A 54474-nucleotide genomic window follows, 5' to 3' on the forward strand; every position below is an offset into this window, starting at 1 on the left:
TGTTCTACATGTTTCACCGGCCGCCGATCTTTCCGTTAATCGCGTCGAGCGTGACGGTGGCGTTCGGGATGCTGACGCTCGTGACGGGCGATCCGATGTGGGTTCAGATCAAAGTTACGATCTTCAACGCGTTGTTCGCCGTATTTCTGATCGGCGGCTTGTTCGTTAAGCACAATTTCTTTCAGTACGTCTTCGAGAAGACGTTCCGCTACACGGACGAAGGTTGGAACAAGTTCACGTGGAGCTTCGCTCTCTTCTTCTTTTTGACGGCAATTGCGAACGAATATGTCCGCCGGGTCTACGTGGAGGATCACTTTTACAAGATCCTGGGTCACGAGATGAGCGGCGTGAACGTCTGGATTTTGTTCAAAGTCGCGATTGTGTTGCCGGTCTCTGGCGTTTACGCATGGATCCTGACGCGGCTGATGCAGAAGTACCGCTTGCCCGATCCTGCGCACGAGTGAGGCCTGAGACAATGTCGGAACAGAACAAAGTTTCAGAGACGAGCGACGGTCCGCAGTTCGACCGCAAGCAGCTCATCAAGTTCATCGTCGAACTTGGTCCGCTGCTTGTGTTCTTCTTCGTCAACAGCCACTACGGCATTTTCGAGGGCACGGCGGCTTTTATGGTCGCCACCGTCGTTGCGCTCGTGGCGTCGCGAGTGTTTCTCGGCCGGATCGCAACGATGCCGCTCGTGACGGGCGTCTTCGTGCTCGTGTTCGGTGGCCTGACGCTTTATCTGCAAGATGATCATTTTATCAAAATGAAGCCGACGATCGTGAATGGTTTGTTCGCCGCTATTCTGGCCGGCGGGTTGCTGTTCGACCGGCTGTTCCTGAAAATCGTATTCGGCGACGTCATGCGTCTCACGCGTGAAGGCTGGCGCATTTTAACGATCCGCTGGGCGCTTTTCTTCGTTGTACTGGCGGTTCTAAATGAAGTGATGTGGCGGCTCTTCTCGACCGACACGTGGGTGACGTTCAAAGTGTTCGGTATCATGCCGCTAACGTTCGTGTTCGCGTTAGCGCAAATCGGTGTCCTAAAAAGATACGAAGATACGACGCCAAATACCGGCGCACTTTCGTCCGACGACATTTAATTGCCCGCGCATCCTGCGCGCTGTTTCGCCATCCAGAAAACTTTTCGATTTCTCGAACGACGATTGTATTTTTGCTAGACGGAGTGCCCCGGCTTGTGTTTCTTGTCAGGAACTATGAACTAAGTTGAGTTAGTTTTGCTTGCCGGTCGGGGGCTGATGCGTGGACCGGTGGGGTGAAACGTGTGGGGCATGGAATGGGACGAGACTCCGCAAGCAGTCGCCTCGAGCGATCGCCTTTGCATCTGCTACACCGAGCCGGACAATGTGCGTCCGAAATCTTTCAAACCGAATTGGGCAATGACGAGCTCACCCCTCGGCAGTATGCGATTCTGCTGACCGTTGCGCAGAACGAGGGCCTGAGCCAGACGCATCTCGTGGAGTTGACGGGCATTGATCGCTCGACGCTCGCGGATGTCGTTCGACGCATGCTCAAGAAGGGCCTGCTGCAGCGGCGCCGGACGCGGGATGACGCCAGGGCCTACGCCGTCAAGCTGACGGAAGAAGGCGCGCGGATCTTGAAGACGCATGATCCGATGGCGCGCCGGGTCGATGAGCGCATTCTGTCGAGCCTTCCGGCACAGCAGCGCGACCGCTTTCTGCAGGATCTCAACGCCATCGTGCAGACGCTCAACAAGCTCAAAGAAAAGGAAAACGCCGGCAAGTGATTTGCCGGCGTTGCCATTTCATCAGCTGAAAGCTGCGTTCTACGCTGCCTTTTTCGGCAGCAGGCGCTGGTTGACGATCGCCTCGGCGATCTGCACGGCATTGAGAGCCGCACCCTTCAGCAGGTTGTCTGAGACGATCCACATCGTCAGGCCGTTCTCGACGGTCGCGTCCTCGCGGATGCGGGAGACGAAGGTCGCGTATTCACCGGCGGCTTCGACAGGCGTGATATAGCCGCCCGGCTCGCGCTTATCGATGACCATGATGCCGGGAGACGCGCGCAGGATATCGCGGGCTTCTTCGGGGCTGATCGGCTTTTCGAACTCGATGTTGACGGCTTCGGAGTGGCCGACGAACACCGGCACGCGCACGCACGTCGCCGTCAGCTTGATCTTGGGATCCAAGATCTTCTTGGTTTCGGCCAGCATCTTCCATTCCTCTTTCGTGTAGCCGTCTTCCATGAAGACGTCGATGTGAGGAATGCAGTTGAACGCGATCTGCTTCGGGAACTTCTTCGGGTCGACTTCTTGACCCGGAACGTACTTGCCCTTGGTCTGCTGCCAAAGCTCGTCCATGGCGTCCTTGCCCGCGCCCGAGACCGATTGATAGGTCGAGACGATGACGCGCTTGATCGTTGCCGCGTCATGCAGCGGCTTCAGAGCGACGACGAGCTGAGCCGTCGAGCAGTTCGGATTGGCGATGATGTTCTTCTTCGTGAATCCACGGATGGCGTCAGCGTTCACTTCCGGGACGATCAGCGGCACGTCCTGGTCATAGCGCCAGCACGATGAGTTATCGATGACGATCGCGCCCTGAGCGCCGATACGCGGCGACCATTCCTTCGAGACGGTCGAGCCCGCGGACATCAGGCAGAAGTCGACGCCGGAGAAGTCGAACGTTTCAAGGTCGCGGCATTTGATGACGGAATCGCCGAAGGAAACCTCCGTGCCGATCGAACGGCGGGAGGCCAAGGCGTAAAGCTCACTGATCGGAAACTTCCGGTCGGCGAGCACATTCAGCATCTCGCGGCCTACGTTGCCGGTTGCGCCGACAATGGCGACCTTATAGCCCATGACGGTTATGTCCTTGAAATCTATGTGTTTTGCGTTGAACGTCAGCGACGACGCAACGCCCGTTTGCTGGCCGTTCACATACGCGGCCCGCGCCGGAGTTTCAAGGACTGTCAAGACCGTTGTCGTCGCGGCCTCAAATCAGCGTTGCGCCTCGTGCGTGACGGGCACCGCGTCGGTCGTCTCGAAGAGCTGCTCGGCGGTGATCGGGACATCGGAAACCAATTCGACCCCGCCGTGCTCATCCGTAAGGATGGTTCGAAATTCATCGGCGCCAACTTGGTAGTGGGCCCGCAGTCTCACGGCAGGTGCCACGACGTAAGACCCAAGCTGGGCCGACGCTGTTTTGCCCACAACATAAACAAGAGAGATCTCGCGAACTTCGAGGTCGTCTTGTTTGTTGTCGAAAGCAGCGAGCTGTTTGGCAAGAGCCTTGCTGAGCATGTCCGGAGCGAAGATCAGCAATGAGTGGCGAAGTCTGCTCGACTCACTCGCGCTGGCGGGCGGAGCGATTGCCGCGTCGAAGATGTTCACCAGAGCCGGATTAAGAACTGCGTAACCAAACAAAGACAAAAGAATAAATGGAAATTTCTTGAATATTCGCATGCGCCGTCCCCAGAGAATCAGCCCACGTCGTATTCATCTGAGGGAATTTGCCGGAGCATGTGAATGTCATAATTCCATGACCAACTTGTTTTCTGTTGAATTCTCGGGGCGGAGAAGAGCGCGGTGAAGACGTTAAAGCCGTTGGCGGCCTTGGTTTTTGGACTATTTGGCGTCTGCGCGCCGATGACCATGACGTCGGCGTTCGCTATCAGCGCGTGGCTTTCTGATGCCGAGCTGCAACGGTTTTCAAATGCGACCATCGATGGCCGCTATGCCAACGGCAAGCCGTTCACCGAGCATTACGGCAGCGACGGGCGGCTGCATTACGTCGAGCACGGGATGACGCTCGGCGGCCATTGGTCGATCACGCAGGGCTCACTCTGCACGATCTACGATTATGACGAGACGGGCGGGTGCTATCGCGTGATGCGCGTCGATACGAACTGCTACGAGTTCTATTTTGTCTCACGGACGGAAGCGACGGTTCCGCGGTCGGAAGACGGCAAGCCGCGCTGGACGGCACGTGGGGCGATCCAAGGGCAAGCCAGCGCTTGCCGCGACGAGCCAGCTGTTTGATTGCGACTTCGCTCCGCGAAGCCGGCCGTAATTTTCCTGGCGCTTGGCGACTCTCCTTCGTCGAGCCAGCCGCCAAGCGCGGACGTAAGTTTGTTTATGCCGCCAAAGCTTTGAGTTCGGTTTCGATGGCCTGGCCCATCTCCGTCGTGCCGACTTTGGTCATGCCGGGCTGCATGATGTCGCCGGTGCGCAGGCCCTTATCGAGAACCTTCGAGATCGCTTTCTCGACGAGGTCGGCTTCGGCGCCGAGATCGAAGGAATAGCGCAGCGCCATGGCGAACGATGCGATCGTCGCGATCGGATTGGCGAGGCCTTTGCCGGCGATGTCAGGAGCCGAACCGTGCACCGGCTCGTAAAGCGCTTTGCGGCGTCCCGTCGTTGCGTCGGGAGCGCCGAGCGATGCTGACGGCAGCATGCCGAGCGAACCTGCCGCCATCGAAGCTTCGTCCGACAAGACGTCGCCGAACAGGTTGTCGGTGACGATGACGTCGAACTGCTTCGGATTGCGGATCAGCTGCATCGCGCAGTTGTCGGCGAGGATGTGCTCAAGCTTCACGTCCGGCGCATAGGACTTGTGAACCTCGGTCGTGACCTCTTTCCACAGCACACCCGTGCGCATGACGTTGTGCTTCTCGGCCGAGTGGACGAGGTTGCGGCGCTTCTTGGCGAGGTCGAAGGCGACCTTGGTGATGCGTTCGATTTCGTGCGTCGTGTAAACCTGCGTGTCGACAGCGCGCTTCTCGCCGTTCTCAAGCGTGACGATTTCCTTCGGCTCGCCGAAGTAGACGCCGCCCGTCAGCTCACGCACGATCATGATGTCGAGGCCTTCGACCAGCTCGCGCTTCAAGCTCGAGGCATCGGCCAGTGCGGGGTAGCAGATCGCAGGACGCAAGTTGGCGAAGAGGTCGAGATCCTTGCGCAGGCGGAGCAGGCCGGCTTCCGGGCGATGCTGGTAGGGAACGTTCGCCCACTTCGGGCCGCCGACAGCGCCGAAGATCACGGCGTCGGCCTTCTTGGCCTTCGCCATCGCTTCCTCGGTGATGGCGACGCCGTGCGCGTCATAGGCTGCGCCGCCGACGAGATCGCGCTCGATATCGAAATGGACGGCGTTGCTCTTGGCATTGAAAAACGCGATGAGCCGCTCGACCTCTGCAATGGTTTCGACGCCAATGCCGTCGCCGGGAAGGAGCAGGAGGGTGTGCGTCGTCATCGGTTAACGGTCCTTAGCCAAGGGAGGAGGGAATTCGGTTGGGGAGTGCTAGCGTTTGCACCGTCGCCGGGCAAGCACCCGGCGGCGAAAAACGGCACTTTGGCGCAGAGAGTGCTGTGCAACCGATAGGGCGCCCCAGCTAGGCGGGGGCCGCGGCCGCTTAGGACATGAATGCGGGCAGCGGGAAGGCGAGCGTGAAGCCACCGAAGGTCAGCACGGCACCGACAATGCCCATCGCGAAGCTGACGAAGAGCAGCATGTTGCCGCCCGAGATCAGAGCGACGGACGCCAGCACGATCGCGATCTGCAGAAGCGCCTGGGCAAAATCGAAATAGGGGTCTTTCTTCAGCGCTTCGTCGCGGATCGCTTCGAGGCCCTTACCCGTTGTGAAGAGTTCGTCGAGGCCTTCGCCGCTCTTGGGGTCGGTGGTCAGCAGCTTGTCCTGCGCCTTGTAGTCGGCGATTTTCATTTCGATGAATTTCTTCGCATCGTCCGGCATGGTCGGCGACATTTTCAGCATCGCCTCATATTCTTCGGCGTGAAGGCGGAGCGCCTGCCGTCGCGCGTTCTTCGCCTGGAAAAAGGCCCAGGTGTTGGAGGCTGCGATATTTTCCTGAAGCGCGTCCTGCTCGGCGTTGCTGCCTCCGAGGCTGCAAATCGCAAGGACGACGGCGAGAATGCCGACGTAGACGCCAATGAGCTTGTCGCGCGACTTCATGTTCTCGCGATCAACCGCAAGTTCTTCCAACGCCATGTGAAGTCCCCCAACTGAAACAGTACGTCGTCAGACGATACGGTCTTCGGGCGGCGCGGCAAGGGATCGTGCGGGCAACAGGTCTTTGCGATCGATGGCGCGGCCGTCCGCGCCAAGCCGATACAGAATGGGCGCGCCGGTCGCAAGCTCCCGCTCAAGGATTTCATCCTTGTCGAGGTTTTCGAGGATCATCACCAGAGAGCGTAGGGAATTACCGTGCGCTGCAATAATGACGTTCTTGCTGGCGGTGATCTGGGGCCAAATGGCTTTGTCATAATAAGGACGTACGCGGGCCAGCGTGTCCTTCAGGCTTTCGCCACCAGGAGGAGCGATATCGTAGGAACGCCGCCAGAGCTGCACCTGCGCTTCGCCCCATTTCTTGCGGGCCTCGTCCTTGTTGAGACCTGAGAGCTCGCCATAGTCGCGCTCGTTGAGGGCGGCGTCCTTGATGATCGGGACGTCGGGCTGGCCGAGTTCGGAGAGGATGATGTCGAGCGTGCGCTGGGCGCGCTTCAAGGCGCTCGTGAAGGCGATGTCGAACTTGACGCGATGATCGCGGATCATGCGTCCCGCGACGCGGGCTTCGATGACGCCCTTTTCGGTCAAGTCGGGATTGCGCCAGCCGGTGAAGAGATTGAGTTTGTTCCACTCGCTCTCGCCGTGCCGTACGAGTACCAGAATGTTGTCCGTCAGAGCGTCTGTCATGTCTTCGGTCTAGGGGCCTCCAGCCGCGCTTACGGCAATAGCTTAAAGCGCAATTCCTAATACGTCGGTCATACCATAAAGACCTGGTGCACGGCCTTTTGTCCAAAGCGCGGCTTTGACCGCGCCGCGGGCAAAAATTCCTCGGTCGGTTGCGCTGTGGGTTAGCTCGATGCGTTCACCCTCGCCTGCGAATATCACCGTATGCTCACCAACGACGGTGCCGCCGCGTAACGTGGCGAAACCGATATCGTCTTTCCGGCGCGGCCCCGTCACGCCATCACGGACGCGAACAGAATGCGCGCCGAGGTTGAGGCCCCGGCCGGCAGCTGCGGCTTCTCCCAGCATCAAGGCCGTTCCCGAAGGGGCATCAACCTTCATGCGATGATGCATTTCAACAATTTCGATGTCGAAGTCGTTCCCGAGCGCGGCTGCGGCCTGACGCGTCAAGGCCATAAGCAGATTGACGCCCAGGCTCATATTGCCAGCCTTGACGATGGCCGTTTCCTTGGCTGCGGCCGCAATCGCGGCTTCCGCAGCGGCATCGAAACCTGTGGTGCCGATAATGGCGGCCGTTTTTGATTTGGCAGCGAGACGCGCAAACTCAACGCTTGCCTTGGGAACCGTAAAATCAACGATGGCGTCGGAAGCGGCGATGACAGCGGCAGCATCGTCGCTGACAGTCAGGCCGATGGGCTCAAGGCCGGCGAGCGTGCCGATATCCTTGCCCAGAACTGCAGAGCCTGCCGTTTCGGTCGCGCCGCTGATCGTACAGCTGGGTTCAGCTGCAATCGCGCGTATCAGTTCGCGGCCCATACGGCCGGCCGCGCCCATGACGGCGATCTTCATATCATCTCCGGTTCGCTCGGCGATTGCCATTCGGCGGGCCGATATAGCAATGCCGTTACGCGAGCGTAAAGAGGATGGCTCAGAAAATCGCCGCCACGCCGTTTAAAACGCCGTGTTTGGTTGACTTCGGTCAAAAGTCAGGCCGGGGTCTTGGCTCGCTCAAGCGCTTTGAGGATAAGGTTATGTGCCTCATCAACATGGCCCCAATGGTCGATCTTGACCCATTTGCCGGGTTCCAGATCTTTGTAGTGAGCGAAAAAGTGCTCGATCTGCTCGATCGAGATTTTCGGCAGATCGGTGTAGGTCTTGACCGAGTCGTAGCGCTTCGTGAGCTTGGTGGACGGTACGGCAATGATCTTTTCATCAGCGCCGCCGTCGTCTTCCATCACCAGAACGCCGACTGGGCGGCAATTGATCACCGCGCCGGGAACGATCGCGCGCGTGTTGCAGACGAGAACGTCGATCGGATCGCCGTCAGAGGACAGCGTATGGGGAACGAAGCCATAGTTCCCGGGATAGCGCATCGCCGTGTAGAGGAAGCGATCGACGACGAGAGCGCCGGACGCCTTGTCCATTTCGTATTTGATCGGCTCGCCGCCGACGGGAACTTCAATCACGACGTTGATATCGTCGGGCGGGTTTTTACCGGGCTTGATAGCGTCGAGACGCATGGGAGATGACCTCAAATCAAATCAAATCAAATCATTCGGTTCGGGGGCCACACTTGCCGGGAAAGCATGGGCCGCACAACCGCTCATAGGTCGCACATCGGCGCAGAAAAAGTAAAAAAATGCGGCGCTGTCGGAGCGAAATCGGAAATTTAGCCGGCTACCACTCGAAGGCGATCCGGGTGCTCAATCCTTTACCAAACCGGACGCAGGAACGGCGGGTCGCGCGGCCGCCGCAGCGGCGGTAAAAAGTGCAGGCTTTTTCGTTGCCTTCGAGTGCCCAGACGATCAATCGCTCGAGATCGAGGGAGTCGAGGGTGGCGCGACAGGCCTCGAACAGATGCTCGCCGAGGCCGAGGCCCTGGTAGACCGGCGTTAGATAAAGCTCATAGATTTCGCCGACGTCGCGGCCGCCGCCGCGGGCCCGTCCGCATGTGGCATAGCCAGCAACCGTTTCGCCGTGCAGGATGACGAGCAGATTGCGTTCAGAGGAAATGGCGCGCCGCCACCATATGGCGTCGCGGCGCAAGATCTCACGTTCGAGATAAAGGGCAGGGAGAATGCCGGTGTAGGCGAGGCGCCAGGAGTCACGAAATATCGTGGCGAGCGCGGCGGCATCGGCGGGCCGGGCGTTGCGGACAGAAACCTCAAGCCTCTGGTTCAGCATACGGACACTCTAACTCCAAGTTGGAGAAAAGGCATCACGTCTCGACGCATATCGTGAAAATAAAAAAGACGCGGAGATTGCTCTCCGCGTCTGATGTTTGAATTACGTGCCCCACTCGACGCTTGCTTTAAGCAATGCATCGTATTCGTATCGGCGTGACCGTTAGCCGACGGTCTTGAACTGCTCGAACGACTTCGTCGTTGCAGCGCCGACTGTTTCGAGAGCCTGCTTCGTGACTTTGCTCGAGAGCTCGAAGAGTTCTTTCGACTGCGAGCCGGCGACAGCGAACTGCTGCTGCCAGTAGTTGGCCTGCAGGCGAGCGATCTCCGGGAAGGTGCGCGCGCGTGCCATCGCCTGAGCCGCTTCGAAAGCTGCTTCGGTGTTGGCGAGCGTGTTGGCGACGATCTTTTCGCCGATCGACTTGGCGCCGGCCTGAGTCGTCAGCATCACTTCTTCAGCGACCTTGGCGTTGTCTTTCGCCATGGCGGTGAACTTGTGATAGGCGTCACGCGATTTCGCGATGGCGTCTTCAGCGAAAGCAGAGATGTTCTCTGGGACCTTGGCGTCCTTGCCGGCGGTAAACATCTCTTGGGCTTGTTTGGTGAAGTCCTGGACTTGACGAGTAAATGCGTCGGTCATGGGGTCACTCCTAAAAAGAGCAATATCGGCTGAGCGTGAATTTGAAATCTGCTGTCTGGCGCCCGACGGCAAAACCAGTGGTGAATATATATGCAAATGCATTGTGCGTTGCAACAAGTTTTTGCCGCGCACCTGTGAAATGGGGTTTTGAGACTCGCAAATCGCGTCCTTATGCCTCAAATATGTCCGTACACTGACCCGGCCGGGCAGGGGGTTCCCTATCCTTTTGTTCGCACTTGCGAAATGATGTTTTTTCGCCGCACCCCTGGCTGATCAAAGTTTTGAAAAAACATCGCGGTAACCGACCGCGCTCGGATCGAACATTATGTCGCGGCGGGTGAGCGGGCGGGCGAGGACGAGGCCCTCGAGCGTCCGGCAGCGGGACAGCGCGACGTAGGTTTGGCCGTGGGCAAACGTCCCCGAACCCAGATCGATATACACCTTATCGAGGGTCAGGCCCTGGGCCTTATGGATCGTCAGCGCCCAGGCGAGGCGGAGCGGGAACTGCTTGAACGTTCCGGCGATGGTTTCGACGATCTTTTCCTGAGACTGATCGAAAGCGTAGCGGCGGTGTTCCCAGGCGACCTGCTCGACCTCGTATTCCTTGCCGGATACTTCGATGAAGATCTGCTTTTCCGTCAGGCGCGAGACGCGGGCGATGGTGCCATTGACCCAGCGGCGGTCCGGATCGTTGCGCAACATCATGACCTTTGCGCCTGCCTTTAGCTCAAGGGCGGTTTCGGCCGGCTGGACGTTGGCTGCAAACTCGCCGGTGATGTTGGCGTCGAAACGGTTGGCGCGGCCGGGAAGAGCCTCGAGATAGGCGGTGTTGATGCGTTTTGCGGCGGCGTTCGTCGTCGTCAGGATGACGAAAGGTTCGCCTTCCGACAGGGTGCGAATAGGGCTCACGCGCTTATTGATGAAAGCCAGATCATCGTCGCTGACGTTGCCCTCGCGGACGGCATTTAGAACGTGGATCAGGGCGTCATCGGTCTGGCGGAAGATCTGCTCCAGTTCGAGAAGCGCAGTGCCCGCGCCTTCACGAAGAGCCGGTATTGAGAAGAAGAACGGACTGCCGTGCTCTTCGGTCAAGTGAGCCAGGACTTCGCGCTCCTGGACGACGGGCGGCAACTGATGCAGGTCAGCAAATAACAACAGGCGCGCGCCACCGAACGGTTCGCGTGGGCGCCCGCGGTTGACGCGCAGCGCTTTGTCGATCGCCCACATCATATCCGAGCGCACCATCGAGGCTTCATCGATGACGACGAAATCGAGCTTGCGCATGACGCGGCCGTTACGGCTGCGCTTGATGTCGTTGTCCTGGATGAGCCTTGGCGGAAAACCGAAAAAAGAATGGATCGTCTGGCCGCCGATGTTGATGGCGGCGAGGCCGGTCGGCGCTAAGACGACCATGCGATCCTCGTAGGCATCGCGCAGGGCTTTCAGCAGCGTCGACTTGCCGGTTCCGGCGCGGCCGGTGACGAAGAGGTTGCCGCTGTTTTCTTCCGCGATGAAGGCCGCGGCGCGTTCGAACGCGGGCGTCGGCGTGATACCGTCAGGCCAAGCAATCACGACCGCCCTCGCAGCGACGGGGTCTTGTTATCGGTTATTGAAGATTGGAGCATTCTGAGCGTGTTCCGCCACGGGTCTAGCGCACGAAGATTTGAGACCCAAAGGAAGAGAAATCAAAGGCGGTCACTCAAGTCAAATTGTGGGTGCTGTTGGAAATCGGTTGGCCATAGAACGCAGACGGCCCCACCGGCCGTCCGCGCCGAAATCTCGACCCCTGAAAATTAGTCGGCGGTCATATTGAGGAGCTTGAAGTCCTTGTCGAACTTCAGGTCGTAAGCACCGTTCTTGCACTTGGCGTCATCAAGCTCGAAGACGCCGGTGCCTTCCGTTTCCTTTTCCCACTTGCCGCCTTCGCAGCCCATGGCAGAAGCCGCGGCCGTCGCGCTCTTCATTTCCTCCTCGGTGAGGGGCGTGTCTGCGAAGGCCGGCATGGACATCGCGAACACCGCACCAGCAACGATGGCGAAACGTTTCATCAGGTCTCTCTCCTATGACATGGTCTCAACCATGATCATTTGTGGGCGGAAATTGACCCCTTCAACCCGGGAATTTTTCCCCGAGCCTCAAATTATGCAAATGAACGCGCGTTATCGTCAGCCCGCGCGTTCCGCTTCGCTCTTGCGGCTCTGACGCTTGCGCTCGTTGGGATCGAGCCAGCGCTTGCGCAAGCGGATGTTCTTCGGCGTCACCTCAACCAACTCTTCGTCGGTGATGTAGCTCATCGCCTTTTCGAGGGTCAGGCGCATCGGCGGCGTCAGCAGTACGGCGTCGTCCTTGCCGGAGGCGCGGACGTTGGTCAGCTTCTTACCCTTGATGACGTTCACTTCGAGATCGTTGTCGCGCGAATGCTCGCCGACGATCATGCCTTCGTAAACGCGGTCCTGCGGATTGATCATGAAGGGGCCGCGATCCTGAAGATTGAAGATCGCGTAAGCCACCGCTTCGCCCGGACTGTTCGAGATCAGAACGCCTGTGCGGCGTCCCGCAATCTCACCCTTGAACGGTTTATAGGAGTGGAACAGCTTGTTCATAATGCCGGTGCCGCGCGTGTCGGAGAGCAGCTCCGCCTGATAGCCAAGGAGGCCACGCGTCGGGACGTGGAACACCATGCGCGTGCGTCCGCCGCCCGAGGGGCGCATTTCCAAAAGGTCGCCTTTGCGTTCGGACAGCTTCTGCACGACGACGCCGGTGTAGTCGTCATCGACGTCGATGATGACTTCTTCGATCGGCTCCAAGCGCTGGCCGGTCTCGGCATCAGTCTCGAACACGACCTTCGGACGTGACACGGTCAACTCGAAGCCTTCGCGGCGCATATTCTCGATCAGGATCGCGAGCTGAAGTTCGCCGCGGCCCGAGACCGAGAAGCTATCGCGATCCTCGTTTTCGACAACGCGGATGGCGATGTTGCGCTCAGCTTCCTTCAGCAGACGATCGCGAATAACGCGGCTTTGGACCTTGTCGCCTTCCTGACCTGCGAACGGGCCATCGTTGATGCGGAAGTTCATCGACAGCGTCGGCGGATCGACCGGCTGAGCCGGCAACGGATTTTCAACCGAAGGATCGGCAAGCGTATCGGCAACGTTGGCTTCGCTCATACCGGCGAGGGCGATGATGTCACCGGCGCTCGCCTGCTCAACCGGAACGCGCTCGAGGCCGTGGAAGGCGAGAACCTTTTGCACGCGGAAGTTCTCGAGGACTTTGCCGTCGCGGTCCATCGCTTTGAGCTGCTGGTTCGGCTTGACGGTTCCTGACGTGATACGGCCGGTCAAAATACGGCCGAGGAACGGATCGGCGTCCAGCGTCGTCGCGAGCATGGAGAACGGGCCGTCATTGACCTCCGGCGGCGGCACGTGTTCGAGGATCAGGTCGAACATCGGCGCCAGATTTTCTGCCGGGCCCGACGGATCACGGGCCATCCAGCCGTTGCGGCCGGACCCGTAGAGAACCGGAAAATCGAGCTGCTCGTCGGTCGCGTCAAGATTGGCAAAGAGATCGAAGACGTCATTCAAGACCTCGACGTGGCGTTCGTCGGGGCGGTCGATCTTGTTGATCGCGACGATCGGGCGGATGCCACGCTTCAGGGCTTTGGAAACGACGAACTTGGTCTGCGGCAACGGGCCTTCGGACGCGTCGACTAGAACGACGACGCCGTCGACCATGTTCAAGATACGCTCGACTTCGCCGCCGAAGTCGGCGTGGCCTGGCGTATCGACGATATTGATGCGCGTGCCTTTCCATTCGACGCTTGTGCACTTGGCGAGAATGGTGATGCCGCGTTCGCGCTCGATGTCGTTGGAATCCATCGCGCGTTCGGCGACTTTCTGGTTGTCGCGGAAGGAGCCGGACTGCTTCAGAAGCTCGTCGACGAGGGTCGTTTTGCCATGGTCGACGTGCGCGATGATCGCGATATTGCGAAGGGCCATTTGAAACCTGAGGTTATGGGAAGCGCCGCGGGCTGTGCCACTGCGGCGCAATATTGGCCTCGCACCTAGCATGACGGGGCAGGGCAGGGCTAGGGCGGCACACAATAAGTTGGGTGCGGCTTAACAGTCAAACAAGGGATCCGTCGCGGGATTTGGCATGGAATTTGTTTTGGTGAGACGGGAAAGGGTGCGGGCCGGTCAGCGGCTCGGCGTGGCGCGGCCTTCGCCGCCCGTTTCTTCCTGGTCGCGGAGCTTCGCCAAAAAGGTGTCAATGTCGGGCCGGGGCGAGGGCTCGCGGCCGAGCTTTTTGCGCTGATGCTCTTCCATGACGCGGGCCGAGACGGCGGCGCCGGGCGTCTTAAGGCGGCGGCTTCCGGCGACCAGCAGCGGATGCTGCGGCTCTTCCAGATCGAGTTCTTCGAGGAAGGTTTCGCGCAGGGCATAGAACGCCTGCAGGATGGCATCGCGAACCAGGGCTTTTTTCTCTTTCGTGATGTCGTTTGCGACGCGCGGGTCCAAGGTCTGCAGCGCGCGGCGCATATCATGCAGCGGCGCAAACGGATAGAGGCCAACGAGGCCCTCCGTTTCACCGGCATTACGATAGACGATGCGCATGGTGTCGATGGTCTCGCTGACCTTGTAATAGGCGGCGAGGTAATCGTCGGTCGCAAGATAGGGCTTTTCGCAGGTCGATAGCAGGACGGATTTGGTGCGCACGATGTTGCGCCATTCCTCTTCCAGGCTTTCGACGAAGTTCGAGCGCTTTTGATAGATGTTCGAAATATAAGCGACGCCGCCCGTCGCGATCAGCAACGACATATCGCGCATGAAGTCATAGAAGTTGTTGGCGGCGGATATGACGAACGGGGGAATGCCGGGAATGTCGTTGGCGAATTTCGAGGCGAGCAAAAGAAGCAATACGAGCCCCAGCAGCCAATAGAGCCGCGCGAGTGTGCGGTTGACGGAGACGCGGGTCATCACTGGCTCCCGGTGAAGGGGTTAAAGTGGCCGCCAGATATGCACGGAGATAAGACGCTTTTGCAATCGTGGTGCTAGCGGTCTTCGGCGTCGGCTGGGCGTTTCAGAATGGCCCAGTTCATGATGGCGATCTGTGCGCCGATCAAAAGCAGGACCAGATTGTGATTGAAGCTGGCGTAAGCGGTGTAGGCGCTCCATAGCCCGATAGCGACACCAAGGAGCGCAATCGCGCGGATCGCAAATGTGCGGGACAAGACAGCGCCCAGGATGTCGCGATAAATCCGTCCGCCGTCGAGCGGGAATGCAGGCAGCAGGTTGAACACCAGCATTGCGAGATTGATGCGCGCCAGCATGAAAGCGGCATAAATGGCCCATGGATTGTTCGCGAGCCAGGGCGTCGGATCAATCGGACCAAATTGACCGGTGATGCCGATTTGAGGCTGACCGAGCACGTGCCAGCACAGCAGGAAAAGCAGTCCGTTGGTGAGCGGCCCGGCGAACAGGATCAGAATGTTGGCGAGCGTGGACGGTGCGGCTTGCAGCATCCGCGCGTAGCCGTAGAAGCCGCCGACCAGAATTTCGCCGACGGGTACGCGGAAGAGGCGCGCGAGCGTCGCGTGGCCAAGCTCGTGCAGCAGTACGGATAGAAAGACGCCGATCGTCAGGATTGCAAAGGTGTTGGGCGAACTAAGAAGGACATTCCATAAAAAGATCGGCACCAGAATGAAGGTGATGTCGATCTTGATCGGGATGCCGCCGAGCCGGAACAGTTCCAGTCTCGGGGTGTCGCTAAGAAAATTCATAATGGTCCGCCGGAATGCAGAATTGGATGTTGAAGCCCGCAAGCGGTTTCAAGCTATTCGGCCTGACGGATCGTGAATTTGATCGCATCTTTCTTGACGTTGCTGATCTCGACGGTGAACGGACCGGGATCGAGATCGAAGCGCACGCTTTTGCGAACGCCGTCGCAGTCGGTCTTGCCGCTATGCGCCGTCGACTTCAGGGCCTTGCCGTTCTGAATGACGTCGATCCAGGCGGGGGCTTCCAAAGAAAACTGATAGGCGCCGGGCGCGCTGCTCGGACTGTCGAACGTGACGACGCCGCCATAAGCCTCTCCCTGTGGTTTGAGGCGGCCGGTCGGCGCGACGGGAAACGAGACGGCGCTCATCGGTTCGAGCGCCAGCGACATGGCTTTGGCAGGTGGCTGTGGAAGCTTGGCGCCGGATTTTACGGCTTCGCTGTCGGAAGCCTTCATCCATTTCAATTCGGTCGCGAGCGACCAGGCAAAGCTGTTGCAGCCGCCGGTCTCCGCGGCGGGTGCCGGGGAGACGATGGCCAGCATCGCAACGCCGGCCATTGCTGAAAGAAGCGTGGTTCGCATTATGCTATTCGACCGCAATCATCACGTCGGATGATTTGATGACGGCCGATGCTGACATGCCCTTGGCCAGACCGAGATCGTCGACGGACTCGTTCGTAATCGACGCCGTCACGATTGTGCCACCGATGTCGATGCGGACGTGCGCCGTCGTTACTCCCTTGGTAACCTCGACGATCTTTCCCTTAAGCACATTTCTGGCACTGATCTTCATGCGGCTCTCCTGATATCGCTGGGCAATCAGATGATACTCTTAGCATAGAGATCGGTGCGCCGGTCGCGAAAGAATCCCCAATCGGCGCGATAGCTCTCGATCAGATCCAGATCAAAGGTGTGGACGAGCACGCCTTCATCGTCGGCATCGAACTTTTGAACCAGCTCGCCGCGGTGGTCGCTGATGAACGAGTGGCCGTAGAATTTCTGCTTCACCCCGTCATTGTCTTCGAGACCGGTGCGATTGGCGGCAACGATCGGGACGGCGTTCGACACGGCATGGCCCTGCATGGCGCGCTGCCACTGGAGATGGGTGTCGAGGCTCGAATCATAGGGTTCCGAGCCGATGGCGGTCGGGTAGAACAGAATTTCCGCGCCTTGAAGCACCATGGCGCGGGCGGTTTCAGGATACCACTGGTCCCAGCAGATGCCGACGCCGATTTTGCCAGCCTTCGTGTTCCAGGCTTTGAAGCCGGTATCGCCAGGGCGGAAATAATATTTTTCCTGATAGCCCGGGCCGTCGGGGATGTGGCTCTTGCGATAGACGCCGAGGATCTCGCCGTCAGCATCGGCAATGGCGATGCTATTGTAATAGCGCGGGCCGTCCTTCTCGAAGAACGAGATCGGAATGACGACGTTCAGCGACTTGGCAAGCTCGCGGAGCCGCAACACCGCCGGATGCTCCATCAGCGGCCGGGCCGTCTCGAACCACTTCGGGTCCTGGCGCGTGCAGAAGTAGATGCCTTCGAACAGCTCCGACGGCAAAATCACTTCGGCACCGCGGCCAGCAGCCTCGCGGACGAACGCTTCCGTCTTGGCGATGTTGGTTTCGAGGTCCGGACCGTAGGACGTTTGAATGCTCCCGACGGTGATCGAGCGTCGCGCCATCTACAGAGGCTCCTGTTGAGTGATGCAGTGAAAAGATCCGCCGCCGGCTTCGCCGCAGCCGAGCAGACCTCGGGACGATACGCCGACGACTGCGCGCGTTGGGAAGACGGCTTGGAGCGCTGAAAGCGCGTCGGCTTCCGTAGCAGTCCCATAAATCGGAACGACGACAACGTCGTTGGCGATGAGGAAATTCATATGGGACGCAGGCGAGATTTCGCCAAGAGCATTGCGATAGAGCCCGACGCCGGGGATGCGGACGACGTCGAGCTTGCGGCCCATCGCGTCCGTCGCCTTTTCAAGCGATGCGGCGATGGCGTTCAGGATTTCAGCGTTCGGATCGTCAGGTCCGGCGGGCGCCTGGCAGACGACGCGGCCGGGCGCAACGAAGCGGGCGATGTTGTCGACGTGGCCGTCGGTGTGGTCGTTCTTTAGGCCTTCGTCGATCCAGATGACTTTCTTCGTGCCGAACGCGCGGGCGAGTTCGGCTTCGGCGGCCTCCTTGGTCCAGCCGTTGCGATTGGGATTGAGCAAGGTCTGCTGCGTGGCGAGGATCGTGCCTTCGCCGTCGTGATCGACAGCGCCGCCTTCGAGCACGAAATCGAAGCGTCGCACGGGAACGTTTGATAAGCGGGCCACGTCATCGCCGACGATTGCGTCGTCCGGCAGATCGTACTTCCCACCCCAGCTGTTCGTCTTGAAGCGCAGAGCCACGCGGTCGTTGCCGACGTGCGCGAAGATCGGGCCGGTGTCGCGCAGCCAGATATCGCCGTACTTCGCCGGGATCAGTTCGGCGGTATCACGAAGCGCGGCTTCCGCCGATGCCTTGGCTTCCTCGCCGTTGACGAGCAGCCGGACCTTGTTGCCGGCGAGGCTCAGGGCGCGAACGAGGGCAGCCACGTCGCGGCGCGGGGTTTCAAGATCGCCGTTCCACTCATCGGGATCGGCGGGCCACGCGGTCCAGATCGCTTTCTGGGGCGCCCATTCGGCAGGTGTCACCACCGGCAGTCCGTCGGCCGCGACTGTCATATTTCGGTCCTCGTCAATCATATGGAGAGCGACATGCTCTTAGAAGCAGGCCATGTCGGGGATGGGGTCCGCCGCGTCAAGAGTAGAGATGCGACGGAGCCGAAAATTGCGGCCGGAGCAGCGAATTGTTTACCAATGGCCGGGTTCGGGCGCGTCAGACGCCCCGGCTGAAGATCGTCCCGAGCAGCCCGACGATGATGGCTGCCGGAATGACGACCATCGCGATTGCGCCGATGGTCACTGCCAGTCCAAACATCACGAAGGCGATGACGCCGAACAGCAGGATGGCGGCTAGGAAAACAACGAGCTTGAAAAGCCATTCCCGCCAGCCGGTGAGTACGGTCGTTTCGCCGTTTCTCGTGATGACGATCATGTTGGTCTCCACATCTCGTTCGGTTGCAAGATCATCATTTAATAGCATCTTGCGTTATTAAAGGATATGGCGTTATCCTTTAATAGTTGGATTCGTTATTAAAGGATGCGCGGCGGATCGGATGCGGCATAACTCCCGAGTGGGCACATTTTCGTCGACGGCAGCGCTAGGCGAAAGAGTCCGGTGTTACGTGCCGCGTCCTCTGCCTCCCGATCCTCAGCTTGATCTCACTCGTCTGATGGGGCGGATCACTAGAGCGGATCAAGCTCTAGGGCGTCTCGATGGAGTAGCATCTATCCTCCCGTCGACCGGTCTCTTCGTCTTTATGTACGTGCGGAAAGAAGCGCTTTTATCGTCACAGATCGAGGGCACCCAGTCGTCGTTTTCAGATCTACTTCTGTTTGAAAATGAGGAAACGCCTTCAGTGCCATTCGACGACGTCGAAGAGGTATCCAACTACGTTGTTGCTATGAAGCATGGATTGAAGCGTCTCGCAGAGGGTTTTCCGCTTTCCCTACGCCTAATCCGAGAAATGCACGAGAAGCTTCTCACCAGCGGTCGGGGTAGCGGCAAACAGCCAGGTGAGTTCCGTAGCAGTCAGAACTGGATCGGCGGGACGCGACCAGGTAATGCGATCTTCGTTCCTCCGCCCCCTGAGAAAGTGATCGCATGCTTGGGTGACCTCGAGAAATTTCTACATGATCGCGAGTCTTATCCGGTGCTCATTCGGGCGGCATTGGCCCACGTCCAATTTGAGACGATCCACCCGTTCCTCGATGGTAATGGGCGCCTCGGACGACTGCTCATCACGCTCATGCTTTGCGAAGAACAGACCCTGAGCGAACCGATCCTTTATCTCAGCCTCTACCTTAAGAAAAACCGAGCGCGGTACTACGAGCTTCTTCAACTCGTTCGAGAGAAAGGCGACTGGGAGACGTGGTTGGAGTTTTTTCTCGACGGTGTCGTGGAGACCGCTGAACAAGGGGCTGACACAGCACGCAGGATGCTCGCTCTGTTCAATAAGGATAAGGAGAAAATCTCTACGCTAGGCCGTGCGACGGCGTCCGCTCTCCGTGTGCATGGCGAGCTGCAGAAGGCACCACTTCTTTCGGTGCCCATCATGGCCAAGAGGCTCAAGCTTTCGCAGCCCACCGTGCAGAAGTCGCTCGATCATTTGACCGATCTCGGCATCGTTCAGGAGATCACCGGAAAAAGACGTAGCCGATTATATCAATACACAAAATATTTGAGGATTTTGGACGAAGGGACCGAGCCCCTTCGCCGCTCGGGATGAAAGATCCGATGATCAACCCTGGTTGCGCTTTCCGAGGGTGCGCAGACGCAACGCGTTGAGCTTGATGAAGCCTGCGGCGTCTTTCTGGTCGTAGGCGCCCTTATCGTCTTCGAAGGTGACGAGGGTGGGCGAATAGAGCGATTTCGTGCTTTCGCGGCCGACGGTGATGACGTTGCCCTTGTAGAGTTCGAGCGTCACTTCGCCTTCGACATTCTCCTGGCTCTTGTCGATCAAGGCCTGGAGCATCTCGCGCTCGGGCGAGAACCAGAAGCCGTTATAGATCAGCTCGGCGTAGCGCGGCATGATCTCGTCTTTCAGATGCGCGGCGCCGCGGTCGAGCGTCAGGCTTTCGATGGCGCGGTGGGCAGCGAGCAATATTGTGCCGCCGGGCGTTTCGTAGACACCGCGCGATTTCATGCCGACGAAACGGTTTTCGACGAGATCGATGCGGCCGATGCCGTTATCGCGGCCGAGATCGTTCAGCGCTTTCAGCAGCGTCGCGGGCGAGAGTGCCTGACCATTCAGAGAAACGGCGTCGCCGTTCTCGAAGCCGATCTTGATGGTCGTGACTTTGTCGGGCGCATCCATCGGCGAGATCGTGCGCTGATAGACGACTTCCGGCGGCTTCTTCGCCGGGTCTTCCAGCACTTTGCCTTCGGACGAAGAATGCAGAAGGTTGGCGTCGACCGAGAACGGCGATTCCCCTTCCTTGTCCTTGGCGACTGGAATCTGATGTTCGCGCGCGAACTTCAGAAGCTCTTCGCGGCCCTTGAACGTCCATTCCCGCCACGGGGCGATGATCTTGATGCCGGGTTCAAGCGCATAATAGCCAAGCTCGAAGCGGACCTGATCGTTGCCCTTGCCGGTCGCGCCGTGGCAAACGGTGTCGGCGCCGACCTTGCGCGCGATCTCGATCTGCTTCTTGGCGATCAGCGGCCGGGCGATCGAGGTGCCGAGCAGATAGATGCCTTCGTAAAGCGTGTTGGCGCGGAACATCGGAAAGACGTAGTCGCGGACGAATTCCTCGCGCAGGTCTTCGACGAAAATGTTCTCCGGCTTGATGCCGAGCATCAGCGCCTTCTGGCGGGCGGGCTCGAGCTCTTCACCCTGGCCGAGATCGGCCGTGAACGTCACGACTTCGGCGCCATACGTCTCTTGCAGCCATTTCAGGATGATGGAGGTGTCGAGGCCGCCCGAATAGGCGAGGACAACTTTCTTCACGGATTTGGGCGCGGCGCTCATGGACGATATGGCTCTTCTGGCTCTTGAGATGAGATTGGGCGGGAAACGCGCGGCACTATAGGGTCGGCGGCGCTACCCGCAAGTGGAGTAGACGGGGGAAACCGACTTGTCGCAACGAAAGTCGGCGTTTGGCGAAGATGGGGGAGCAGAATGGGACCGACGATTATCTTTTGGTACGAATTCGCGTCGACCTACTCCTATCTCAGCGCGATGCGCATCGCGGATGCAGCCGAGCGGGCGGAGGTCGAGGTCGAATGGCGGCCGTTTCTGCTCGGCCCGGTCTTCAAATCGCAAGGCTGGGACACGTCTCCGTTCAATCTTTATCCGGCCAAAGGCCGCTACATGGTACGCGATATCGCGCGCACGGCAGCGGCGCGCGGACTCCCCTTCCAGATGCCGGCGACGTTCCCCGGCAACGGGCTGAAGGCCGCCCGCCTCGCCATCGCTGCCAAGGCGCAGGGAAAGATCGGCGGTTTCACGCGTGCCGTCTATGCGGCGGCGTTCGGGAAGGGTTTGGACATCTTCGATGACGCTGTCTTGACGGACTGCCTGCTGTCCGCCGGTCTTAATCCGGAAGCGACGCGCACGCTGGCGTCGGATCCAGCTGTCAAAGCTGCCTTGCGCGCCAACACGGACGAGGCGCAGGCGCTGGGAATTTTCGGAGCGCCGAGTTTCACGACCGGCGATGGCGAACTGTTCTGGGGTGACGATCGGCTGGATCAGGCGCTGGCGTGGGCATGCGCGAAAACGACGGCAAAATCGTGAGGCTTTTTACGCGGTGTTACAGCTGCGCGATGAAGACCTTACGAGATTGTATTGCTGCGCATTCGCGCTTTTGCATTGCACTCGATTCGTGAACATAAAAAAGGCTTTCGGCGGGTGTTTGCGGGTATTTATGACCCGCGGAAGCTGTTAGAAGCGCGGGAACTAATCTCAGTGGGGGAGATGGGGCGTGGCCAGATCGATTCGCATCGTCGGAAGGCTCGTTTGGATCGGGCTGTTGAGCGGCGCAATGGCGTTGCCGCTGGGCGCCGAAGAAATCACCGTAACGATCCCGCCGGACGATACGCCCGCCCAGACGCAGTCCGCCACTGATCCGACCGCGCATCCGACCGACGAGGGAGCGCCGCAAAATTCAGCCCAAGCAGAGCCTGCGGCTTCTGAACCTGCTCCGTCCGAGCCTGCCGCGGCAGCACCCGAGGCTCAACCCGAGCCAACGCCGGCTCCAGCCGCGGAAGCGCCCGCCGAGACTTCTCCTCCGGCCGCTGCTGAAGCGGCTCCGGCTGCGGCCCCTGCCGCCCCTGTCGTGAAGAAAACGCATAAGAAAACAAAGAAAGCGGCTAAAACCGCGGCTCCCGCGAGCGAAGGCACAGCGGAAGCCACGCCTGAGAAGACGGTGAAGAAGACGAAGTCCGCCAAGGCGTCGTGTCTCAACCTGACCGAAGATCAGTGCGGGGCCAACACGGCCTGCATCTGGGTCGCGGCCGGCACCAACGATGCCGGTAAGGCCACCAAGGCGCGGTGCCGGTCAATGGCGATCCTGAAACGGGAAATCGACAAGGCCGCGAAAGCTGCCAAGACGAAAGAGCCGGAAGTCCTGCCGTGGGCCAAGAATGCGACGACGGGCTCGACCGCTACGACGGCGACGGCCGAGACAAAGCCGGAAAAGAAGAAGACCGTTCATCACAAGAAGGCCAAGGCGAAACCCGCTGCGGCGACGCCTCCAGCTGATGCGGCTCCTGCCGAGGCCCCGGCTGCCAGTGGCGGCGATTCTGCTGCGCCCCCGTCGGATGCGGGCGGCGCTGACTAAGCCGTGATTTCCAAGGTGCGGGCTGGCTTACTTCGAGACCGGCTCGACGCCCGTCAGTGAAGGTAGCCGGACCAGCGTGGCGTGACGGGGACGTTGCGCTCCAGGCTTTTCCGGCCTTCGTCGCTGCCAAAAACCAAACGCCATTGGGCGCAAGCGGCGTCGGCGGCATCCATGGCGGACGTGCTGGCGCGCGCGGTCGGGGCTGCAACGGCGTAGGGAACGCCGTAGGAGAGCATCATCGCCATCATCGGCGCCTGATAGAGCGTCCAGGGGGTCGCGCCCCAGAAGGCTTGGACGGCGGGAGGAAAGACCGGAGTCGCCATCATCGGGCGCGAAGCTGGGGCCGATTGCCCGGCGGACCAATAGGCCGAACAAGCGTTGGCCATTGCGAGCCAGGACTGCATGAGATCGGGCTGGGCGGGCGGTTGCGGTTTTGCGACCGGAGCCCAGGCTTCGAACCAAGCCGCCCATGGCGCGACGGGCTCCGCAGGCCGGAGATTTTCCGGCGTCATTTCGTCGTAGAGGCGCTTTTGGCACGCGAGGGAGGCCGCAACGGAGGCCTGACCCATCTCGAACATGGCTTCCGTCGCTTTCTGAAGAAAGCGGAAGTGCAGGGCGCAATCGAACACGGCGTCATCCCTCTAGCTCTGCGACAATATATCATGGTTGCTGCGATGCAGCAACAGCGAAGCAGCGGGGCAACGGTTTTGGTTAATCACGTCTGCGCGAGGGGAGCGGGTCGAGGGGCGAGCGCGGTCAACTGCGCGAGGATGGCGGAGCCTCGTCGTCCTGCGCGGGCGTAGCCGTGACGCCGGGGACGGCCGACGCGTCACGTTCGGCAAACTTCAGCCGTTCGAGGGTCGGCATACGCCAAAGCCGCCGGTCTTCGCTCGTTTCGGGAACGGGGGGATGGGTGATGACGACACTGACGTCGTCTTCTTTATCGGGACGCGGCGGGGCGGTTTCCGGCGTGGGCGCGGTTACCAGTGCGGGTGTCGGTGCGGGAGCACGGCCCGCAAATTGTCCGGCGGCGAGCCAGTAGACGAAGCCGCCGAAGAAGCCGACCGTCAGGAATGTCTTGATCGCGTAATCATTGAAGATCGTCGGCTGGCCAGCCACTTCGCTGGCGTACTGGGCACTGAAACCGAGCAGCGCGATGATGATGCCGGCGAGAAGATAAAACGACAGCGTGCGGATCGAAAACCATTCTCCGATCGCGGCCACGATCAAAACGAAGAAGGCTGAGAAAATTCCGATGTGGGTTGCGGCGAGCAGCGACAAGTCGATGATTTCGCCAAGCGTCTTGGGCCAGCGGCTGGATGAGCCGGGCAGAACGCCGACATCGACAAAGAGGACGGTCACGAGGCCTGCGGCCAAGCTCGCCAGCGTCAAGCCGAATACGATCCGCGCCAATGTGCCGATTAGTCTGAGCACAAGAACTCCGCCCCAAGTCACCCTGGCGCGGAGTGTATATAGCCAGTGGCTCGGGGCTCAATAGGGATTCGGGCTGAGCCGCCGATTAGGGATTTGCGGTAGGAGCCGCGCGATCCTTGGCGGCCAGGCGCTGACTTTCGGACCTAAGTTGCCCGCAGGCGGCGAGAATATCGCGTCCACGCGGCGTGCGGACGGGGCTTGCGTAGCCTGCACGGTTCACGACGTCGGCGAAGCGTTCGATGGTTTCCCAATCCGAGCATTCATAGCGCGAGCCCGGCCACGGATTGAACGGGATCAGGTTGATTTTCGCCGGAATTCCCGACAGCAGCCGTACCAGCGCGCGGGCTTCGGCAAGGCTGTCGTTCACGCCCTTCAGCATCACGTATTCGAAGGTGATGCGGCGCGCATTCGATAGGCCCGGATAATTGCGGCAGGCCTCCATCAGCTCGGCGATGGGGTATTTCTTGTTGATCGGCACGAGTTCATCGCGCAGCGCGTCGTTCGTCGCGTGCAGTGAGATCGCGAGCATCGTGTCGGCTTCTTCGCCCCACCGCGGAATTTCGGGAACGACGCCTGACGTCGAGAGCGTGATGCGCCGCTTCGATAGCGACAGGCCTTCGCCGTCGGAGGCGACGTCCATCGCGGCTTTGACGTTGTCGAAATTATAAAGCGGTTCGCCCATGCCCATCAGCACGACGTTGGTGATCTTGCGTTCCGCGTTGGGCAACAGACGGCCGTCGTCGGGGCCTTTCGCGCCGGGCCAATCGCCGATGCGGTCGCGCGCCAGCATGATCTGGCCGACAATTTCTTCGGCTTCGAGATTGCGCACGAGGCGCTGGGTGCCGGTATGGCAGAACGAGCAATTCAGCGTGCAGCCGACCTGGCTCGAAATGCAGAGTGTGCCCCGGTCGCTTTCCGGAATGTAGACGGTTTCGATTTCCGGCGGCCGCGCCTCGTGGCTGCGTTTTGCCAGGCGAAGAAGCCACTTGCGCGTGCCGTCGACCGAAATTTGCTCGGAGACGATCTCGGGCCGGTCCAGTGTGTAAAGGTCGGCGAGTTGACGGCGGAGGTCTTTGGAGACGTCCGTCATGTCCTCGAAGCTCGTGACGCCACGGACGTAGATCCAGCTCCAGAGCTGGCCGACGCGCATGCGGAGCTGCTTCTCGGGTACGCCTGCAGCGGCGAGCGCGAGCTTCAGGCGGTCGCGCGTCAGACCTGCGAGCGAAGGCTTCGCGGCGGACGTATCCGTATCGATCTTAACCAAGGGCGCGGCGGTCATAACTTAAAAAATCAGCTTCGAGTTGCGGAAGTGGCCCTTTTACAGGCGTTTGCGGCGGATTGGTAGTCGCAGGACGTCGCGCTCTTTATTTGATGGCGCTTAGCGACACGCATATCGCGCGCCGGCCGCCGAGCGCCAACGGTTAAAGGATAAACCGGCTGAGGTCGGCGTTTTTCGAGAGTTGGCCGACGCGCTCTGTCACGTAGGGGCCGTCGATGACGACGGTGGCGCCGCTCTTGTCGGAGGCTTCGAACGAAACCTCATCGAGCACGCGTTCCAGAACCGTCTGCAGACGGCGCGCGCCGATGTTCTCGACGGTCGAATTCACTTCCACCGCGGCGTCGGCCAGCGCGTCGATCGCGTCGGGTTTGAATTCGAGCGTCAGGCCTTCGGTCTGCATCAAGGCGACGTACTGCTTGATGAGGCTCGCCTGCGGTTCCGTCAAAATGCGTTTCATGTCATCGCGCGAGAGCGCGTTGAGCTCGACGCGGATCGGCAGGCGGCCTTGCAACTCAGGCAGCAGGTCCGACGGCTTCGAGACGTGAAAGGCGCCGGAGGCGATGAAGAGAATGTGGTCAGTTTTTACAGGGCCGTACTTCGTCGCGACCGTCGTGCCTTCGATCAACGGCAAAAGATCACGCTGGACGCCTTCGCGCGAGACATCGGCGCCACCACGCGTGCCATCGCCGCGCGAGGAGATTTTGTCGATTTCGTCGAGGAAGACGATGCCGTTGTTTTCTACGGCGGCGACGGCTTCGCCGGAGATCTGATCGCTGTCGATCAGCTTGTCGCTTTCTTCCGCGATCAAGATTTCGAAGCTGTCGAGAACGGTGACGCGCCGTGATTTGGTGCGCTGGCCGAGTGCCTTGCCCAGCATCTCGCTGATGTTGATCGTTGCCATCGAGCCGCCCGGCATGTCGAACGTGGGGATGGGAGACGCCGTATCGGCGACAAGGATGTCGATTTCCTTGTCGTTCAATTCATTGTTGCGCAGCTTCTTGCGGAAGCTATCGCGCGTGGATGGTGAGGCGTTCGAGCCGACAAGCGCATCAAGCACGCGCTCTTCGGCTGCTTTTTCGGCTTTGGCGCGCACGCCTTGGCGTTTCGATTCTTTGACGAGGCCCAAGCCGACTTCGACGAGATCGCGGATAATGCTTTCGACGTCGCGGCCGACGTAGCCGACCTCGGTGAATTTTGTGGCTTCGACTTTGAGGAACGGCGCGCCCGCGAGTTTCGCCAAGCGGCGGGAGATTTCGGTTTTGCCGACGCCGGTCGGGCCGATCATCAAGATGTTCTTCGGCAGAACTTCGTCGCGCAACTCACCGGTCAATTGCTGGCGGCGCCAACGGTTGCGCAACGCGATGGCGACGGCGCGCTTGGCGTCGCCTTGGCCGACGATGTAGCGGTCGAGTTCGGATACGATTTCACGCGGGGAAAAGTTGGTCATTGTCTCGCTTGCGGAAGGTAGGGACCGATGGGTGTGGCGTTCAGCACCGGCAGCAGGCGGTTGCGCAGCGGGTGCCAGAAGACGCCGAGGATCAAGACGAAGCCGCCGACGAGGGCAAGCGTCAGGGTGAAGGACGAGGGAGCGTTGCCGCTATGAGGCAGCTCCACGCCACCGCTCAAGAGATCGTAGACCGCGCCGCAGAAGTAGGCGAGCGACGAGACGAGGAGGGCGCGCCGATCGATGGCCAGCGCGAAGAGGCCGAGCGCGAGAACGGTCAGCAGCACGACGCCAGAAGTCATCAAGCCGTTGGTTGAACTTTTGATCAGCATGATCATCGGCGAGACGATCAGCGCGGCGGCGACGAGATGCAGCCAGAATGCGCAATCGGAAAAGCGCATGACGCGCTTCGGATCCTTCGCATCGTAGAACAGCGCAACGAGCAGAACGAACAGGCCGTAACCGAATGCTGCAAACGACAAGCCGACGCCAATCGAGTAGAGGCTTTTGCTAACGACAGCGTAGCCGAAGAACGCCATCAGGCCGAGCGCGAACGGCAGGCGGAAGCGCAAGTAATAGACGAACGAGGCGATGAGGGCTGGCAAGCCGAACACAAGTGTCGGATTGCGCCAGAACACGAGTTCGGAATCCACATCCCAGGTGGAGGATTTGAAGTTGTCCCAGTGAAGCTGGACGACGACGGCGGATGCGGCAAACGCAACGAACAGCAGAGAGAGCACCATTCCGGGCAGCACGGCGCGCAGCCGTCCGACGAGAATTTCGCTCAAGATCCAGAACGTGGCGGCGGCGACAGCCAGTGTCGCGACCCAACTGATGCCGAAAAGTCCGGTGGACGTAACGGTGAGAAACGCAGCCGCGATCAGCAGCACGCCGATGGTCAGGAAAACGTCGTTGAAGCCGTTGAGGAAGCGGAAGCGTTCCTCATCGGCCAGCACGGACGGTTCGCCGTCGGGTCCGAGCGGCGCGGCGGCGGGACCATGGCGCATGGCACGCAGCTTCTCGGCTTGCGCCGCGTCGATCACGCCCGCGTCGACGGCTGCCTGAAGATCGTCAGAGGAGGGTCCGTTGGCCATGAGCGGGCTCGCGCCGTTACGATGTCTTCGCGTCGAGGCTTTCGACGACGATGTTCGAATTCGTATAGACGCAAATCTCGGCGGCAATGGACATGGCCTTGCGGGCGATGGCTTCGGCGTCGAGCGGCTGGTCGATCAAGGCGCGCGCGGCGGCAAGCGCATAGTTGCCGCCGGAGCCGATCCCGGCGATGGCGTTTTCGGGTTCCAGCACGTCGCCGGTGCCTGTCAGGACGAGGGTCGTTGTGGCATCGGCGACGATCATCATGGCTTCCAGGCGGCGCAGGAAGCGGTCAGTGCGCCAGTCTTTCGCCAATTCGACGGCGGCACGGGTCAATTGGCCGGGGTATTGCTCAAGCTTGGCCTCGAGCCGCTCGAACAAGGTGAAGGCGTCGGCCGTCGCGCCCGCGAAGCCGCCAATCACGTCGCCTTTGCCCAGGCGGCGGACCTTTTTGGCATTCGACTTGATGACCGTTTGGCCGAGGCTGACCTGGCCGTCACCGGCAACTACAACTTTACCGCCCTTCCGGACCGTCAGGATCGTCGTGGCGTGCCAGCTCGAAAGGCCGGCATTTTGGCTCTGGTGCGTCATATGTATGGCGTCAGTTAAGCTTTTGGCGGGAAGATGCAAGGTGGGTGGGCCTTGGCCTGTCGGGTGACAAGCTGATAAAGGCTCGTGGCCTCGGGGGCAAACATTGATGGTTTTCTGGCCCCGGCGGCCGGCTCCCGGTACGGGAGTCGCCGGGGCCAAGCGAAAAGGAACGATTCACGTGAAGCGGCAGGCGACGATAACGCGCAAGACCAAGGAGACCGAGATCTCCGCGACCGTCGACCTCGATGGGACGGGCGCCTACGACGTTTCGACGGGGATCGGCTTTCTCGATCACATGCTGGAGCAACTCGCCCGGCATTCTCTCATCAACATTACGCTCAGGGCCAAGGGCGACCTGCACATCGATTTCCACCACACGGCCGAGGATACGGGCATCGTGCTGGGGCAGGCGATCGCCAAGGCGCTCGAGGATAAAGCCGGGATCATGCGGTATGCCGATGTGCATCTGCCGATGGACGAGACGCTGACGCGCGTGGCGGTCGACGTTTCGGGGCGGCCGTTTCTGGTCTGGAAGGTGGATTTCACACGGCCGAAGCTTGGCGAGATGGACACCGAGCTGTTCCGCGAGTGGTTCCAGGCGTTTGCCCAGAATGCCGGCATTACGTTGCACGTCGAAAACCTTTACGGCGAGAACAATCACCATATCGCGGAGACCTGCTATAAGGGCCTCGCGCGGGCGCTGAAGGCGGCGGTTGCGATCGATCCGCGGCAGGCGGGTCGCATTCCGTCGACGAAAGGCGCGCTTTAACGTTCGAGCCGGTCGTCCTGACGGATTTGGGCGGCGCGCCGTTCGAATGGAGCAAGGAGCTTTGAGTTCTGTGTCGACCTACACCGTGCATGAGCCGCCGGATGCCGATGCCGATCGCATCGATCGCGGCGTCGAGCTTGAGTTCGTCAAAGACGGGTTTTCGTGGTTGACCGCAATCTGTCCGCCGCTCGGGTTTCTGGCGAACGGCGTCTGGCTGATGGCGATTGCCTATCTCGCGGGTTCGGCGCTGCTCGGCTACGTGCTGAATGCGCTGAAAGTCAGCCCGGACAGCATCGGCATCATCTTTCTGATGATCAACATCTACCTTGGCTTCGAGGTGTCGAGCCTGAAGCGGTGGATGTTGGACCAACGCGGCTGGCAGATGATTGGCGTCGTCAACGGCAAGTCGATTGCGGAGAGCGAGCGGCGGTTCTTCGAAGGCTGGCTGCCGGAGCAGCCGGTGATCGCGCGCGATGACGCCGCTGGTGCGTCGTCGAGGGCGCGCGGATCACGCTTCTGGCCGTTCGGCATTGGGGCTTGAGCGTCACGCGCGCGGATTGTTCTTCCGGGTTGCGCGTCGTGGGACGATCGCACTCCAGGCCGCATAGTCCGCGTCGTTGAGACTGGGTCCCGGATCTCGCAAGAGGCCCCACCCGGGATGACAATTGGCGCGGCTTGCGGCATTGGAAGCTGGCACAATTTATCTCACTGAAAATTCCTCCGAGGCCCGGTCTTCTCATGCAAAGCGTTGTTATCATCGATTACGGGTCGGGCAATCTGCACTCGGCGGCGAAGGCGTTTGAAAGCGCGGCGCGCGCGAGCGAGGCCGATGTCCGGATCATCGTCAGTCCACGGCCTGAAGATGTGCTGGCGGCGGATCGGATCGTGCTGCCGGGTGTCGGAGCATACGGCGACTGCAAGCACGGGCTCGAACGCGTGCCGGGGCTCATCCCGGCGCTGGAAGAGACGGTGCGGCAGAAGGGTCGGCCGTTTCTCGGCATTTGCGTCGGCATGCAGCTTTTGTCCGAGCGGGGGCTCGAATTCGTCGAGACGCCGGGGCTTGGGTGGATCAAAGGTGAAGTGCGCGCGATTTCACCCAGCGATCCGGAATTGAAAATTCCGCACATGGGCTGGAACACGCTCAACGTCGTCCATCCGCATGCGTTGCTCGACGGCATTCCGACCGGCCCGGACGGCTGGCACGCGTATTTCGTGCATTCGTTCGCGATGGTGCCGACAGAGCGGCGCGTCGTCGTTGCCGAGACGGATTACGGCGGACCGATCACGGCGTTCGTCGCCGACGGCAATATTGCCGGCACGCAGTTTCACCCCGAGAAGAGCCAGAAGCTCGGGCTGAAGCTGATTGCGAATTTCTTGAAGTGGAAGCCGTAGATATTGACGTCATGCCGACGGAGGTCGGCATCCAGTCAGCGAGCAAATGTCTCGCAAGCTGAGGCTTGGCTGGATCCCGGCCTGCGCCGGGATGACGTTCAGCGGGCGTGTCTATCACCCGATCTCTAACCCCTTCCCGATAGGGAGAAGGAACTCAGAAGCCGAAGTCACCGCGCAAGCGTGCCGACGGCCGATTGAATGACCGTCCAGACGCCGCGCGGGACGTGCCATGTGCCATCGGTATCGTCGTCTTCGAGGCGGCCTTCGAGCCAGGTGAGACGCGCCGTGCCAGCCGCGTCGGCGCGACCAAGTTCGTGGACGGCGAGTTCATCAGGAGAATCGAAGAGGATCGCGAGGCGCCGCTTGATCTGTTCGGCGCCGAGCCAGGTTCTGACGTACCAGACGCCGTTGCCGGCGGGGGCGTATTCGGTCGCGATGTAGGGGAGCGAGAACGTCACCGTCCAGGTGTCCTGGTTGGCGGATTTGGGGGTGTGATGGAGAAGGAAGGTCTTCATGGCGCTAATCCGGTACTTGAGCGTGGGGGAGCTTTGGGGAGCAGGCATGAGGTACGCAGTACGCGACGTGAAAAACGCAAATTAAAAAAGGAGCCGGGGATCATGAGGCAGTTGGGGGGCATGATCCCCGGGTCTCCAGCATCGGCCTTTGGACGAGACGAGCCCGTCGGGAAGGCTAGGGGGAGAGAAAGACCCGCCCCGCCCAAAGACCGGAATTCGTGGGTGTTAGCCGGCTTTCGCGAACGGCAGCTCGGGCTCCATCGGCTCGGCAGCAGCTGTTGCGGGAAGCGGGAAGGCGATGACGTTACCATCGGGTGCGAGATCGACGCTGGGGCGGCGCTGGCGGAACCAGCGGAGCGACGTGTTCGTCATTGCGGCGTCGCGCTTCGTCGCCTGGATCAGGAGGCCGTCGTCTTCGGCGAGAAGCGCGCGGAGATCCGTCTCGAGTTCCACTTCTTCGCGTTCGGACATGACGTACCAGGTGTTCGACAGCGGCCGGGCCCACTTGTCGCCGATGCCCATGATGGCCTGGGCGACGACGTGCTGATTGCGGGTCGGGTGGGCGAGATCGTACGAGATGAGGTAGGTGCGCATGGGGGCTCTCCTAGTGTTTCGGGAGGGTCGAACACGCTACTCTGACCCAAGGTGGCGCCTGACTTGCGGCGTCGTGAACATAGGAAGAACATGTCACGACTCAGAACAGTTGTCCAGCATTTGTTCTAAAATTGTTCTTGTCGAAGTCTTAACGTCGTGGTAGGGACAACAGGTTAAAATAATTAAGAATTTCGGCCTACAGCGGGGGTATTGCGCCCCGCGCCTAAGCGGAACATGTGCCGGCGGTCCGCTACGCTTCGGGGAACAGGCTCAGCTGATCGGGATCAGGGTGCGCGGACGTTGGAATGCGCCGGTGGGGGCCAGGATCGAAGCGCGGCTCAAGCCTTGGAAAACGGCGCTGGAACGCGGCGAGCGCCTTGGCGCGACTGCCCGGAAAGCGCACTTCCTCCCAAATTTCATAGAGACGGCGGGGGTCGCAGGCGTAGCGGCGCTGCAGGTCCGTCGGGCGGGTGCGCATCCAGCGAGCGATCCAGATGTCGATGGCGTCGTCCTCGGTCAGGGGACGGCGGGCAACGACAGGCGGCGGCTCGACAAGAAACGCAGTAGCCATGGAACACTCTTACTTTTGCGCATCGCGCCTCCCTTCTGGGGAGTCGGCCATTCTTCGATTGCGCGCTGCGACTCGCGTTCCGCGAGCCGGCCGCAGCGCGTAGGTCTTGACGTAGCCTGCGATCCGCGATTGATCGCACGAACCGTTTAGGAACCCAAGATAGCAATCTGATGGCCGGATTGTCGCGCCAGATATGGCGCGAATTCGTTCTCTCCCTGACGGGAGCAGGAATTTACCCGCGAGACAAAAGCATTGATCCTATTCCCTGCCATAGACCTTAAGGACGGCCAGTGCGTGCGGCTGAAGCTCGGCGAGATGGATGCCGCCACCGTGTTCAACGACGATCCGGCGGCGCAGGCGGCGAGCTTCGAGCGACAGGGCTTCAAGTACCTGCATATCGTCGATCTCAACGGCGCGTTCGCGGGCAAGCCGGTCAACGGTGCGGCGGTCGAGGCCATTCTGAAAGCGATCAAGATGCCGGCGCAGCTTGGCGGCGGCATTCGCGATCTGGCGACGATCGAAGCTTGGCTGGATAAGGGTATTCGCCGCGTAATCCTCGGCACGGTCGCGGTGCGCGATCCGGCGCTTGTGAAGGACGCGGCGAAACGCTTTCCAGGCCAGGTCGCGGTCGGCATTGACGCCAAGGGCGGCAAGGTGGCCGTCGAGGGTTGGGCGGAGACGTCGGAGCTGACGGCTGTCGATCTGGCGAAGCGGTTCGAAGACGCGGGCGTTGCGGCCATCATCTATACCGACATTGAACGCGACGGCGTGTTGAAGGGGCTTAATTTGCCTGCCACAGCCGCGCTCGCGCAGGCGACGCGTATTCCGGTCATCGCGTCGGGAGGTCTTGCGTCCATTGCCGATGTGCGCGACCTGATGAAACCAGAATACCGAATGCTCGAAGGCGCTATCACGGGCCGCGCGCTCTACGATGGCCGCCTCGATGCCAAAGAAGCGCTCGAACTTCTGGAGAAGGCATGAAGATCGGTGACAAAGTCCGTGTGCTGGGCGTTCCGGATGGCGTGCCCAAAGACAACAAGCAGCTCATGACGCTGTTTCGCGGCTGCGTCGGCAAGACCTTTCCGATCGTCAAGTTCGACGACGGACTGGTCGAGCTGCATGTCGGCGAAGTTTTCGGCAAGTCCGCCGAGCATCACCAAATCTGGCTCGATCAGAGCCAAGTGCAATTGATTGAGGCCTGAACTTTGAACGTCATGACGCAAGGCGCGTCGGCCGAGCCGGTGCTGCCGCCTGAAATTGCGCGGCGGCGCACGTTCGCGATCATCTCGCACCCTGACGCCGGTAAAACGACGCTGACGGAAAAGCTGTTGCTGTTCGGCGGAGCGATCCAGATGGCGGGCGCAGTGAAAGCGCGCGGCGAGCGGCGGCGCACGCGTTCCGACTGGATGCAGATCGAGCAGCAGCGCGGCATTTCGGTGACGTCGTCGGTGATGACGTTCGAGCGTAACGGCATCGTCTACAACCTGCTCGATACGCCGGGCCACTCCGACTTCAGCGAAGACACCTATCGTACGCTGTCGGCGGTCGACGCCGCCGTGATGGTGATGGACGCGGCGAAGGGCATCGAAAGCCAGACGCGCAAACTGTTCGAGGTTTGCCGCCTGCGCGATATTCCGATCATCACGTTCATCAACAAAATCGACCGCGAAGCGGAAGATCCGCTGACGCTGCTTGATCAGATTGCGGCGGACCTGGCGCTCGATCTCGTGCCGATGGCATGGCCTGTTGGCATGGGGACCGACTTCCGCGGCGTGCTCGATCTCGTCGGCAACAAGATTTTGCTTCCCGAGAGCGAGGAGCGCGGCGCTTCGTACGGGCATTCGCAACCGCTCGAAACGTTCGAGGGACTGCGCCGCATCGAGGGAATCGACGAGCGTATCGCTGAGAAGACGATCGAGGCCGTGGAGCTGGCGCAGGGTGCCCTGCCGCAGTTCGATCTGCAGGCCTTCCGCGAGGGGCATCTGTCGCCGGTGTTCTTTGGCAGCGCCTTGAAGAACTTTGGTGTCGAGCAACTTCTCGATGCGCTTGGCGCCTGGGCGCCTGGGCCATTGGCGCGCGATGCCACGCAGCGGACCGTGCAGCCGGGCGAGGATCAGGTTACGGGCTTCATCTTCAAGGTGCAGGCCAACATGGACCCGAACCATCGCGACCGTATTGCGTTCATGCGGATCTGCTCGGGCAAGTTCAAGCGCGGCATGAAGATGCTGCACGTCCGCGACAACAAGCCGATGACGATCTCGTCGCCGACGTTCTTCTTCGGCCAAGGCCGCGAGACGGCGGACGAGGCGTGGGCGGGCGACATCATCGGCGTGCCGAACCATGGGACCCTGCGCGTCGGCGATACGCTGACAGAGAAGGAAGCGCTAAAGTTCACCGGCATTCCGAATTTCGCGCCGGAGCTTCTGCGCCGCGTCGTCATTCAGGATGCGATGAAGGCGAAGCAGCTCAACCGCGCTTTGGACGATCTGGCGGAAGAGGGCATCGTGCAGGTGTTCACGCCGATCGCGGGCGGGCGGCAAATTCTCGGCGTCGTAGGCCAGCTGCAGTTCGAAGTTTTGCAGTCACGCGTTGCCAACGAATACAGCGTACCGGTGTCGTTGGAACAGTCGCCGTTCGAAGTGGCGCGATGGATCTCGGCGGATGATCCGGCGGCGTTGCAGAAGTTCGTCAATGCGCATCGGGGCGAGATAGCGACCGACCGTGACGGAGCACTCGTGTTCCTGGCGGAGAGCGCCTGGATGCTGAAATACAAGACCGAGCGCTTTCCTGAAATTAAATTCGCCGCACTCAGGGAGCGCGGCGAATCTTAAATCGATCGGTGATCGAGTGCCGTTGGTATGTGGCTGCAGGAGCGGCCGCTGCGGCGCCCGAAATGGGGTATCTGCGATAATATTGCCGCTCGCGGCGACCGCCCCCAAGAGGCTCTTAACCCCATCGTCGCTGGCTGAAGTTTGATACGCATCAAACTTCACGGGCTTCGCGGTGATCCTCGGGCTTATTGCTGGGCCTTATTCTTCGATTTGTGCTGCTGCAGAATGGATCCTCGGCCATAAAGCCGAGGATGACATTCGGCGTGGGACGGCCTCTGACCTTCGTCAGGCCCTGGCCGAGGCGCCGGCAGCGATCCCGTCTCAGACCGAAATGTTCGGTTCGCGGCGCTGGGGGTTCGAGAATTTGCCTTCTACGCCTTCCAGCCACTTATGCAGCGCAGTTTCGAGGGCATCCGTCTGGGCGGACGCCTTGCTGTGCTGCAGCTCCGTTATGGTGCCTTCGGCGTCCAGCGAGCCGCGAATGGTGTCGTGCTGATCGATGAAGCTCGTCAGCGCATCGGCTTGATCGCCGATGCCATGCGTTTCGAGCTGGGTGCGGGCCTGGGCAATACGGTCCTGTATGGCGGCCAACCGGGCGCGAAGGTTCTTAGGGGCGAAGTCGTCGACCATAGGTATCAGGTTCCCTTGCAAATTTTTGCGCGGAGTTCCGCGAGACGGCATAACTCTGGAGGCGCGTGAGAGTTCCCTCGGAGGAACGTTAATATGCTCGACGCTGACGGACGCGGCGTGATAGTTGCCTAGCCACGGGGCGTGATACCGGAGCTCCCGAGTTCAAAGGAAGTCGCTTTTACAAATATGCTGAAAGTCCGCATCATTCCATGTCTTGATGTCAAAGATGGACGAGTTGTAAAGGGCGTCAATTTCGTCGATCTCGTCGATGCGGGCGACCCGGTCGAGGCGGCCGCCGCTTATGACGCAGCCGGCGCCGATGAGCTCTGCTTTCTTGACATCACGGCCAGCCACGAGAACCGCGATACGATCTTCGACGTCGTGGAACGGACGGCCAATCGCTGCTTCATGCCGCTGACGGTCGGCGGTGGGGTGCGTACCGTTGAAGATATCCGCAAGCTGCTCGAAGCGGGCGCCGACAAGGTTTCGATCAACACAGCGGCGGTGAACAAACGGGCGTTTGTGAAGGAAGCGAGCGAGAAGTTCGGCGCGCAGTGCATCGTCGTCGCAATTGATGCCAAGCGCGTGTCGGCCGAAGGCGAGCCGCCGCGGTGGGAAATCTTTACGCACGGTGGCCGGACGCCGACGGGCATCGACGCCGTTGAATACGCGCGTGAGGTCGCAGAACTCGGCGCTGGCGAGATTCTTCTGACCTCAATGGATCGCGATGGCACGAAAGCGGGCTTCGACGTCGAGCTAACCCGGGCTGTGTCCGACGCAGTGACGATCCCGGTGATCGCGTCGGGCGGTGTCGGCACGCTGCAGCATCTTGTCGATGGTGTCGAAGGCGGCCACGCGAGCGCGGTCTTGGCGGCGTCGATCTTTCACTTCGGGACGTATTCGATCCCGCAAGCGAAGGACTACATGGCCAAGGCCGGCCTCGCGATGCGGATGGATTCCTAGATTTTCTTGAGTTTGGAATGGCGCCCTGCCCTCCGTCATGCCGACGAAGGTCGGCACCCAGACAAGCATCACCACTTCACCTGTCGAGGTTTGACTAGATCCCGGCCTGCGCCGGGATGACGGTATGAGGAACCAAAAGGGCGCCGCCTTGGGGCTATGGCGTCCGGCGTCTAAGGCGCGGGCGTTTTATCCGGGAAGCGGCAGATGTCGTTGATGAGGCAGCGCCAGCATTCGGGCTTTCTCGCCTTGCAGACGTAGCGGCCATGCAGGATCAGCCAGTGATGCGCGTGCATGGCATATTCCTTGGGCACGACATGCATCAGGTCTTCTTCCACTGCCAGCGGTGTCTTTCCACGCGACAGGCCGATGCGGTTCGCGACGCGAAAGACGTGCGTGTCGACGGCCATCGTCGGCTGATGAAAGGCGATGTTCATGACGACGTTCGCGGTCTTGCGGCCGACGCCGGGTAGCGATTCCAGCGCATCGCGATCCGATGGGACGACGCCGTCGTAATCGTCGATCAGGCGCTGGGACAAGCCGATGACGTTCTTCGCTTTGGCCCGGTAAAGGCCAATCGTTTTCACGTAATCGCGCAACTTGTCTTCGCCGAGCTTCAGCATCTTTTCCGGCGTGTCGGCGACCTTGAAGAGCGCGCGGGTCGCCTTGTTGACGCCAGCGTCGGTAGCCTGGGCGGACAGCACGACGGCGACCAATAGCGTAAACGGATTGGTATGCTCCAGCTCGCCCTTGGGCTCAGGGTTTGCGGCGTGAAACCTCCGGAAAACCTCATGAATTTCGGCTTTGTCGAGCAGCGCAGATTTACGCGCCTTCTTGGCCGCAATTGCCGCAGGTTTTGCAGCCTTGCGTTTTGGGGCGGAACTTCCGATGCTTGTATGGTGTACATCTGAGGACGCTTTGGCCATCAGAGCTCCGCTGTGTTGGCGCCGTTGGCGCTCCGCAGTGATGGGGTTGAGACGGGTCGCCAGCCACGAGACATGAGCGATAATCGAACTGAAATGCAATCCGCGAAAGATACGCAGTTTGTGCTTCATCCCCACCGCTCGCTGCCGCCGAGCGGGTTCTTGATCATGATGAGCCTGATTAGCTCGGTAAGCTTCATCGTCGGGCTGGTGTTTTATCTTATGGGCGCCTGGCCGGTGTTCGGTTTTTTCGGGCTCGACGTCGCGCTGATCTACTGGGCCTTCAAACGCAACTATCGCGACGGCCTGGAATACGAGACGGTCGATGTCACTCCCGACGTGTTGACGCTCACGCACGTTCATCCCTCGGGGCAGCGCGAAGTTTTCGAGTTCAACCCGTATTGGACGCGGGTGAGCTGCACGGTTGATCGCCCGGACGGGCGGACATCGCTCTGGCTGTCCGCGCAGGGCAAGGCGGTGCGGTTCGGGAAGTTTCTGACGGACGACGAGCGGCGTGATTTCGCCAACGCTTTAAGCGGTGCTCTCGTCACCGCGCGCGGGTCGAAGTTTTAGACTCTATCGTCATCCCGGCCTTTGTCGGCGTGACACAACAAGCTGTTCGTGCGCAGGCTAATCATTCAGCATCGTCAGCGCGGCGCGGCGCTCGCCGGGCTTTAAGCGCAGGAACTGCGTGCGCGCGGTTTTGATGTCTTTCGCCGTACCGGTTTCGGCGGCGGCTTTCAGCGCTTTCGTTGCCGCGTGATCGGCGCCGACAACAAAGGACAGGGCGCCCGCGAGACGCCCCATCGTGGCCGGGTCGAACTTGAAATCGTCGTCGGTCATGTGAGCCTCTCGCTTACTGGAACCGGCCGCCGCGCTGCAGGACTTCGATCTTGTAGCCGTCCGGATCGTCGATGAAAAAGAACGTGCCGAACGGCTTGCCGTCGTGCGTCATGTTCTTGATGTCTTTCGGCTGGTAGCCGGCGGCGGCGATTTTAGCGCGCGTCGCTTCGAGATCGTCAACGACGAAGGCGATATGGCCATAGCCATCGCCAAGATTGTAGGGCTCGGTGCGGCCCTTGTTGACCGTCAGCTCAACCTCGAAATCGTTCTCGGCGTTCTTCAGATAGGTGAGCGAAAAGTCCGGCCAGTCTTTCTTTTCGGAAACTTTGAGGCCGAAGCACGCCTCGTAGAACTTCGCCGAGCGCGCCTCGTCGAGAACGCGGATCATCATATGAATCGCTTTGGCCATTCTGTCCGTTTCTCCCTTTTCGTCTTTATGTTTTAAGCCGGGTCGGAGCGAGCCCGGCGTTGGCGCGAGGACAAGACGTCAAAGCCAAGGGCGCGAGGACGCCGTGCCTTCTTCGAACGTCGAGATGGCTTTGCCCTTCTCCAGCGTCAGGCCGATGTTGTCGAGGCCGTTCAACAGGCAGTGCTTGCGGAATGGATCAATGTCGAACTTGATGACGCCGCCATCGGGACCGCGGATTTCCTGTTTTTCCAGATCGACGGTGATCGTCGCGTTGGCGCCGCGGCTGGCGTCGTCCATCAGCTTGTCGACATCCGACTGCGGCAGCTTGATCGGCAGGATGCCGTTCTGGAAGCAGTTGTTGTAGAAAATGTCGGCGAAGTCGGTGGCGATCACGCAGCGAATGCCGAAGTCCAACAGCGCCCAGGGCGCATGCTCGCGCGAAGAGCCGCAGCCGAAGTTGTCGCCCGCAACGAGGATCGTCGCGTTCCGGTACTGCGGCTTATTCAGGACGAAGTCCGGCAGCTCGTTGCCCGTCGCTGGGTCGTAGCGCATCTCGTAGAACAGCGACTTGCCGAGGCCGGTCCGCTTGATCGTTTTCAGGAACTGCTTCGGGATGATCATGTCGGTGTCGACATTGCGGATCGGCAGCGGGGCGGCAACGCCCGTCAGAACCGTGAATTTATCCATGCTTACGTCTCCTCTTCAGGCGCGCAGTGTGTCTGCCAGCGCCCGGAAATAGCCTTCCGCCGAGGCAAGCCGCCGAGCGTGCCGGAAAGCGCCGAACTCCCGGATGGCGGCTTCGAGATCGAAGGGCTTCAGATGTTCCAGCCGCCGTTTAACGCCAGCCTGCTTGCGCCCGTCAAGATGGTGTTCGAGCGTCGCGACAATCGTTTCGACGTAGCCACCGACGCGGCCAAGCTCGCGAGTGGCGGTCAGCAGCGCTGAACGGTTATGGGGGTCGGCTTCCAGAACGGCAAGGCTTGAGGCGGCGCGGGCCAATGTTGCTGCAACTTCCTCGGCGTAGAGGGCGACCTTCTCGCGCCGGAGGCCGTCCAGCTTGGCGGCGAGCGCCAGCCAGCGGTTAACCGTGCGGGCGAGGTCAAGAAGGCGCTGGGCGTAGTCGGCGAGCCGCATGGCAGATCCTCAGGTCTAACGGATCTGGGATTTTACGGCCGCCGGAATGGGCGGGGATAAGTTTTGGCTTTTCTGGCAGGCCGCGGCCACTCCCGTACCGGGAGCCGGCCGCCGCGGCTAAACCTAAGTCGTCACCGAATCTTCGGGTCGGCGTAGCACTTGCGCATGTATTCGCAGCGGTATGATCCGGAGAAGTGCATGGCATCGCCCTTGGCGGGCGTAATGAACGTGCAGATCTCTTCCAGGCCTTCGGGCTTCAGCCAGCCCTGGCGGCGGCCGCGCTGGACGGCGAAGCAGTCGGCAGTTTCCTCGTCTGGGCCGCGGAACTGATGTCCGCACTCGTGCGCGTAGATCCACTGCTTGACGGGCGTAGATACCTTGTCGAGCAGGCGCGGATTCATGATCAAGAAGCCCGGATAGGCAGCGCCGTAGTCATCAAGCTTGTTGTCGATGACCGTCGGCCGTTGGCCGCAATATTGCGTCTGGCCGTCGAGTTTGAATTTTCCAGGGCCAACGATGTGGCTGTCTCCGCCGACGGTCGAGACGTATTGCTCCGGCGTCGGGATGCCGTCACGCAGCGTTGCCGACGTGTCTTGCGCGTCAGCGGATGGCGCGAACGCAACCGCAAAGCCCAAACATCCCGCCAAGACGATCCTGAATAGGAATCGCCGGCCGCTCATCCGTTCAAACATTCAAAAACGTGCCCCGCGTTCTTTCAGCCTGCCCCTACAACATGGACCGAAATGTCGTAGTGCTCAAGCTTAGCCGTCTTGTGGCATGAACACAGTTAATCCGATGTGACTTCCGGCCACGGTTCAGTCACTTATGCGGGTCTCTATGGCCTCCATGTCATCGTCCGAGAAGCCAAAGTGATGGCCGATTTCATGGACGAGGACGTGCGCGACGAGGTGGCCCAGCTCTTCGCCTTCGGAGGCCCACTCGTCGAGAATGGCGCGGCGATAAAGGAACACCATGTCGGGTTCGCGCGTGGTCTCGGTCACGCTTTTGCGGTCGAGGCTGACGCCCTGGTAAAGGCCCGTCAGTTCGAAGGGGTCTTCGATATCCAATTCGTCGAGGATGTCGTCGGACGCAAAATCTTCGATGCGAATGATGACGTCGCCCGCCATCGTGCGAAATTCGGCGGGTAGCTTATTCCACGCGGTTTGCGCGAGCATCTCGAAGTCGGCAAGGCTTGGGGCGATGGCATTGCTCCAATCGATCGGCATCTCGGCGCTCTCCTGTGGTTGAGCGCAGGAGATAGGCCTCGCTGGACGAAATGGAAAGGCCGTTTTCGATCAGGTCCGGTCAGCGACGATGAGAAGTTCCTGCAACGTGAAGTGCAGTGCGCCGGTGTCGTCGGTGCGCGGCTTGAGGAAAGCTCCGAGCGGCGCCGGACCGGCGGTCAGGATGCGATCGAGCTCGGCGACGACATCGGGTGTACAGCGCATACGCGCGACCCACGATGCGAAGTCGAGTTCCTTTTCCATTTGCTCATGTGCAGCAATCGAGAAGCCGTTGGCTTTGAGCAAAGCGATCCAGGTTTCAGGCGGCGGCGCGAAGCCGTGGCTCGGATCGCGCAGTTTCTCGAAGCTGTTGTAGTCGACGATGGCTGTTTCGATTTCCGCGCCGCTCGCGTTCGGCAGACGCACACGGTCCGGCGCGACGTTATCGACGAACGCGAAGCGTCCGCCTTTTTTCAGGACGCGGCGCACTTCGCGAACGAAGGCTTCGAGGTTCGGGAAGTGATGCGCCGCCAAGCGGCAGCAGACGAGATCGAAGCTTTCGTCGGGAAACGGCAGGGCATCAGCAGAAGCGCGCGCCGTCAGCATGTTCGAGATGCGCCGCGCATTGGCGAGCTTTGCTGCTTCCTGCAGCATCTCGTCGGTGACGTCGCTCGCGATCATGCTGGCGACGTAGGGCGCGAAGATCGCAGCCGTATGCCCGGCACCGGTCGCGACGTCGAGGGCTTCCCAGGTTTTTTGCGGGGCTGTCAGTTCGACGATGCGCGCGAGGCTTTCGCCCTTGGCATGAACTTCCGACGTTGCGTAGTCGGCAGCGGCGCGGCCGAACTGCGATTGGACGGAGCTGGTTGTGTCGTCAGCCATAAGTGCCCTCTCTTCGCGGGTATTCAGCATCTGCGAGTTTCAAGTATGCCGTCGTTTCCCGCGGCTCAAGCACCAATTTAGACAACGCTCCGCCTTTGGGAGAAATGGCATTTTTTATCGAAGATCAGAGTCGCGGATTTAGGAGATCAGCGACACTTTTCGGTTCGCTCTAGCACGATCCCATAGCCATTCTTCACACGACCCTCCTCGATGCGTCCGACCATTAATGATCGGACGATCTTCCTTCTGGTCCGCCGTGCTTTGGATTGGCATGTGCGAACGGACGGCAGAAAAGGTTCTGCGCGTGCGATCGTTACAAGGTTAGCTAGGAGCGAAACCAACCAGGCAAATTGATCTGCCATTGTGGTCCTAAAAGAAAAGCCCACGCGAGGTGGGCCATTGGCATCACAGCACGCTAGACACAAAAAAACCCGCTCGGCTTTCGCTTCGCAGGCTCGTTCGTCACTTTCTATCTCGTCGGCACGACTTGCCGAACGATAAAAAAATAATGGCCTAAAACCGGGTTTTTGCCAACACCCGGTTTTAGGATTTAATTCTGTTGTGGCACTACCGCTATACCTGCCACTCGCGGACATCGACGAAGTGGCCCTCGAGTGCGGCGGCGGCGGCCATGATCGGCGACACAAGGTGCGTGCGGCCCTTGTAGCCCTGGCGGCCTTCGAAATTGCGGTTCGAGGTCGAGGCGCAGCGCTGGCCCGGCTTCAACTGGTCCGGGTTCATGCCGAGGCACATCGAGCAGCCCGGCTCACGCCATTCGAAGCCGGCGTCGAGGAAGATCTTGTCGAGACCTTCAGCTTCCGCTTGCTCTTTCACGAGGCCCGAGCCCGGAACGATCATCGCGTAAGCGAGGCGCGACGAGATCTTCTTGCCATCCACGATCTTGGCGACAGCGCGAAGATCTTCGATGCGGCCGTTGGTGCATGAGCCGATCCAGACGACGTCGAGCGGAATGTCGGTCATCCGGGTGCCGGGCGTCAGGCCCATGTATTCCAGCGCACGCTGCATGGACGCGCGCTTGTTTTCGTCGTGCACATCGGCAGGATTGGGAACGGCGCTCGCGATCGACGTCACGTCTTCGGGGCTCGTGCCCCACGAGACGATGGGCGGCAGCTTTGCAGCGTCGAGGCGAACTTCGCGATCGAAGTGCGCGCCGTCGTCCGTGCGCAGCGTTTCCCAGTACTTCATCGCCATGTCCCAGGCCATGCCCTTCGGCGCCTTGGGACGATCCTTGAGGAACGCAAACGTCTTCTCATCCGGTGCGATCATGCCGGCGCGGGCGCCGCCTTCGATCGACATGTTGCAGACCGTCATGCGGCCTTCCATCGACAACGCGCGAATGGCCTCGCCCGCATATTCGATGACGGAGCCAGTGCCACCAGCGGTGCCGATCTCGCCGATGATCGCGAGCGTGATGTCCTTGGCGCCGACGCCCTTCGGGGCGACGCCATCGACCGTCACGCGCATGTTCTTGGCTTTCTTCTGGATCAGCGTCTGCGTCGCCAAAACGTGCTCAACCTCGGAGGTGCCGATGCCATGCGCGAGTGCGCCGAACGCGCCATGCGTCGAGGTGTGGCTGTCGCCGCAAACAATTGTCGTGCCGGGCAGCGTGAAGCCTTGCTCCGGTCCGACGACGTGGACGATGCCTTGGCGCTTGTCGCGCTCGTTGAAATACTCGATGCCGAAGTCGCGCGCGTTCGTTGCTAGCGTTTCGACTTGAACGCGGCTCTGCTCGTCGGCGATGCCCTTGGAACGGTCAGTCGTCGGAACGTTGTGGTCGACGACGGCGAGCGTCTTCTCAGGGGCGCGAACCTTGCGGCCGGCCATGCGCAGGCCTTCGAATGCCTGCGGGCTCGTGACCTCGTGGACAAGGTGGCGATCAATATAAAGGAGGCTCGTTCCGTCCGGCGATTGCTCAACCACGTGATCGTCGAAGATTTTATCGTACAGCGTCTTTGCCATGACTTTTCGAGAGCCTTTTGGGTGCGGCGGATCAAAACGAACGCGTTAGATAGCGTCAGAGATCGATTTCCGCAAATCAGTGCTGGTCGCAGGCCCGATCAGCAAAAAGCCGGGCCTTTTGGGCCCGGCAGTTCAGGGAGCTGGCATTTCAAACGGAGCGCCGACCGGTGGTGGCAAACAAACCAGTTCGCCGCTCCGCGCATGTCAGGGACATGGGGTGCTCGCGCTCGGCCAGCAAGGCCGCAGAGCGTTCAGTTACCTTTATTTTTGGCAATCTTCGAGATCAGGAAGTCGCGCAGCAGCTGGACCTTCTTTGAGGATTTCAGCTCTTCCGGGTAGGCGTACACCATATTGAGCGACGGCTGGTCGATGTCGGTCAGGACGGGCACGAGATCGGTGATGTCGTCGGTCAGATAATCCGGGATCATGCCGACGCCGATGCCGGCCTTAATCGCGTACTTGATGGCAACGACGCTGTTGACGCGCAGGGCGGCTTCGCGCGGCTCGCCGTTCAGGCTGCCTGCGGTTTCGATCCAGGACATGGCGTCGAGATGCTGGGCGGACGGACCGGTATAGCCGATGATGCGGTGCTGGTTGAGATCCTCGAGGCTCTTGGGCGCGCCGTATTTGCGGATGTAGTGTGCAGATGCGAAGGCGCGGACGCGGCTTTCGAACAGCGGACGGCGGATGAGGTCCGCCTGCTCCGGTTCGCGCGTCCAGATCGCAGCGTCGGCGGCGCGCATGCCGATATCGACCTGATCGTCGTTGAGGATCAGCTCGATGCGAATTTCGGGATAAAGCTCGCCGAATTCCCTCAAACGCGGCGTCAGCCAAATCGTGCCGAAGCCGATCGGCGCGGTGACGCGAAGTTCGCCCGAAGGCTTCGTCGTCGAGTCCGAGAGCAACGTTTCGGCGGTTTGCAGCTTGGCGAAGACCTCGGCGACCGTACGGTTCAGCAACTCGCCCTGCTCAGTCAGAACCAAGCCGCGGGCGTGCCGGTGAAAGAGCGTGACGCGAAGGTTGGCTTCGAGAGCCGAGATCTGCCGGCTGACGGCCGACTGGCTCATATGAAGCTGCTCGCCGGCATGCGTGAAGCTCCCTGCCTCGGCTGCGGCATGGAAGATTCGAAGCTTATCCCAATCCATTTCGGAGGCTCACCAGTGGGGGGTTACTGGACGGTACATAATTAGCTATGCACTGGACGCATTGCAACGGGGGTATGCCAGATAAGCAATAGACAAATGGGCCGAGCGCGGTCTTGTCGCGCTCCGTCCACAGATCAAAGGCATCTCTGGTCGCGATGAATGCGCCGGTTTCTATTCCGCGGCGTCGGCCTGGTCTTCCATCTGCGCGAGATAGCGCTCGGCTTCGAGCGCCGCCATGCAGCCCATGCCGGCCGCCGTCACGGCCTGGCGGAAGACTTCATCCTTGACGTCACCCGCCGCGAAGACGCCGGGGATGGCCGTCGCGGTCGAGTCGGGCGCGGTGATGAGATAGCCCGAGGGTGTCGTCTCAAGCTGGCCCTTGAACAGCTCGGTTGCGGGCGCGTGGCCGATCGCAACGAAGAAGCCGTCTGTCGCGAGTTCGGACGTCATGCCGGTTTTGATGTTCTTCAGCACGATGCCGGTCACCGACTTCGGCGACGGTGCGCCGATGACTTCCTCGACGACGCTATCCCAGATGACGTCGATCTTCGGGTTCTTGAACAGGCGTTCCTGCAAAATCTTTTCTGCTCGCAGGAAGTCGCGGCGATGAACGAGCGTCACCTTGTTGGCGAAGTTCGTAAGAAACAGCGCTTCCTCAACGGCGGTGTTGCCACCGCCGATGACGACGACGTCCTTGCCCTTGTAGAAAAAGCCGTCGCATGTCGCGCAAGCCGAGACGCCGTGACCTTTGAAATGCTCTTCTGACGGCAGGCCAAGCCAACGTGCCTGTGCGCCCGTCGCGATGATGAGCGCATCGCACGTGTAGGTGTCGCCGCTGTCGCCTTCCAACCGGAACGGGCGAACACGCAGATCGACCTTGTTGATGTGGTCCATGATGATGTGCGTGCCGACGTGCTCGGCCTGCGCCTGCATCTGCTCCATCAGCCACGGGCCTTGGATCGGATCGGCGAAGCCCGGATAGTTTTCCACATCGGTCGTGATCGTCAGCTGGCCGCCGGGCTGCGTGCCCTGGATGAGCGTCGGCGAAAGCATGGCGCGCGCGGTGTAGATCGCGGCGGTGTAGCCGGCGGGGCCGGAGCCCAGAACGATAACCTTGGCGTGATGCGGTTTTTTAGTCATGGCTCTCACTCTCCGACCGCAGCCTGCGGGTCAGGGTTTGCTAATTAGGGGTGCCGTTTGCCCATCGTCAATGTTCGTCGGCCCGAGCGCCGTCGTTTCCGGGGAATACGTGCGGCACAGCGGCGCGGGCCGTGTTAGGCTTCCTCAAAAACCGGGGGGTGACCAGGGGTGAATGACGCGAAGTCCGCGCCGGAAATGAGTTTCGGCCAGCGAATCAGAGCCATCCTCATCGGGTCTTCGGGCAATCTGGTCGAGTGGTACGATTTCTACGTTTACGCGGCGTTTTCGCTGTATTTCGCCAAAGCGTTTTTCCCGGCAGGCAATCAGACCGCGCAGCTCTTGAATACGGCCGCGATTTTCGCCGTCGGTTTTCTGATGCGCCCGATCGGGGCGTGGCTGTTCGGGCGGATGGCGGACAGGCACGGGCGGCGTGTGTCGCTAACGGCGTCGGTGCTGCTGATGTGTTTCGGCTCGGCGATGATCGCGGTGACGCCCGTCTATGCAACGATCGGCGTTGCGGCGCCGATTATTCTGCTCATCGCGCGCATGATCCAAGGGTTGAGCCTCGGCGGCGAGTACGGCACGAGCGCGACGTACCTATCCGAGATGGCGACGTCGAAGCATCGCGGGTTCTATTCGAGCTTTCAGTACGTGACGCTGATCGGCGGGCAACTGACGGCGATGCTGGTGTTGATCGTGCTGCAGACGTTCGTGCTGACGGCTACCCAGCTCGAAGCCTGGGGTTGGCGCATTCCGTTCGTCATCGGGGCGCTGCTTGCGCTGATCGCGTTTGTGATGCGGCGCGATCTCGTCGAGACGGATTCGTTTGCGCGTGAGACGCGGCGCGAGGGTTCGCTTGCAGCACTCATGCGACATCCGCGCGAGGTTGCGATCGTCATCGGGCTGACGATGGGCGGTACGCTGGCGTTCTACACTTACACCACGTACATGCAGAAATTTCTCGCCAACACGGCGGGATTTTCGAAGGACACCGCAACGCTCGTGTCGGCATCCGCGCTGTTCGTCTACATGCTGTTGCAGCCTATCGTCGGCGCGATATCGGACAAGGTCGGGCGGCGGCCGGTGCTCGTGACGTTCGGTGTTCTCGGCACGCTGTGCACGGTGCCGCTTTTGAGTGCCATCGGAAACGTGCGCGATCCGTGGGAGGCTTTTCTCTTGATCGTCGCGGGGCTCGCGATCGTGTCGTGCTACACGGCGATCAATGCGGTGGTGAAGGCGGAATTGTTTCCAACGTCGGTGCGCGCGCTGGGCGTGGGATTGCCCTATGCGCTGGCGGTCGCGCTGTTCGGCGGCACGGCGGAATGGGTGGCGCTGTGGCTCAAGCAGGCCGGACACGAAACCTATTTCTATTGGTATGTCACAGGCTGCATCGCGCTTTCTCTCATCGTTTACGCGACGATGCGGGACACGCGGGATCGCTCGGAGATTGATTGAGACATCATGTTTGACGGATGTGGTTCAAATCAATCGCAGCCCTTTGAGGCTCGCGTGACCATTGCGGCCGACGATGACGTGATCGTGCACGGTGACGCCGAAGGGCCGCGAGGCCTCGATGATCTGCTTCGTCATGTCGATGTCGGCGCGCGACGGGGTCGGATCGCCGGAGGGATGATTGTGGACGAGAATGATCGCTGTCGCTGACAATTCGAGCGCGCGCTTCACCACTTCGCGCACATAGACAGGTGTGTGGTCGACAGTGCCGTGGCCTTGCACTTCATCGGCGATGATCTGGTTCTTCTTGTCGAGGAAAAGAATGCGGAATTGCTCGCGCGTCTCGAAGCCTTGCGCCAAGCGCAGATAATCAATGACGCCGCTCCACGAAGTGAGCGCCGAGCGGGACTTGATCTCGCCTTTGGTCAGGCGCTCGGCAGCGGCCTTGATGAGCTTTAGTTCTTCGACGGCGCGATCGCCGACGCCTTCAACTTCTTTCAAGCGTTGGGGCGCAGCAGAGACGACGTCGGCAAAAGAGCCGAACTTGGCGAGCAAGCGTTTTGCGATGGGCTTGGTGTCGATCCGCGGGAAGGCGCGGAACAAGATCATTTCGAGAAGCTCGTAATCGGGGAGCGCTTCGGCGCCGCCGTTCTGGAAGCGGTCGCGAAGGCGCTTGCGGTGGCCGTGTCGATCATCCGGCTCGGGTTTCGGCTTCTCAGGCGCGGCGGCGAAAAACGCCGCCTGTTCTTCGGCGCTTGCCTTGTCGCGAGACCCCCCGGAGCGCGACATGCCTTACTCCATTACGCCGCGGCGCGGACGTTGTAGGGCGGGTAGTGATAACCGGCGGGCGATTCCGTGAAGATCTCGCAGCCGGTCTCGGTGACGCCGACGGTATGCTCGAATTGCGCGGACAGTTCGCGGTCGCGCGTGACCGCCGTCCAGCCGTCAGCGAGGATTTTCACGTGCGGCTTGCCGAGGTTGATCATCGGCTCAATCGTGAAGAGCATGCCCGGTTCGAGCACGGTGCCTTCGCCCGGTTCGCCGTAGTGCAGGATGTTCGGGCGGTCATGGAAGACGCGCCCGAGGCCGTGACCGCAGAAGTCGCGGACGACGCTGCAGCGCTCGGCTTCGGCAAAGCGCTGGATGGCGGCGCCGATGTCGCCGGTCGTCGCGCCGGGCTTCACAACGGCGATGCCGCGCATCAGGGATTCATAGGTGACGTCCATCAGCCGTTCGGCGCGGCGCGACACGTCTCCCACCGGATACATGCGGCTGGTGTCGCCGTGCCAGCCGTCAACGATCAGCGTCACGTCGATGTTGACGATGTCGCCCGGCCGCAGCGGCTTGTCGTTCGGCATGCCATGGCAGACGACGTGATTGATCGAGGTGCACGTCGCGTAGCGATAGCCGCGATAGTTCAGTGTTGCCGGGATGGCGCCGTGATCGAGGGCGAATGAGAGCACAAGCTCGTCGATTTCGGCCGTCGTGACGCCCGGTTGCACGACCGGAACCAGCATGTCGAGCGCAGCGGCTGCCAATTGGCCGGCCTTGCGCATGGCGGCGAAGGCGTCGGGGCCGTGCAACGGGATCTTACCGTCGCGGCTTGCTGTTTTGCTCACTTCAATGTTGGACATGGGACTCCACGGCGGGGCAATCGTTCGTCAGTATATTTAGTGCGAAATCGCGGCCAACAAAATACATGGCATCGTCGCGGCAGCATTAACGCAAAAAGCGCCAGGAGATCCCGGCGCTTTTTAAAATTTCAGAAGCGGCCTGCACGAGGCGCTTATTCCTTGGCTTCTTCGGCCGGAACTTCGGCAGCCGTCAGTTCGGCGAGAAGACGCTGAGCCTGACCGACCCAATCCTGCTTCTCAATCGCGCCCTTGAGCTTCAGCGTCTCATCGAGGTTGGCGATATCCTCATCCGAGAGGTTCGCGATCTGCTCGATCTTGTAGGCGTTGACTTGCTTCAGGCGGTTCTGCAGGTCGATGTCGATGCCCTTGATCTGGGTCAGATCTTCGGCCTCGCCCTTCGGCTTCTTGAAGCCCTTCCAGGCGGCGTTCAGGCGGCGCGCACGAGCGTCCGTACGTTCGAAGATACGGGCGGCCTTACCGCGGCGGCCACGAAGATAGTAAAGCTTCGCGCGGCGGACCTTGCCGCGACGCAGGACTTCGATCTCGGCAATGAAGGGCGAATAGATCGGGAAAACGCGCTCGACGCCTTCGCCGTAGGAAATCTTGCGGACCGTGAAGTTCTCGTTGAGGCCTGCGCCGGAACGGGCGATGACCACGCCTTCATAGGCTTGGAAGCGTACGGTCGGTTCTTTCTCGACCTTCTTTTTCTTGTCCTTAGGATCGGCTTCAGCCGCCTCAATGACTTTTACCATCACTTTGACGGTATCGCCGGGGCCGAATTCGGGAACGCCGCGCTTGGAAAGAATGGCGTCCATCTGCTCGCGTTCGAGCTGCTGGATAAGGTTCATCTTGTTGATTCCATATAGTTTTTTGATGACGCAGAGGATCGGCTAAGCAGCCTTGGCGCTCGAGCCGTTCATGCAACCCCGAAGGGCAACCCGTTTGAGGGGGAATATTGTTGGGGCGGTTGATAACCGAAGCGCCAGGTTTTGTCGAGGGCGTCGCGCGAAAGTGCGCGCGAAAACCGGCGTGGTTCCGGTGAGCCACGTTACCACAGCCAAAAGCGGCGGCCACGCCGTCAGGCGCCTCAGTCTGTTATGATTTCCTTCGAATCACATTCGGAGGTGCGGAATGGCCGATTGCCCGCTCGTCATCATTCGGTGGCTCGATAGCCGGCAACCGTCAGGGCAATGGCGCTATCTTGCGGATTTGCCGGAGGCCCGGCCCGTCGAAGTGGCGAGCGTCGGTTGGCTGCTGCGGGATACCGCGGAGGTAATGGTCATCTGCCAGAACGTCGGCGATCTTGAGACCCCCGATAAAGCACAAGCGAGCGGGATCATGACGATACCCACTCGCTGCGTCCTTTCGGTTGAAAGGCTGACGGAAGTAGAACGCGGTACTAACGCTTTTGCTGCCCCTGGTTCTGCTGGTATTGCTGGTTCTGGGCATTTTGCTGCGATCTCTGAGGATCTTGAGATTGCGACAACACGGACGCTGCAAGCTCTTTGATCTCTTCAGAGTTCAGGGACTGTGGGTTCGATAGGGCCCTTGAGGCGATCGAACTCACACGCGCAGATGTTTTCTCATTCTGAGCCATGACGATTTACTCACTTTCTCAAAATTGAGGAACCAACTCACTTGCGCAGGCAACTGATCACGTTGCAGTGCGAAAGTCGTCAGTCGGCGGCGAGTTATCCACCGATTAGTTCGTATACGCTGTTAATTTAATGGGCAGTCCGGCGAACCCGAACGTGCGTTCGATTTTTGATATATATTGTTCTAAAATCAATTACTTAGTCCGAGCGCGTTGCCGATCATATTGCCGAGCGTCGCGTTTTGGCGGGCCGGGTATTGTTCGTCATCCACGTCGTTATCGCGGGTGCGGGCGGCGAGCGCTTCCGGGTTGAAGTCGGGCTCGACGGGTGCGAGGTGGTCGTGACCCTTGTTGATCTTGCTCCACTGACCATCGAGAGCTTGCGTGATGCGGCGCTCGTGGCCGTAGACGTCGGGGAAGGTCTTCAGCTTGCCATCGTCCGTCACCCAGGCGGTGAAGTAGACGATGTGGATCGGGATTTCCTTGGTGATCGGGATTTCGTTGTTGAGCGGTCCCGTCCGGTCAAGCTCATCGACTTTGGCGGCATCCCAGCCCTTGTCTTCCTTCAAGATCATCTTGGCGAGGTCCATCGGCTTCCAGACGCGCAGGCAACCATGGCTCAACGTGCGGACCGCAGGCTTGAACATCCACTTGTCCGGCGTGTCGTGCATGAAGATCGTGTGCTGGCTAGGGAACGAAAATTTGACGTGGCCCAGCACGCTCCTGCGTCCCGGCGGCTGGATGACCTCGAAATTGCGGATGTCGGTCGAGGCCCAGTCGACCTTGCGGTAGTCGATATTACGGCTGCCGTCCTTCGAGCGGATTTGCAGTCCGTATTTGGTCATCATGCCGCCGCCACGGATCAGGTTCGGCCACAGCTCGTTGACCATGATGCTTTCGGGCACGCGCCAGGCAGGGCGCAGCACGACGTATTTGAGCGGGCGCGAGAAGATCGTCGTCTGCTTGTCGACGAGGCCAGCCACGATCTTTTCGGAGCGGATGATCTTTCCGTCCTTGTAGACGTACTGCATGAACTCGGGGACGTTGTTCAGGACGTAGAAATTGCCCATATCGAGCCACATCCAGCGCCACTCTTCCATATTGGCGCGAATGCGCTTGGCGGCCGGGCTCAGTTTGCCTTTACCGTCCTTCGGCAGCATCGTGATGTAGATTTGGCGCAGCTTTTCGAACTGCGGATGCTGTGGTTCGAGGCTGCGCAGATAGGCGTCGGGTTCATGCGTGGCGGCGAGCGCGTCGATGACGATTTTCGGCTCAATCCATTGCGGGCGGCGATCGAGGTTGGTCGTCAGCTGCGCCGACGGGTCGGGGATCCGGCCGCCACGGGCGTCGCGGGCATAGAGCAGTGCGGCCTTCGAATACGTGATCTCGGCATCGGCCAGCGAATCTGTGTCCGTTGCCGTCAGCGCGCCGTCGGCGAGTTTCGGGACCTTGAAACGCCAGACATCGAGAGCGTAGTGATCGGCGTTGGCGATCTCGGCGGCAAGCGCCTTGGCTTCGGGTTTGAGGCCCGAGGCCGTCACCCACAAGCCGTCGCCGTGGCGACTGTTGTAGAATTCGACGAGCGCCTTTTGATCGTCGCGGTCGTGCTCGTCTTCTGCCGCGGGTTCGGCGGCGAGCTTGGCGCGGGCCGCAGCCAGGACCGGATCGTCTTGCGTTTGTTGCGGAGCAGCAGAAGCCGCTTCAGAGGATGGCGTCGCGGTTGCGGTGGGCGTTGCTGCCGGAGTGGATGGGGTTTCGGCTGCGGCTTTCGGATTGGGCGTATTGGTTTGAACGGGCGCCGGATCGGGCGCGGCGGGGAGCGGATCGGCGATTGCGGGAGACGTCAGCAGCACCACAGCCGCTATGCCGAGAAGCAGATTTTTGTAATATCCCATCGCCATCTCTCGATTGGTCACGCGTCCGTGCCGAGAGCTTCATGCGCACGGTCTAAAGAACCGTTTCGCGAATCTTCCCCCACGTCATTTGCCCAAGAAATCCTGGCCATGCAAAGGCGAAGCGGCTGTGACGCCTCACTTTGGGGCGCGGGTGGGACGAATAAGATCCGGGCGGCGGGCGGCCGTCAGTTCTTCTGATTGGCGGCGACGCCAGTCTTCGATTTTCTTATGATCGCCGGAGAGCAGAATGTCGGGAATGGCGCGGCCTTCCCACTCGCGGGGCTTGGTGTACTGCGGGTATTCGAGCAGGCCCGTCTCGAAGCTTTCGCTGGTCAGGCTGTCGGCGGCGCCCAGGACGCCCGGGATGAGGCGGACGCAGGCCTCGATCAGAACCATGGCGGCCAACTCGCCGCCCGCCAGCACATAATCGCCAATCGAAATTTCGCGCAGGCCCCTGGCTTCGATGACGCGCTGGTCGATGCCTTCGAAGCGGCCAGCGAGCAGCGTGGCGCCCGGTCCTTCGGAGAGATCGCGGGCGAGTTGCTGCGTCAGGGGCGTGCCGCGCGGAGAGAGATAGATCAGGGGTGCATCGGGCGAACGTTCTCGGGCGTGATCGAGTGCGGGGCCGAGCACGTCGGCACGCAGCACCATACCCGCGCCGCCGCCCGCGGGCGTATCATCGACCTGACGGTGACGGCCCAAGCCGAAGTCACGGATCTGCAGAGCGTCGAGCGACCAGAGGCCGGCGTCGAGCGCCTGTCCCAGCAGCGAGATGCCGAGCGGTCCCGGAAACATCTCGGGGAAGAGGGTCAGGACCTGCGCTCGCCACGGGGCGCGTCCGTCGCTCGTTGGGAAGTGGGCCATTTATGTTGTCATCCTCGGCTGCACGCCGAGGATCCATTTTGTAGGACGATGACCGATGGGTCCTCGGGACAAGCCCGAGGATGACACCGTTGAGCGTCCGATTACACGCCTTCGACAATGGTCATGTGCATCGTGCCGGCGCCCTGGCGTAGCGCTTTGGCTTCGGCATATTCGGGCGACTTGGCATAGCCGATCGCGTGTTCGTAGCTTGGAAATTCGAGGATGACGTTGCGGGCGACGCCCTCGCCTTCCAGGGTCTCGCTCTTGCCGCCGCGTGCGATGGGCTTGCCTTCGAACTTGTCGAGCGCAGCCTTTGTCTTGGCAGCGTACTGAGCCCACTTGTCGGGGTCGGTGACGATGGAGCGGGCGATAACGTATCCCTTGGGCATTGGCTTGTTCTTTCCTTCGACGCAGAGCGTGGATTTTTGGACGAGGAGCCATAGCCGGAGCGGCGGCGCTTCGGCAACCCATGCGACGTCGATGGTGGCGGCGCCAGGCGTTATTTCACGATCGACTGAAGAGCGCCGAGGGCGGTGTCGCTGCTGGTTGCGAAC

Annotated in this window: 65 protein-coding genes (2 of these 65 running past the window's edge); 17 read left to right on the top strand and 48 right to left on the bottom strand. The window is 60.6% G+C overall.

The annotated features are described in order from the left end of the window. The 3 genes from HYP802_RS0101405 to HYP802_RS0101415 all read left to right on the top strand — a co-directional run. Positions 1-464, top strand: partial view of a septation protein IspZ gene (locus HYP802_RS0101405; protein WP_024275002.1) — the 3' portion only. The gene continues 199 nt to the left of window position 1, outside the view; the window shows 464 of its 663 coding nt (coding positions 200-663); the start codon falls outside the window, past its left edge; its stop codon occupies positions 462-464. Between the two features lie 11 nt (positions 465-475). Beyond that, complete coding sequence (locus HYP802_RS0101410; RefSeq protein WP_024275003.1) at positions 476-1099, top strand: septation protein A; 624 nt, start codon at positions 476-478, stop codon at positions 1097-1099. 290 nt (positions 1100-1389) lie between these two features. Then, positions 1390-1764: a MarR family winged helix-turn-helix transcriptional regulator gene (locus tag HYP802_RS0101415; protein ID WP_245261435.1), complete on the top strand. Its 375-nt coding sequence runs from the start codon at positions 1390-1392 to the stop codon at positions 1762-1764. Between the two features lie 39 nt (positions 1765-1803). Here HYP802_RS0101415 and HYP802_RS0101420 read toward each other — a convergent pair whose 3' ends face one another. Both HYP802_RS0101420 and HYP802_RS0101425 read right to left on the bottom strand, forming a co-directional pair. Continuing rightward, complete coding sequence (locus HYP802_RS0101420) at positions 1804-2835, bottom strand: aspartate-semialdehyde dehydrogenase (protein ID WP_013950227.1); 1032 nt, start codon at positions 2833-2835, stop codon at positions 1804-1806. A 138-nt stretch (positions 2836-2973) separates the two neighbouring features. Next, the gene (locus tag HYP802_RS0101425; RefSeq protein ID WP_013950228.1) at positions 2974-3438 is read right to left on the bottom strand and encodes a DUF4174 domain-containing protein; all 465 of its coding nucleotides are present in this window, start codon (positions 3436-3438) and stop codon (positions 2974-2976) included. A gap of 123 nt (positions 3439-3561) precedes the next feature. On the opposite strand from HYP802_RS0101425, the gene HYP802_RS0101430 reads away from it, so the two are divergent. Beyond that, on the top strand, positions 3562-4014 hold the full coding sequence (locus HYP802_RS0101430) for a hypothetical protein (RefSeq protein ID WP_013950230.1): 453 nt from the start codon (positions 3562-3564) through the stop codon (positions 4012-4014). Positions 4015-4108: 94 nt separating this feature from the next. Here HYP802_RS0101430 and leuB read toward each other — a convergent pair whose 3' ends face one another. From leuB to HYP802_RS0101515, 17 genes are all read right to left on the bottom strand, one after another. Beyond that, the gene (gene leuB, locus HYP802_RS0101435; RefSeq protein ID WP_013950231.1) at positions 4109-5224 is read right to left on the bottom strand and encodes a 3-isopropylmalate dehydrogenase; all 1116 of its coding nucleotides are present in this window, start codon (positions 5222-5224) and stop codon (positions 4109-4111) included. Between the two features lie 160 nt (positions 5225-5384). Then, the gene (locus tag HYP802_RS0101440; RefSeq protein ID WP_013950232.1) at positions 5385-5978 is read right to left on the bottom strand and encodes a DUF4337 domain-containing protein; all 594 of its coding nucleotides are present in this window, start codon (positions 5976-5978) and stop codon (positions 5385-5387) included. A gap of 30 nt (positions 5979-6008) precedes the next feature. Then, complete coding sequence (locus HYP802_RS0101445; protein WP_013950233.1) at positions 6009-6683, bottom strand: 2,3-bisphosphoglycerate-dependent phosphoglycerate mutase; 675 nt, start codon at positions 6681-6683, stop codon at positions 6009-6011. A gap of 42 nt (positions 6684-6725) precedes the next feature. Further along, the gene (gene dapB / locus HYP802_RS0101450) at positions 6726-7529 is read right to left on the bottom strand and encodes a 4-hydroxy-tetrahydrodipicolinate reductase (RefSeq protein ID WP_013950234.1); all 804 of its coding nucleotides are present in this window, start codon (positions 7527-7529) and stop codon (positions 6726-6728) included. Positions 7530-7666: 137 nt separating this feature from the next. Further along, positions 7667-8200, bottom strand: coding sequence for an inorganic diphosphatase (gene ppa, locus HYP802_RS0101455; RefSeq protein ID WP_013950235.1), 534 nt, complete (start codon positions 8198-8200; stop codon positions 7667-7669). Positions 8201-8357: 157 nt separating this feature from the next. Then, positions 8358-8864: a GNAT family N-acetyltransferase gene (locus HYP802_RS0101460; RefSeq protein ID WP_013950236.1), complete on the bottom strand. Its 507-nt coding sequence runs from the start codon at positions 8862-8864 to the stop codon at positions 8358-8360. 162 nt (positions 8865-9026) lie between these two features. Then, positions 9027-9503, bottom strand: coding sequence for a phasin family protein (locus HYP802_RS0101465; protein ID WP_013950237.1), 477 nt, complete (start codon positions 9501-9503; stop codon positions 9027-9029). A gap of 273 nt (positions 9504-9776) precedes the next feature. Next, complete coding sequence (locus tag HYP802_RS0101470) at positions 9777-11075, bottom strand: AAA family ATPase (RefSeq protein ID WP_013950238.1); 1299 nt, start codon at positions 11073-11075, stop codon at positions 9777-9779. 221 nt (positions 11076-11296) lie between these two features. After that, positions 11297-11551, bottom strand: coding sequence for a hypothetical protein (locus tag HYP802_RS0101475; RefSeq protein ID WP_013950239.1), 255 nt, complete (start codon positions 11549-11551; stop codon positions 11297-11299). 117 nt (positions 11552-11668) lie between these two features. Continuing rightward, the gene (gene typA, locus HYP802_RS0101480; RefSeq protein WP_013950240.1) at positions 11669-13498 is read right to left on the bottom strand and encodes a translational GTPase TypA; all 1830 of its coding nucleotides are present in this window, start codon (positions 13496-13498) and stop codon (positions 11669-11671) included. A 198-nt stretch (positions 13499-13696) separates the two neighbouring features. Then, positions 13697-14476: a hypothetical protein gene (locus HYP802_RS0101485; RefSeq protein ID WP_013950241.1), complete on the bottom strand. Its 780-nt coding sequence runs from the start codon at positions 14474-14476 to the stop codon at positions 13697-13699. 74 nt (positions 14477-14550) lie between these two features. Further along, complete coding sequence (locus HYP802_RS0101490; RefSeq protein WP_013950242.1) at positions 14551-15279, bottom strand: site-2 protease family protein; 729 nt, start codon at positions 15277-15279, stop codon at positions 14551-14553. 53 nt (positions 15280-15332) lie between these two features. Then, on the bottom strand, positions 15333-15857 hold the full coding sequence (locus HYP802_RS0101495) for a hypothetical protein (protein ID WP_024275007.1): 525 nt from the start codon (positions 15855-15857) through the stop codon (positions 15333-15335). Positions 15858-15861: 4 nt separating this feature from the next. Further along, positions 15862-16068 carry a TOBE domain-containing protein gene (locus HYP802_RS0101500; protein ID WP_013950244.1) on the bottom strand — a complete coding sequence of 69 codons (207 nt, stop codon included), beginning with the start codon at positions 16066-16068 and terminating at the stop codon, positions 15862-15864. Between the two features lie 26 nt (positions 16069-16094). Then, positions 16095-16955 carry an N-carbamoylputrescine amidase gene (gene aguB, locus HYP802_RS0101505; protein WP_013950245.1) on the bottom strand — a complete coding sequence of 287 codons (861 nt, stop codon included), beginning with the start codon at positions 16953-16955 and terminating at the stop codon, positions 16095-16097. Continuing rightward, the gene (locus HYP802_RS0101510) at positions 16956-17981 is read right to left on the bottom strand and encodes an agmatine deiminase family protein (RefSeq protein ID WP_013950246.1); all 1026 of its coding nucleotides are present in this window, start codon (positions 17979-17981) and stop codon (positions 16956-16958) included. 154 nt (positions 17982-18135) lie between these two features. Next, on the bottom strand, positions 18136-18354 hold the full coding sequence (locus HYP802_RS0101515) for a hypothetical protein (protein ID WP_013950247.1): 219 nt from the start codon (positions 18352-18354) through the stop codon (positions 18136-18138). A gap of 121 nt (positions 18355-18475) precedes the next feature. On the opposite strand from HYP802_RS0101515, the gene HYP802_RS0101520 reads away from it, so the two are divergent. Then, entirely contained in the window at positions 18476-19648 is a 1173-nt protein-coding gene (locus tag HYP802_RS0101520) for a Fic family protein (protein ID WP_013950248.1), read from the top strand. 12 nt (positions 19649-19660) lie between these two features. On the opposite strand, the gene HYP802_RS0101525 is transcribed toward HYP802_RS0101520, so the two are convergent. Continuing rightward, entirely contained in the window at positions 19661-20890 is a 1230-nt protein-coding gene (locus HYP802_RS0101525) for an argininosuccinate synthase (protein ID WP_013950249.1), read from the bottom strand. A gap of 150 nt (positions 20891-21040) precedes the next feature. On the opposite strand from HYP802_RS0101525, the gene HYP802_RS0101530 reads away from it, so the two are divergent. Together HYP802_RS0101530 and HYP802_RS0101535 are read left to right on the top strand one after the other, a co-directional pair. Continuing rightward, positions 21041-21655: a 2-hydroxychromene-2-carboxylate isomerase gene (locus HYP802_RS0101530; protein ID WP_013950250.1), complete on the top strand. Its 615-nt coding sequence runs from the start codon at positions 21041-21043 to the stop codon at positions 21653-21655. A gap of 187 nt (positions 21656-21842) precedes the next feature. Then, positions 21843-22700: a hypothetical protein gene (locus HYP802_RS0101535; RefSeq protein ID WP_013950252.1), complete on the top strand. Its 858-nt coding sequence runs from the start codon at positions 21843-21845 to the stop codon at positions 22698-22700. Positions 22701-22753: 53 nt separating this feature from the next. Here the strand turns inward: HYP802_RS0101535 and HYP802_RS0101540 are convergent, their stop codons facing one another. From HYP802_RS0101540 to hslV, 6 genes are all read right to left on the bottom strand, one after another. Then, on the bottom strand, positions 22754-23329 hold the full coding sequence (locus HYP802_RS0101540; RefSeq protein WP_013950253.1) for a hypothetical protein: 576 nt from the start codon (positions 23327-23329) through the stop codon (positions 22754-22756). Between the two features lie 127 nt (positions 23330-23456). Further along, a complete protein-coding gene (locus tag HYP802_RS22725; protein WP_013950254.1) occupies positions 23457-24134 on the bottom strand; it encodes a hypothetical protein in 678 nt (225 codons plus the stop codon). An 85-nt stretch (positions 24135-24219) separates the two neighbouring features. Beyond that, positions 24220-25413 (bottom strand): 23S rRNA (adenine(2503)-C(2))-methyltransferase RlmN, encoded by a 1194-nt coding sequence (gene rlmN, locus HYP802_RS0101550; protein WP_013950255.1) that lies wholly within the window; start codon positions 25411-25413, stop codon positions 24220-24222. A 142-nt stretch (positions 25414-25555) separates the two neighbouring features. Continuing rightward, positions 25556-26860: an ATP-dependent protease ATPase subunit HslU gene (gene hslU / locus HYP802_RS0101555; protein WP_013950256.1), complete on the bottom strand. Its 1305-nt coding sequence runs from the start codon at positions 26858-26860 to the stop codon at positions 25556-25558. Then, positions 26857-27951 (bottom strand): hypothetical protein, encoded by a 1095-nt coding sequence (locus HYP802_RS0101560; protein WP_013950257.1) that lies wholly within the window; start codon positions 27949-27951, stop codon positions 26857-26859. Before HYP802_RS0101560 ends, hslU begins: the two co-directional genes overlap by 4 nt. Before the next feature lie 16 nt (positions 27952-27967). Further along, on the bottom strand, positions 27968-28540 hold the full coding sequence (gene hslV, locus HYP802_RS0101565) for an ATP-dependent protease subunit HslV (RefSeq protein ID WP_024275009.1): 573 nt from the start codon (positions 28538-28540) through the stop codon (positions 27968-27970). A gap of 178 nt (positions 28541-28718) precedes the next feature. Here hslV and hisB point away from each other — a divergent pair, with 178 nt between their 5' ends. The 3 genes from hisB (at position 28719) to hisH (ending at position 30701) form a co-directional block, all read left to right on the top strand. Next, positions 28719-29309, top strand: a complete 591-nt coding sequence (gene hisB / locus HYP802_RS0101570; RefSeq protein ID WP_024275010.1) for an imidazoleglycerol-phosphate dehydratase HisB — start codon at positions 28719-28721, stop codon at positions 29307-29309. A gap of 70 nt (positions 29310-29379) precedes the next feature. Then, entirely contained in the window at positions 29380-29850 is a 471-nt protein-coding gene (locus tag HYP802_RS0101575; RefSeq protein WP_013950261.1) for a DUF2628 domain-containing protein, read from the top strand. Positions 29851-30047: 197 nt separating this feature from the next. Then, entirely contained in the window at positions 30048-30701 is a 654-nt protein-coding gene (gene hisH / locus HYP802_RS0101580; protein WP_013950262.1) for an imidazole glycerol phosphate synthase subunit HisH, read from the top strand. Between the two features lie 167 nt (positions 30702-30868). Here the strand turns inward: hisH and HYP802_RS0101585 are convergent, their stop codons facing one another. The 3 genes from HYP802_RS0101585 to HYP802_RS0101600 form a co-directional block, all read right to left on the bottom strand. Then, a complete protein-coding gene (locus HYP802_RS0101585; protein WP_013950263.1) occupies positions 30869-31216 on the bottom strand; it encodes a hypothetical protein in 348 nt (115 codons plus the stop codon). Between the two features lie 225 nt (positions 31217-31441). Next, positions 31442-31810 (bottom strand): hypothetical protein, encoded by a 369-nt coding sequence (locus HYP802_RS0101595; protein ID WP_013950265.1) that lies wholly within the window; start codon positions 31808-31810, stop codon positions 31442-31444. 250 nt (positions 31811-32060) lie between these two features. Then, positions 32061-32381, bottom strand: coding sequence for a hypothetical protein (locus tag HYP802_RS0101600; protein WP_013950266.1), 321 nt, complete (start codon positions 32379-32381; stop codon positions 32061-32063). 252 nt (positions 32382-32633) lie between these two features. On the opposite strand from HYP802_RS0101600, the gene hisA reads away from it, so the two are divergent. The 3 genes from hisA to HYP802_RS0101615 are packed head-to-tail and all read left to right on the top strand — an operon-like array spanning position 32634 to position 35212. Beyond that, the gene (gene hisA, locus HYP802_RS0101605) at positions 32634-33362 is read left to right on the top strand and encodes a 1-(5-phosphoribosyl)-5-[(5-phosphoribosylamino)methylideneamino]imidazole-4-carboxamide isomerase (protein ID WP_024275011.1); all 729 of its coding nucleotides are present in this window, start codon (positions 32634-32636) and stop codon (positions 33360-33362) included. Then, complete coding sequence (locus HYP802_RS0101610; protein WP_013950268.1) at positions 33359-33583, top strand: hypothetical protein; 225 nt, start codon at positions 33359-33361, stop codon at positions 33581-33583. The genes hisA and HYP802_RS0101610 overlap by 4 nt, the downstream gene beginning before the upstream one ends. Positions 33584-33595: 12 nt before the next feature. Continuing rightward, positions 33596-35212: a peptide chain release factor 3 gene (locus HYP802_RS0101615; protein ID WP_050976832.1), complete on the top strand. Its 1617-nt coding sequence runs from the start codon at positions 33596-33598 to the stop codon at positions 35210-35212. A gap of 321 nt (positions 35213-35533) precedes the next feature. Here the strand turns inward: HYP802_RS0101615 and HYP802_RS0101620 are convergent, their stop codons facing one another. Then, positions 35534-35842 (bottom strand): hypothetical protein, encoded by a 309-nt coding sequence (locus HYP802_RS0101620; protein WP_013950270.1) that lies wholly within the window; start codon positions 35840-35842, stop codon positions 35534-35536. A 186-nt stretch (positions 35843-36028) separates the two neighbouring features. On the opposite strand from HYP802_RS0101620, the gene hisF reads away from it, so the two are divergent. Continuing rightward, positions 36029-36805, top strand: a complete 777-nt coding sequence (hisF, locus tag HYP802_RS0101625) for an imidazole glycerol phosphate synthase subunit HisF (protein ID WP_013950271.1) — start codon at positions 36029-36031, stop codon at positions 36803-36805. A 170-nt stretch (positions 36806-36975) separates the two neighbouring features. On the opposite strand, the gene nth is transcribed toward hisF, so the two are convergent. Next, positions 36976-37728, bottom strand: a complete 753-nt coding sequence (gene nth, locus HYP802_RS0101630; RefSeq protein ID WP_013950272.1) for an endonuclease III — start codon at positions 37726-37728, stop codon at positions 36976-36978. A gap of 93 nt (positions 37729-37821) precedes the next feature. Here nth and HYP802_RS0101635 point away from each other — a divergent pair, with 93 nt between their 5' ends. After that, on the top strand, positions 37822-38298 hold the full coding sequence (locus HYP802_RS0101635; RefSeq protein WP_244420940.1) for a DUF2244 domain-containing protein: 477 nt from the start codon (positions 37822-37824) through the stop codon (positions 38296-38298). Between the two features lie 57 nt (positions 38299-38355). Here HYP802_RS0101635 and HYP802_RS0101640 read toward each other — a convergent pair whose 3' ends face one another. From HYP802_RS0101640 to trxB, 10 genes are all read right to left on the bottom strand, one after another. Beyond that, positions 38356-38568, bottom strand: a complete 213-nt coding sequence (locus HYP802_RS0101640) for a hypothetical protein (protein ID WP_013950274.1) — start codon at positions 38566-38568, stop codon at positions 38356-38358. Between the two features lie 13 nt (positions 38569-38581). After that, positions 38582-38977: a VOC family protein gene (locus HYP802_RS0101645; protein WP_013950275.1), complete on the bottom strand. Its 396-nt coding sequence runs from the start codon at positions 38975-38977 to the stop codon at positions 38582-38584. Between the two features lie 78 nt (positions 38978-39055). Beyond that, positions 39056-39664 carry a 3-isopropylmalate dehydratase small subunit gene (leuD, locus tag HYP802_RS0101650; protein ID WP_013950276.1) on the bottom strand — a complete coding sequence of 203 codons (609 nt, stop codon included), beginning with the start codon at positions 39662-39664 and terminating at the stop codon, positions 39056-39058. 15 nt (positions 39665-39679) lie between these two features. Further along, complete coding sequence (locus HYP802_RS0101655; RefSeq protein WP_013950277.1) at positions 39680-40111, bottom strand: hypothetical protein; 432 nt, start codon at positions 40109-40111, stop codon at positions 39680-39682. A 131-nt stretch (positions 40112-40242) separates the two neighbouring features. Further along, positions 40243-40791, bottom strand: a complete 549-nt coding sequence (locus tag HYP802_RS0101660) for a hypothetical protein (protein WP_024275014.1) — start codon at positions 40789-40791, stop codon at positions 40243-40245. A 135-nt stretch (positions 40792-40926) separates the two neighbouring features. Next, complete coding sequence (locus HYP802_RS0101665) at positions 40927-41337, bottom strand: metallopeptidase family protein (RefSeq protein WP_013950279.1); 411 nt, start codon at positions 41335-41337, stop codon at positions 40927-40929. Positions 41338-41406: 69 nt separating this feature from the next. Then, entirely contained in the window at positions 41407-42216 is an 810-nt protein-coding gene (locus HYP802_RS0101670) for a class I SAM-dependent methyltransferase (RefSeq protein WP_013950280.1), read from the bottom strand. 573 nt (positions 42217-42789) lie between these two features. Beyond that, on the bottom strand, positions 42790-44196 hold the full coding sequence (gene leuC, locus HYP802_RS0101675) for a 3-isopropylmalate dehydratase large subunit (RefSeq protein ID WP_013950281.1): 1407 nt from the start codon (positions 44194-44196) through the stop codon (positions 42790-42792). A gap of 251 nt (positions 44197-44447) precedes the next feature. Then, a complete protein-coding gene (locus HYP802_RS0101680; RefSeq protein WP_013950282.1) occupies positions 44448-45341 on the bottom strand; it encodes a LysR family transcriptional regulator in 894 nt (297 codons plus the stop codon). Positions 45342-45512: 171 nt separating this feature from the next. Then, positions 45513-46481, bottom strand: coding sequence for a thioredoxin-disulfide reductase (gene trxB, locus HYP802_RS0101685; protein WP_013950283.1), 969 nt, complete (start codon positions 46479-46481; stop codon positions 45513-45515). A 195-nt stretch (positions 46482-46676) separates the two neighbouring features. On the opposite strand from trxB, the gene HYP802_RS0101690 reads away from it, so the two are divergent. Beyond that, a complete protein-coding gene (locus tag HYP802_RS0101690) occupies positions 46677-47936 on the top strand; it encodes an MFS transporter (RefSeq protein ID WP_197022736.1) in 1260 nt (419 codons plus the stop codon). A 24-nt stretch (positions 47937-47960) separates the two neighbouring features. Here the strand turns inward: HYP802_RS0101690 and radC are convergent, their stop codons facing one another. The 3 genes from radC to rplS form a co-directional block, all read right to left on the bottom strand. Then, positions 47961-48722 (bottom strand): DNA repair protein RadC, encoded by a 762-nt coding sequence (gene radC / locus HYP802_RS0101695; protein ID WP_024275017.1) that lies wholly within the window; start codon positions 48720-48722, stop codon positions 47961-47963. Between the two features lie 11 nt (positions 48723-48733). Further along, positions 48734-49567, bottom strand: coding sequence for a type I methionyl aminopeptidase (map, locus tag HYP802_RS0101700; protein ID WP_013950286.1), 834 nt, complete (start codon positions 49565-49567; stop codon positions 48734-48736). A 152-nt stretch (positions 49568-49719) separates the two neighbouring features. Then, positions 49720-50415, bottom strand: a complete 696-nt coding sequence (gene rplS / locus HYP802_RS0101705; RefSeq protein ID WP_013950287.1) for a 50S ribosomal protein L19 — start codon at positions 50413-50415, stop codon at positions 49720-49722. A gap of 283 nt (positions 50416-50698) precedes the next feature. Between rplS and HYP802_RS0101710 the strand changes: the two genes are divergently transcribed. After that, complete coding sequence (locus HYP802_RS0101710; protein WP_013950288.1) at positions 50699-51076, top strand: hypothetical protein; 378 nt, start codon at positions 50699-50701, stop codon at positions 51074-51076. A gap of 276 nt (positions 51077-51352) precedes the next feature. Here HYP802_RS0101710 and HYP802_RS0101715 read toward each other — a convergent pair whose 3' ends face one another. The 4 genes from HYP802_RS0101715 to HYP802_RS0101730 all read right to left on the bottom strand — a co-directional run. Continuing rightward, a complete protein-coding gene (locus HYP802_RS0101715) occupies positions 51353-53056 on the bottom strand; it encodes a L,D-transpeptidase family protein (protein ID WP_013950289.1) in 1704 nt (567 codons plus the stop codon). 135 nt (positions 53057-53191) lie between these two features. Next, complete coding sequence (trmD, locus tag HYP802_RS0101720) at positions 53192-53920, bottom strand: tRNA (guanosine(37)-N1)-methyltransferase TrmD (RefSeq protein WP_013950290.1); 729 nt, start codon at positions 53918-53920, stop codon at positions 53192-53194. A 101-nt stretch (positions 53921-54021) separates the two neighbouring features. Beyond that, entirely contained in the window at positions 54022-54309 is a 288-nt protein-coding gene (locus tag HYP802_RS0101725) for a DUF1330 domain-containing protein (RefSeq protein ID WP_013950291.1), read from the bottom strand. Between the two features lie 110 nt (positions 54310-54419). Next, positions 54420-54474, bottom strand: the 3' end of a protein-coding gene (locus HYP802_RS0101730) for a murein L,D-transpeptidase family protein (protein ID WP_013950292.1). 959 nt of this gene lie beyond the right edge of the window; 55 of the gene's 1014 nt are visible here — the last part of the coding sequence; its start codon lies off the right edge, out of view; its stop codon occupies positions 54420-54422.

Origin of the sequence: Hyphomicrobium sp. 802, assembly GCF_000526135.1 — a bacterium.
Taxonomy (GTDB): domain Bacteria; phylum Pseudomonadota; class Alphaproteobacteria; order Rhizobiales; family Hyphomicrobiaceae; genus Hyphomicrobium_B.

Coding starts and splice junctions, on each gene's coding strand:
- HYP802_RS0101410 (WP_024275003.1), top strand. CDS start 476: ATGTCGGAACAGAACAAAGTTTCAGAGACGAGCGACGGTCCGCAGTTC.
- HYP802_RS0101420 (WP_013950227.1), bottom strand. CDS start 2,835: ATGGGCTATAAGGTCGCCATTGTCGGCGCAACCGGCAACGTAGGCCGC.
- HYP802_RS0101425 (WP_013950228.1), bottom strand. CDS start 3,438: ATGCGAATATTCAAGAAATTTCCATTTATTCTTTTGTCTTTGTTTGGT.
- leuB (WP_013950231.1), bottom strand. CDS start 5,224: ATGACGACGCACACCCTCCTGCTCCTTCCCGGCGACGGCATTGGCGTC.
- HYP802_RS0101440 (WP_013950232.1), bottom strand. CDS start 5,978: ATGGCGTTGGAAGAACTTGCGGTTGATCGCGAGAACATGAAGTCGCGC.
- HYP802_RS0101445 (WP_013950233.1), bottom strand. CDS start 6,683: ATGACAGACGCTCTGACGGACAACATTCTGGTACTCGTACGGCACGGC.
- dapB (WP_013950234.1), bottom strand. CDS start 7,529: ATGAAGATCGCCGTCATGGGCGCGGCCGGCCGTATGGGCCGCGAACTG.
- ppa (WP_013950235.1), bottom strand. CDS start 8,200: ATGCGTCTCGACGCTATCAAGCCCGGTAAAAACCCGCCCGACGATATC.
- HYP802_RS0101460 (WP_013950236.1), bottom strand. CDS start 8,864: ATGCTGAACCAGAGGCTTGAGGTTTCTGTCCGCAACGCCCGGCCCGCC.
- HYP802_RS0101465 (WP_013950237.1), bottom strand. CDS start 9,503: ATGACCGACGCATTTACTCGTCAAGTCCAGGACTTCACCAAACAAGCC.
- HYP802_RS0101475 (WP_013950239.1), bottom strand. CDS start 11,551: ATGAAACGTTTCGCCATCGTTGCTGGTGCGGTGTTCGCGATGTCCATG.
- typA (WP_013950240.1), bottom strand. CDS start 13,498: ATGGCCCTTCGCAATATCGCGATCATCGCGCACGTCGACCATGGCAAA.
- HYP802_RS0101485 (WP_013950241.1), bottom strand. CDS start 14,476: ATGACCCGCGTCTCCGTCAACCGCACACTCGCGCGGCTCTATTGGCTG.
- HYP802_RS0101490 (WP_013950242.1), bottom strand. CDS start 15,279: ATGAATTTTCTTAGCGACACCCCGAGACTGGAACTGTTCCGGCTCGGC.
- HYP802_RS0101495 (WP_024275007.1), bottom strand. CDS start 15,857: ATGCGAACCACGCTTCTTTCAGCAATGGCCGGCGTTGCGATGCTGGCC.
- HYP802_RS0101500 (WP_013950244.1), bottom strand. CDS start 16,068: ATGAAGATCAGTGCCAGAAATGTGCTTAAGGGAAAGATCGTCGAGGTT.
- aguB (WP_013950245.1), bottom strand. CDS start 16,955: ATGGCGCGACGCTCGATCACCGTCGGGAGCATTCAAACGTCCTACGGT.
- HYP802_RS0101510 (WP_013950246.1), bottom strand. CDS start 17,981: ATGACAGTCGCGGCCGACGGACTGCCGGTGGTGACACCTGCCGAATGG.
- HYP802_RS0101515 (WP_013950247.1), bottom strand. CDS start 18,354: ATGATCGTCATCACGAGAAACGGCGAAACGACCGTACTCACCGGCTGG.
- HYP802_RS0101520 (WP_013950248.1), top strand. CDS start 18,476: ATGCGGCATAACTCCCGAGTGGGCACATTTTCGTCGACGGCAGCGCTA.
- HYP802_RS0101525 (WP_013950249.1), bottom strand. CDS start 20,890: ATGAGCGCCGCGCCCAAATCCGTGAAGAAAGTTGTCCTCGCCTATTCG.
- HYP802_RS0101530 (WP_013950250.1), top strand. CDS start 21,041: ATGGGACCGACGATTATCTTTTGGTACGAATTCGCGTCGACCTACTCC.
- rlmN (WP_013950255.1), bottom strand. CDS start 25,413: ATGACCGCCGCGCCCTTGGTTAAGATCGATACGGATACGTCCGCCGCG.
- hslU (WP_013950256.1), bottom strand. CDS start 26,860: ATGACCAACTTTTCCCCGCGTGAAATCGTATCCGAACTCGACCGCTAC.
- HYP802_RS0101560 (WP_013950257.1), bottom strand. CDS start 27,951: ATGGCCAACGGACCCTCCTCTGACGATCTTCAGGCAGCCGTCGACGCG.
- hslV (WP_024275009.1), bottom strand. CDS start 28,540: ATGACGCACCAGAGCCAAAATGCCGGCCTTTCGAGCTGGCACGCCACG.
- hisH (WP_013950262.1), top strand. CDS start 30,048: ATGCAAAGCGTTGTTATCATCGATTACGGGTCGGGCAATCTGCACTCG.
- HYP802_RS0101585 (WP_013950263.1), bottom strand. CDS start 31,216: ATGAAGACCTTCCTTCTCCATCACACCCCCAAATCCGCCAACCAGGAC.
- HYP802_RS0101595 (WP_013950265.1), bottom strand. CDS start 31,810: ATGCGCACCTACCTCATCTCGTACGATCTCGCCCACCCGACCCGCAAT.
- HYP802_RS0101600 (WP_013950266.1), bottom strand. CDS start 32,381: ATGGCTACTGCGTTTCTTGTCGAGCCGCCGCCTGTCGTTGCCCGCCGT.
- HYP802_RS0101610 (WP_013950268.1), top strand. CDS start 33,359: ATGAAGATCGGTGACAAAGTCCGTGTGCTGGGCGTTCCGGATGGCGTG.
- HYP802_RS0101615 (WP_050976832.1), top strand. CDS start 33,596: ATGACGCAAGGCGCGTCGGCCGAGCCGGTGCTGCCGCCTGAAATTGCG.
- HYP802_RS0101620 (WP_013950270.1), bottom strand. CDS start 35,842: ATGGTCGACGACTTCGCCCCTAAGAACCTTCGCGCCCGGTTGGCCGCC.
- hisF (WP_013950271.1), top strand. CDS start 36,029: ATGCTGAAAGTCCGCATCATTCCATGTCTTGATGTCAAAGATGGACGA.
- nth (WP_013950272.1), bottom strand. CDS start 37,728: ATGGCCAAAGCGTCCTCAGATGTACACCATACAAGCATCGGAAGTTCC.
- HYP802_RS0101635 (WP_244420940.1), top strand. CDS start 37,822: ATGCAATCCGCGAAAGATACGCAGTTTGTGCTTCATCCCCACCGCTCG.
- HYP802_RS0101640 (WP_013950274.1), bottom strand. CDS start 38,568: ATGACCGACGACGATTTCAAGTTCGACCCGGCCACGATGGGGCGTCTC.
- HYP802_RS0101645 (WP_013950275.1), bottom strand. CDS start 38,977: ATGGCCAAAGCGATTCATATGATGATCCGCGTTCTCGACGAGGCGCGC.
- leuD (WP_013950276.1), bottom strand. CDS start 39,664: ATGGATAAATTCACGGTTCTGACGGGCGTTGCCGCCCCGCTGCCGATC.
- HYP802_RS0101655 (WP_013950277.1), bottom strand. CDS start 40,111: ATGCGGCTCGCCGACTACGCCCAGCGCCTTCTTGACCTCGCCCGCACG.
- HYP802_RS0101660 (WP_024275014.1), bottom strand. CDS start 40,791: ATGAGCGGCCGGCGATTCCTATTCAGGATCGTCTTGGCGGGATGTTTG.
- HYP802_RS0101665 (WP_013950279.1), bottom strand. CDS start 41,337: ATGCCGATCGATTGGAGCAATGCCATCGCCCCAAGCCTTGCCGACTTC.
- HYP802_RS0101670 (WP_013950280.1), bottom strand. CDS start 42,216: ATGGCTGACGACACAACCAGCTCCGTCCAATCGCAGTTCGGCCGCGCC.
- leuC (WP_013950281.1), bottom strand. CDS start 44,196: ATGGCAAAGACGCTGTACGATAAAATCTTCGACGATCACGTGGTTGAG.
- HYP802_RS0101680 (WP_013950282.1), bottom strand. CDS start 45,341: ATGGATTGGGATAAGCTTCGAATCTTCCATGCCGCAGCCGAGGCAGGG.
- trxB (WP_013950283.1), bottom strand. CDS start 46,481: ATGACTAAAAAACCGCATCACGCCAAGGTTATCGTTCTGGGCTCCGGC.
- HYP802_RS0101690 (WP_197022736.1), top strand. CDS start 46,677: ATGAGTTTCGGCCAGCGAATCAGAGCCATCCTCATCGGGTCTTCGGGC.
- radC (WP_024275017.1), bottom strand. CDS start 48,722: ATGTCGCGCTCCGGGGGGTCTCGCGACAAGGCAAGCGCCGAAGAACAG.
- map (WP_013950286.1), bottom strand. CDS start 49,567: ATGTCCAACATTGAAGTGAGCAAAACAGCAAGCCGCGACGGTAAGATC.
- rplS (WP_013950287.1), bottom strand. CDS start 50,415: ATGAACCTTATCCAGCAGCTCGAACGCGAGCAGATGGACGCCATTCTT.
- HYP802_RS0101710 (WP_013950288.1), top strand. CDS start 50,699: ATGGCCGATTGCCCGCTCGTCATCATTCGGTGGCTCGATAGCCGGCAA.
- HYP802_RS0101715 (WP_013950289.1), bottom strand. CDS start 53,056: ATGGGATATTACAAAAATCTGCTTCTCGGCATAGCGGCTGTGGTGCTG.
- trmD (WP_013950290.1), bottom strand. CDS start 53,920: ATGGCCCACTTCCCAACGAGCGACGGACGCGCCCCGTGGCGAGCGCAG.
- HYP802_RS0101725 (WP_013950291.1), bottom strand. CDS start 54,309: ATGCCCAAGGGATACGTTATCGCCCGCTCCATCGTCACCGACCCCGAC.